59 protein-coding genes (2 of these 59 only partly in view) are annotated in these 57,671 nt (G+C 35.0%); 11 read left to right on the forward strand and 48 right to left on the reverse strand.

Annotated elements, in window-relative coordinates; all coding sequences use genetic code 11:
* The 4 genes from rplD to CIB29_RS18535 form a co-directional block, all read right to left on the reverse strand.
* Positions 1-542 carry the 5' portion of a 50S ribosomal protein L4 gene (gene rplD / locus CIB29_RS08850; RefSeq protein WP_094548837.1) on the reverse strand. It extends 82 nt beyond the left edge of the window, so only the first 542 of its 624 coding nucleotides appear in the window; it begins with the start codon at positions 540-542; the stop codon falls past the left edge of the window.
* A gap of 26 nt (positions 543-568) precedes the next feature.
* On the reverse strand, positions 569-1,204 hold the full coding sequence (rplC, locus tag CIB29_RS08855) for a 50S ribosomal protein L3 (RefSeq protein ID WP_094548839.1): 636 nt from the start codon (positions 1,202-1,204) through the stop codon (positions 569-571).
* Positions 1,205-1,415: 211 nt separating this feature from the next.
* Positions 1,416-1,727, reverse strand: a complete 312-nt coding sequence (rpsJ, locus tag CIB29_RS08860) for a 30S ribosomal protein S10 (RefSeq protein ID WP_094548841.1) — start codon at positions 1,725-1,727, stop codon at positions 1,416-1,418.
* A gap of 141 nt (positions 1,728-1,868) precedes the next feature.
* Positions 1,869-2,012 (reverse strand): hypothetical protein, encoded by a 144-nt coding sequence (locus CIB29_RS18535; protein WP_157910254.1) that lies wholly within the window; start codon positions 2,010-2,012, stop codon positions 1,869-1,871.
* Positions 2,013-2,451: 439 nt separating this feature from the next.
* Between CIB29_RS18535 and CIB29_RS08865 the strand changes: the two genes are divergently transcribed.
* From CIB29_RS08865 to CIB29_RS08885, 5 genes are all read left to right on the forward strand, one after another.
* Complete coding sequence (locus CIB29_RS08865; RefSeq protein ID WP_094548843.1) at positions 2,452-3,405, forward strand: RluA family pseudouridine synthase; 954 nt, start codon at positions 2,452-2,454, stop codon at positions 3,403-3,405.
* Between the two features lie 623 nt (positions 3,406-4,028).
* Positions 4,029-5,276: a glucose-1-phosphate adenylyltransferase gene (locus tag CIB29_RS08870; protein WP_094548845.1), complete on the forward strand. Its 1,248-nt coding sequence runs from the start codon at positions 4,029-4,031 to the stop codon at positions 5,274-5,276.
* Between the two features lie 124 nt (positions 5,277-5,400).
* Complete coding sequence (glgD, locus tag CIB29_RS08875) at positions 5,401-6,519, forward strand: glucose-1-phosphate adenylyltransferase subunit GlgD (protein ID WP_242965125.1); 1,119 nt, start codon at positions 5,401-5,403, stop codon at positions 6,517-6,519.
* A gap of 27 nt (positions 6,520-6,546) precedes the next feature.
* Complete coding sequence (glgA, locus tag CIB29_RS08880) at positions 6,547-7,977, forward strand: glycogen synthase GlgA (RefSeq protein ID WP_094548847.1); 1,431 nt, start codon at positions 6,547-6,549, stop codon at positions 7,975-7,977.
* Positions 7,978-7,992: 15 nt separating this feature from the next.
* A complete protein-coding gene (locus CIB29_RS08885) occupies positions 7,993-10,428 on the forward strand; it encodes a glycogen/starch/alpha-glucan phosphorylase (protein WP_094548849.1) in 2,436 nt (811 codons plus the stop codon).
* 47 nt (positions 10,429-10,475) lie between these two features.
* Here the strand turns inward: CIB29_RS08885 and glpX are convergent, their stop codons facing one another.
* Positions 10,476-11,465, reverse strand: a complete 990-nt coding sequence (gene glpX, locus CIB29_RS08890) for a class II fructose-bisphosphatase (protein WP_094549189.1) — start codon at positions 11,463-11,465, stop codon at positions 10,476-10,478.
* Positions 11,466-12,045: 580 nt separating this feature from the next.
* On the opposite strand from glpX, the gene CIB29_RS08895 reads away from it, so the two are divergent.
* The 4 genes from CIB29_RS08895 to CIB29_RS08910 all read left to right on the forward strand — a co-directional run bounded on the left by CIB29_RS08895 (position 12,046) and on the right by CIB29_RS08910 (position 14,965).
* Positions 12,046-12,573, forward strand: coding sequence for a tryptophan transporter (locus tag CIB29_RS08895; RefSeq protein ID WP_094548851.1), 528 nt, complete (start codon positions 12,046-12,048; stop codon positions 12,571-12,573).
* 320 nt (positions 12,574-12,893) lie between these two features.
* Positions 12,894-13,472 (forward strand): LOG family protein, encoded by a 579-nt coding sequence (locus CIB29_RS08900; RefSeq protein WP_094548853.1) that lies wholly within the window; start codon positions 12,894-12,896, stop codon positions 13,470-13,472.
* Between the two features lie 501 nt (positions 13,473-13,973).
* The gene (locus tag CIB29_RS08905; protein ID WP_094548855.1) at positions 13,974-14,687 is read left to right on the forward strand and encodes a L,D-transpeptidase family protein; all 714 of its coding nucleotides are present in this window, start codon (positions 13,974-13,976) and stop codon (positions 14,685-14,687) included.
* An 86-nt stretch (positions 14,688-14,773) separates the two neighbouring features.
* Positions 14,774-14,965 carry an H-type small acid-soluble spore protein gene (locus tag CIB29_RS08910; protein WP_094548857.1) on the forward strand — a complete coding sequence of 64 codons (192 nt, stop codon included), beginning with the start codon at positions 14,774-14,776 and terminating at the stop codon, positions 14,963-14,965.
* An 87-nt stretch (positions 14,966-15,052) separates the two neighbouring features.
* On the opposite strand, the gene mutY is transcribed toward CIB29_RS08910, so the two are convergent.
* Positions 15,053-16,087, reverse strand: a complete 1,035-nt coding sequence (gene mutY / locus CIB29_RS08915; protein WP_198543811.1) for an A/G-specific adenine glycosylase — start codon at positions 16,085-16,087, stop codon at positions 15,053-15,055.
* A gap of 250 nt (positions 16,088-16,337) precedes the next feature.
* On the opposite strand from mutY, the gene CIB29_RS08920 reads away from it, so the two are divergent.
* Positions 16,338-16,781 carry a cell wall hydrolase gene (locus CIB29_RS08920; RefSeq protein WP_094548861.1) on the forward strand — a complete coding sequence of 148 codons (444 nt, stop codon included), beginning with the start codon at positions 16,338-16,340 and terminating at the stop codon, positions 16,779-16,781.
* Positions 16,782-16,879: 98 nt separating this feature from the next.
* The gene (locus CIB29_RS19195) at positions 16,880-17,395 is read left to right on the forward strand and encodes a hypothetical protein (protein ID WP_242965127.1); all 516 of its coding nucleotides are present in this window, start codon (positions 16,880-16,882) and stop codon (positions 17,393-17,395) included.
* A gap of 41 nt (positions 17,396-17,436) precedes the next feature.
* Here CIB29_RS19195 and CIB29_RS08930 read toward each other — a convergent pair whose 3' ends face one another.
* The 42 genes from CIB29_RS08930 to flgK (CIB29_RS09135) form a co-directional block, all read right to left on the reverse strand.
* Positions 17,437-17,664 carry an alpha/beta-type small acid-soluble spore protein gene (locus tag CIB29_RS08930; RefSeq protein WP_094548863.1) on the reverse strand — a complete coding sequence of 76 codons (228 nt, stop codon included), beginning with the start codon at positions 17,662-17,664 and terminating at the stop codon, positions 17,437-17,439.
* A 159-nt stretch (positions 17,665-17,823) separates the two neighbouring features.
* Complete coding sequence (gene galT, locus CIB29_RS08935; RefSeq protein ID WP_094548865.1) at positions 17,824-18,786, reverse strand: galactose-1-phosphate uridylyltransferase; 963 nt, start codon at positions 18,784-18,786, stop codon at positions 17,824-17,826.
* 360 nt (positions 18,787-19,146) lie between these two features.
* A complete protein-coding gene (gene flgN / locus CIB29_RS08940) occupies positions 19,147-19,611 on the reverse strand; it encodes a flagellar export chaperone FlgN (protein WP_094548867.1) in 465 nt (154 codons plus the stop codon).
* A gap of 10 nt (positions 19,612-19,621) precedes the next feature.
* Positions 19,622-20,149 (reverse strand): flagellar export chaperone FliS, encoded by a 528-nt coding sequence (gene fliS / locus CIB29_RS19450; protein WP_278335837.1) that lies wholly within the window; start codon positions 20,147-20,149, stop codon positions 19,622-19,624.
* A 10-nt stretch (positions 20,150-20,159) separates the two neighbouring features.
* Positions 20,160-20,603: a hypothetical protein gene (locus CIB29_RS08950; RefSeq protein ID WP_094548869.1), complete on the reverse strand. Its 444-nt coding sequence runs from the start codon at positions 20,601-20,603 to the stop codon at positions 20,160-20,162.
* 43 nt (positions 20,604-20,646) lie between these two features.
* Positions 20,647-22,287: a flagellar filament capping protein FliD gene (gene fliD, locus CIB29_RS08955; protein WP_094548871.1), complete on the reverse strand. Its 1,641-nt coding sequence runs from the start codon at positions 22,285-22,287 to the stop codon at positions 20,647-20,649.
* A 194-nt stretch (positions 22,288-22,481) separates the two neighbouring features.
* Positions 22,482-22,670 carry a hypothetical protein gene (locus CIB29_RS08960; protein ID WP_094548873.1) on the reverse strand — a complete coding sequence of 63 codons (189 nt, stop codon included), beginning with the start codon at positions 22,668-22,670 and terminating at the stop codon, positions 22,482-22,484.
* Between the two features lie 81 nt (positions 22,671-22,751).
* Positions 22,752-23,075: a nucleotidyltransferase domain-containing protein gene (locus CIB29_RS08965; protein WP_094548875.1), complete on the reverse strand. Its 324-nt coding sequence runs from the start codon at positions 23,073-23,075 to the stop codon at positions 22,752-22,754.
* On the reverse strand, positions 23,072-23,473 hold the full coding sequence (locus tag CIB29_RS08970; RefSeq protein WP_094549193.1) for a nucleotidyltransferase substrate binding protein: 402 nt from the start codon (positions 23,471-23,473) through the stop codon (positions 23,072-23,074). Before CIB29_RS08970 ends, CIB29_RS08965 begins: the two co-directional genes overlap by 4 nt.
* Positions 23,474-23,931: 458 nt before the next feature.
* A complete protein-coding gene (locus CIB29_RS08975; protein WP_094548877.1) occupies positions 23,932-24,879 on the reverse strand; it encodes a dTDP-glucose 4,6-dehydratase in 948 nt (315 codons plus the stop codon).
* 91 nt (positions 24,880-24,970) lie between these two features.
* Positions 24,971-26,128 carry a UDP-4-amino-4,6-dideoxy-N-acetyl-beta-L-altrosamine transaminase gene (gene pseC / locus CIB29_RS08980; RefSeq protein ID WP_198543812.1) on the reverse strand — a complete coding sequence of 386 codons (1,158 nt, stop codon included), beginning with the start codon at positions 26,126-26,128 and terminating at the stop codon, positions 24,971-24,973.
* 35 nt (positions 26,129-26,163) lie between these two features.
* On the reverse strand, positions 26,164-27,216 hold the full coding sequence (pseG, locus tag CIB29_RS08985; protein ID WP_094549195.1) for a UDP-2,4-diacetamido-2,4,6-trideoxy-beta-L-altropyranose hydrolase: 1,053 nt from the start codon (positions 27,214-27,216) through the stop codon (positions 26,164-26,166).
* Between the two features lie 19 nt (positions 27,217-27,235).
* Positions 27,236-27,973 carry a cytidylyltransferase domain-containing protein gene (locus tag CIB29_RS08990; protein ID WP_094548881.1) on the reverse strand — a complete coding sequence of 246 codons (738 nt, stop codon included), beginning with the start codon at positions 27,971-27,973 and terminating at the stop codon, positions 27,236-27,238.
* A gap of 108 nt (positions 27,974-28,081) precedes the next feature.
* Positions 28,082-29,128, reverse strand: coding sequence for an N-acetylneuraminate synthase (gene neuB, locus CIB29_RS08995; protein ID WP_094548883.1), 1,047 nt, complete (start codon positions 29,126-29,128; stop codon positions 28,082-28,084).
* 188 nt (positions 29,129-29,316) lie between these two features.
* On the reverse strand, positions 29,317-30,234 hold the full coding sequence (locus CIB29_RS09000) for an ATP-grasp domain-containing protein (protein WP_094548885.1): 918 nt from the start codon (positions 30,232-30,234) through the stop codon (positions 29,317-29,319).
* Positions 30,235-30,265: 31 nt separating this feature from the next.
* On the reverse strand, positions 30,266-31,402 hold the full coding sequence (locus tag CIB29_RS09005) for a glycosyltransferase family 4 protein (protein WP_094548887.1): 1,137 nt from the start codon (positions 31,400-31,402) through the stop codon (positions 30,266-30,268).
* Positions 31,403-31,478: 76 nt separating this feature from the next.
* Positions 31,479-32,492: a glycosyltransferase gene (locus tag CIB29_RS09010; RefSeq protein WP_198543813.1), complete on the reverse strand. Its 1,014-nt coding sequence runs from the start codon at positions 32,490-32,492 to the stop codon at positions 31,479-31,481.
* A 51-nt stretch (positions 32,493-32,543) separates the two neighbouring features.
* Entirely contained in the window at positions 32,544-34,094 is a 1,551-nt protein-coding gene (locus tag CIB29_RS09015) for a glycosyltransferase (RefSeq protein WP_157910255.1), read from the reverse strand.
* 112 nt (positions 34,095-34,206) lie between these two features.
* On the reverse strand, positions 34,207-35,217 hold the full coding sequence (locus CIB29_RS09020; protein WP_094548893.1) for a glycosyltransferase: 1,011 nt from the start codon (positions 35,215-35,217) through the stop codon (positions 34,207-34,209).
* A gap of 72 nt (positions 35,218-35,289) precedes the next feature.
* A complete protein-coding gene (locus CIB29_RS09025; RefSeq protein ID WP_094548895.1) occupies positions 35,290-36,405 on the reverse strand; it encodes a glycosyltransferase in 1,116 nt (371 codons plus the stop codon).
* A 33-nt stretch (positions 36,406-36,438) separates the two neighbouring features.
* The gene (locus tag CIB29_RS09030) at positions 36,439-36,942 is read right to left on the reverse strand and encodes a Rossmann-fold NAD(P)-binding domain-containing protein (RefSeq protein ID WP_094548897.1); all 504 of its coding nucleotides are present in this window, start codon (positions 36,940-36,942) and stop codon (positions 36,439-36,441) included.
* A 156-nt stretch (positions 36,943-37,098) separates the two neighbouring features.
* Positions 37,099-38,172 (reverse strand): non-hydrolyzing UDP-N-acetylglucosamine 2-epimerase, encoded by a 1,074-nt coding sequence (gene wecB, locus CIB29_RS09035; RefSeq protein ID WP_094548899.1) that lies wholly within the window; start codon positions 38,170-38,172, stop codon positions 37,099-37,101.
* A gap of 41 nt (positions 38,173-38,213) precedes the next feature.
* Positions 38,214-38,711, reverse strand: coding sequence for a hypothetical protein (locus CIB29_RS09040; RefSeq protein ID WP_198543814.1), 498 nt, complete (start codon positions 38,709-38,711; stop codon positions 38,214-38,216).
* A 5-nt stretch (positions 38,712-38,716) separates the two neighbouring features.
* On the reverse strand, positions 38,717-39,973 hold the full coding sequence (locus CIB29_RS09045; protein ID WP_157910256.1) for a glycosyltransferase: 1,257 nt from the start codon (positions 39,971-39,973) through the stop codon (positions 38,717-38,719).
* A gap of 14 nt (positions 39,974-39,987) precedes the next feature.
* Positions 39,988-40,743 (reverse strand): hypothetical protein, encoded by a 756-nt coding sequence (locus CIB29_RS09050; protein ID WP_094548905.1) that lies wholly within the window; start codon positions 40,741-40,743, stop codon positions 39,988-39,990.
* Positions 40,744-40,749: 6 nt separating this feature from the next.
* Positions 40,750-41,712: a hypothetical protein gene (locus CIB29_RS09055; RefSeq protein ID WP_094548907.1), complete on the reverse strand. Its 963-nt coding sequence runs from the start codon at positions 41,710-41,712 to the stop codon at positions 40,750-40,752.
* 96 nt (positions 41,713-41,808) lie between these two features.
* Positions 41,809-42,822: a Gfo/Idh/MocA family protein gene (locus CIB29_RS09060; protein ID WP_094548909.1), complete on the reverse strand. Its 1,014-nt coding sequence runs from the start codon at positions 42,820-42,822 to the stop codon at positions 41,809-41,811.
* Positions 42,823-42,871: 49 nt separating this feature from the next.
* Complete coding sequence (locus CIB29_RS09065; RefSeq protein ID WP_094548911.1) at positions 42,872-44,182, reverse strand: nucleotide sugar dehydrogenase; 1,311 nt, start codon at positions 44,180-44,182, stop codon at positions 42,872-42,874.
* Between the two features lie 2 nt (positions 44,183-44,184).
* Entirely contained in the window at positions 44,185-44,757 is a 573-nt protein-coding gene (locus CIB29_RS09070; protein WP_094548913.1) for an acyltransferase, read from the reverse strand.
* 32 nt (positions 44,758-44,789) lie between these two features.
* A complete protein-coding gene (locus CIB29_RS09075; RefSeq protein WP_094548915.1) occupies positions 44,790-46,010 on the reverse strand; it encodes a DegT/DnrJ/EryC1/StrS family aminotransferase in 1,221 nt (406 codons plus the stop codon).
* 83 nt (positions 46,011-46,093) lie between these two features.
* Positions 46,094-47,104, reverse strand: a complete 1,011-nt coding sequence (locus CIB29_RS09080; protein ID WP_242965129.1) for a UDP-N-acetylglucosamine 4,6-dehydratase family protein — start codon at positions 47,102-47,104, stop codon at positions 46,094-46,096.
* A 77-nt stretch (positions 47,105-47,181) separates the two neighbouring features.
* Positions 47,182-49,113 (reverse strand): motility associated factor glycosyltransferase family protein, encoded by a 1,932-nt coding sequence (locus CIB29_RS09085; RefSeq protein ID WP_157910257.1) that lies wholly within the window; start codon positions 49,111-49,113, stop codon positions 47,182-47,184.
* Between the two features lie 98 nt (positions 49,114-49,211).
* A complete protein-coding gene (locus tag CIB29_RS09090) occupies positions 49,212-50,609 on the reverse strand; it encodes a motility associated factor glycosyltransferase family protein (protein WP_094548921.1) in 1,398 nt (465 codons plus the stop codon).
* Complete coding sequence (locus CIB29_RS09095; RefSeq protein ID WP_157910259.1) at positions 50,596-50,982, reverse strand: DUF8042 domain-containing protein; 387 nt, start codon at positions 50,980-50,982, stop codon at positions 50,596-50,598. Before CIB29_RS09095 ends, CIB29_RS09090 begins: the two co-directional genes overlap by 14 nt.
* Positions 50,983-50,995: 13 nt before the next feature.
* Positions 50,996-51,400: a flagellar protein FlaG gene (locus CIB29_RS09100; RefSeq protein WP_094548925.1), complete on the reverse strand. Its 405-nt coding sequence runs from the start codon at positions 51,398-51,400 to the stop codon at positions 50,996-50,998.
* A gap of 100 nt (positions 51,401-51,500) precedes the next feature.
* Positions 51,501-52,373: a flagellin Hag gene (hag, locus tag CIB29_RS09105; protein WP_094548927.1), complete on the reverse strand. Its 873-nt coding sequence runs from the start codon at positions 52,371-52,373 to the stop codon at positions 51,501-51,503.
* A gap of 179 nt (positions 52,374-52,552) precedes the next feature.
* Entirely contained in the window at positions 52,553-52,771 is a 219-nt protein-coding gene (csrA, locus tag CIB29_RS09110) for a carbon storage regulator CsrA (protein ID WP_094548929.1), read from the reverse strand.
* Between the two features lie 4 nt (positions 52,772-52,775).
* Positions 52,776-53,222, reverse strand: coding sequence for a flagellar assembly protein FliW (fliW, locus tag CIB29_RS09115; RefSeq protein ID WP_094548931.1), 447 nt, complete (start codon positions 53,220-53,222; stop codon positions 52,776-52,778).
* Between the two features lie 78 nt (positions 53,223-53,300).
* Positions 53,301-53,855 carry a DUF6470 family protein gene (locus tag CIB29_RS09120; protein ID WP_094548933.1) on the reverse strand — a complete coding sequence of 185 codons (555 nt, stop codon included), beginning with the start codon at positions 53,853-53,855 and terminating at the stop codon, positions 53,301-53,303.
* A gap of 156 nt (positions 53,856-54,011) precedes the next feature.
* Complete coding sequence (gene flgL, locus CIB29_RS09125; RefSeq protein ID WP_094548935.1) at positions 54,012-54,926, reverse strand: flagellar hook-associated protein FlgL; 915 nt, start codon at positions 54,924-54,926, stop codon at positions 54,012-54,014.
* 10 nt (positions 54,927-54,936) lie between these two features.
* Positions 54,937-56,499, reverse strand: a complete 1,563-nt coding sequence (gene flgK, locus CIB29_RS09130; protein WP_094548937.1) for a flagellar hook-associated protein FlgK — start codon at positions 56,497-56,499, stop codon at positions 54,937-54,939.
* A gap of 293 nt (positions 56,500-56,792) precedes the next feature.
* Positions 56,793-57,671 carry the 3' portion of a flagellar hook-associated protein FlgK gene (gene flgK / locus CIB29_RS09135; protein ID WP_157910260.1) on the reverse strand. It continues 648 nt past the right edge of the window, so only the last 879 of its 1,527 coding nucleotides appear in the window; its start codon lies beyond the right edge, outside the window; it ends in the stop codon at positions 56,793-56,795.

Below are 57,671 nucleotides of genomic sequence, written 5' to 3' on the forward strand. Positions count from 1 at the left end.
AATGTACTTACCAATGTAGTGGTGACTCCAGGAATATTTCTTGCAGATTTTATTATAACCTCATTCTTTTCAGGAAGTACAATCAATGCTTTAGAATCCACTTTCAGGTTATCCAGCACCTTTACCATTTCTTTTGTTTTAATGCTGTCGAGACTTAAATTATCCAATACCAAAATATCATTTTCCAGCACTTTTGAGCTAAGAGCAGATTTGAGAGCTAATCTTTTCACTTTCTTGTTTAAAGAGTATCTGTAGCTTCTTGGCTTTGGTCCTAAAGCTATACCACCCTTTACCCATTGAGGAGCTCTAATGCTACCCTGTCTCGCTCTACCTGTGCCCTTTTGTCTCCAGGGTTTTATACCGCCACCGCGTACTTCCGCTCTTGTCTTGGTGTTTTGCGTTCCCTGCCTTTGATTTGCCAAGTAATTTACTACTACCTGGTGGAGAACAGTTTTATTAACTTCTACTCCAAAAATGCTATCATTTAACTCTATATCTCCAACCTGTTTACCGCTCATATCGTATAAAGCCACTTTAGGCATCATACATCCTCCTTTCCTGCAAATTCTTATTTTTCTGCCTTAACAGTATTTTTAATAACAAGCAATCCACCTTTAGGTCCAGGTACAGCACCTTTCACCAAAAGAAGATTCCTTTCAGCATCGACCTTTACAATATCAAGGTTCTGAATAGTAACTCTCTCAACCCCCATGTGTCCAGGCAATTTTTTACCTTTAAACACTCTACCCGGGTCAGTGTGAGCACCCATGGAACCAGCACCTCTATGATATCCGGAACCGTGCGCCATAGGACCTCTGTGTGCTCCCCATCTCTTAATAGCTCCGGCAAATCCTTTACCTTTGCTGGTGCCGGTTACATCCACCCTGTCACCAGGGGCAAAAACATCTACCTTGATTTCATCGCCAACATTAAGAGTATCAGCATTGTCCAGCTTTAATTCTCTTAAATATCTCTTATAACTAACTTTTGCCTTATCAAAATGTCCTTTTATAGGTTTGTTAACTCTTTTCTCATTCTTATCAACAAATCCAACCTGCACAGCATTATAACCATCATTTTCAACAGTTTTCTTTTGAACTACAGTGCAAGGTCCTGCTTCTATAACAGTTACCGGAATTAATCGGCCTTCTTCATCAAAAAGCTGCGTCATTCCAATCTTCTTTCCTAAAATCGCTTTCTTCATCAATGGCACCTCCTAAATGGTTATTGGTTCGTTTCCACGAACATGACCAGTTTTTAATTAATAATTAATAGTTGATAATTAATAATGATAGTGTTGTAATACCAACTAACATTCCTACTTTTAAAATATACTTCATTTTAGTGCTTAAACTTAATTTTTAAAAATTGTTCATGTTAATTGTTCATTATTCATTATTGGTTATCCACTGTCATTACAACTTAATCTCAATGTCTACGCCTGCCGGCAAATCGAGTCTCATCAAGGCGTCAACAGTTTTTGGCGTTGGAACCAAAATGTCTATCAGCCTTTTATGAGTCCTCATTTCAAATTGTTCACGAGAATCTTTGTACTTGTGAACTGCTCTTAGAATAGTAATAACTTCTTTTTGTGTTGGTAGCGGAATAGGCCCCGACACTTTTGCTCCTGTTCTTTTAGCAGTTTCCACAATCTTTTCGGCTGATTGATCCAACAACATGTGGTCATAAGCCTTTAATCTGATTCTGATTTTTTGATTTGCTGCCATACATTCCCCTCCTTCAATCGTACGGTTAGTTTGTGATACGCACGACAGCAGTAAAAAACTGTACACTGTGCCGGGTGTTTCATTCTGCCCTATAAATAAACCCAGATTAACGTCAAAAGACATAACCTGGGCATAGAAACGCTAGCTTAATAGCATAATAAATTCACCATTAACAACTTTACCAAACCATCTTTCAAAGCGGTTCAGTACCACAAGCAAGACTGGCATTAGACCTTTCCCGCTTGACGTATTAAAGTGTACAGTGACTGTGTCGCCCGGTTTCATGAATCGGACATTCTCCGCAGAAATTCCCCAACTCCAGGTTGGCAACCTTCTACATCATCGTATGTCATGTCACAACTATTATATAGTACACGATTAGCGCAAATTTTGCAAGGGTTTTTTGAAATTTTTTTAAATATTAGCTCGGAGTTCTGGGTTTGGAGCTCGGAGAAGTCTCTTTAAATCTTAAAGTCTAAAAAATTTGTTAATTAATTAAGTTAATCTTTCACTTATTTTGTAACCTTGATTAAATTATTGGTTTGATTTGTGGATAACACTATATATAGAATAGATACAGTAGACAGTACAAAATATATAATGTATAGTATAAATAATCAGGAATCGGAAGTTTTGAGACTTATTAAAGTATTCATAAAAATTGAATTATTTTCTCCGAGCTCCGATCTCCTAACCCCAAACTAAAATAAGGAGCTATATTTGTATGAGAAGCATAACAGTAAAGCCAAACGACGCTAACCAGCGTATCGACAAATTCCTTCAAAAATATTTTAAAACTATGCCATTAGGAATGATTTATAAATGCATTAGAAAGAAGAGAGTTAAGGTTAACGGCAAAAAAGTTGAGATTAATTATAAATTGGTTGAAAATGATATTATTGACTTGTATATTAATGATGAATTTTTCAAAGAAACAGCCCAACAAGATATATTTAAAATTGTCAAACCAAATATCGATATTATTTATGAGGATGAAAACATTATACTTATAGACAAAAAACCCGGCATGGTAGTGCACCCTGATGAAAAGGAACAGGTAGATACTTTAATTAACCATATTAAAAGCTATTTATATAACAAGAAGGAATATCTGCCTGAACATGAAAACACATTTGCTCCTTCCCTCTGCAACAGAATTGACCGGAATACAGGGGGGATTGTAATAGCAGCAAAGAATGCTGAAGCTTTAAGAATTGTTAATGAAAAAATAAAAAGCAAAGAGATAAGAAAATTCTATCTTTGTATTGTTCGGGGGATTCTCCAAAAAAAGACAGGCAGCCAGACTGACTACCTGATAAAAGACCATTCTTTAAATAAGGTATTTATTTCAAATAAACCTGAGACAGGCGGAAAAGAAATTATAACGAAATATAAAGTATTAAAAGAAAAAAACAATATGAGTTTATTGGAGGTCGAGTTGATTACCGGAAGAACTCACCAAATCCGTGCACATCTTGCATCCATCGGGCATCCGCTTATAGGGGATGACAAGTATGGAGATAAAAACTTTAATCGGTCAATGGGCTTTAAGTATCAGGCTTTGTATTCCTATAAATTGTATTTTGATTTCACAAGTGATGCAGGAATTTTGAACTATTTAAAAGGAAAGGTTTTTGAATTAAAAGAAGTAGGATTTGCAAAGAAGTTTTTATCTTAATGGCAAGGATTTAAAAGCTGGCTTTCAACTTTGGAACTGCCTAATGCTTCTAAGGGTTATACCTGCGAATTTATTGAACTTTGTTGTAGCCTTGCTTGCGCTATATTATGTGAAAGCTTTTAGTAATCTTTTGTGAAAAATTTATAAAGGTACTCTTGATTTTTTGTACGATTTTCTGGTAAAATTATCATGTAGTAACGTTCCATATTTTATATCTTTTCCCATACGTTTGTTTTTATCTTTTAGATTTTTTTGCTTAATCCTACTTTAGAAAAGTCTAAAAGCATGCTAATGTAAATTTTTTACAAATTTTTAAATTATAATAAATTATTTTTTTAACGAATTTTTAACTTACATTTAATAATATTTTTATTTTAAATGTATATTATTTCAATATATTGGTTTATTTTACTGAAAAAATTATATATTTTATATTTATATGATTATAAAAGAAACTGGTAGGGGAGGTACAGTAATAATAAAATCTTTTTATTGAAAATTAATATGGTAGGCTTTGTTGATAAATAGGAAATTAGTCTTTTCACAAAAAACATGATTTCCTTTATATTAAAAATAACTGGGAAAAATAGCATAAAATTTATATAAATTAAGGAGGACATATAATGCGAAATAAAGAATGTATTGCTATGATTTTAGCCGGAGGCCAGGGCAGCAGGCTAGGAGTTCTTACCAAAAAGCTAGCTAAACCGGCCGTTCCATTTGGGGGTAAATATCGTATTATTGATTTTACGCTTAGTAACTGTACCAATTCTAACATTGATACCGTAGGAGTGCTTACTCAGTACCAGCCTTTGGTCTTAAATTCATATATAGGAATTGGAAGCCCTTGGGATCTGGATAGAAGGGATGGCGGTGTGTCTGTGCTTCCTCCTTATGTAAGACAAAAAGGTGGCGAATGGTATAAAGGAACTGCCAATGCTATTTATCAAAATATAGATTTTATCGATCGCTATAGCCCTCAATATGTCCTTATTTTATCCGGAGACCACATCTATAAAATGGATTATTCTCTAATGCTGGATTATCATAAAGAAAAAGGTGCAGATGCTACTATCTCAGTTATAGAAGTGCCTTGGGAAGAAGCAAGTCGTTTTGGAATCATGAATACCGATGAAAATAAAAGAATAAAAAGTTTTGAAGAAAAACCCAAAATTCCTAAAAGTAATTTAGCGTCCATGGGCGTTTACATATTCACCTGGGAAGTACTTAGAAAATACCTCATTGAAGATGAACAAGACCCTGCATCAAGTAATGATTTTGGAAAAAATATAATTCCTAAAATGCTAAATGATAAACAGAAGATGTATGCCTATCCTTTTAACGGCTACTGGAAGGATGTTGGGACTATCGAAAGTTTATGGGAAGCTAATATGGACCTGCTGTCCGACCATCCAAAACTAGACCTTTATGATCCTGAATGGAGAATCTATTCTGTCAATCCAACCCAACCACCAAATTACATCGGGCCTACAGCAAAAGTACGTCGTTCTTTGATTAATGAAGGCTGTATGGTGTTTGGTGAAGTAGAAAATTCTGTGTTGTTTCCCGGAGTTTATGTTGGAACAGGCACAAAAATCATAAACTCGGTTATTATGCCCAATGTAAAAATTGGATGCAACGTTAAAATCGAAAATACAATTATCGGGGAGGAAACCATTATATCCGACGGCTGCCAGATTGGGTGTGCAGAAGGTAATGACATCCGGTATAGTACCAGGACCGGATACCCCCAAATTACAGTAATAGGAGAACACCTCATTATTCCAAAAAATTCAAGAATTGAAAAAAACTCTATGGTAAGTATAGAAAATGATGAGATATATCAGATAAGATCATCTAATGTGTCGTAAAAAGCTCGGAGTTGGGAGTTTAGAGTTCGGAGTTTGCAAGTTATGAGTTCACGTTAGAAACTCGGCACAATTCTCCGTGCTCTTGATTCCAAACTCCAAGCTATATTTAAGGAGTGATATAAGTATGATGAGAAACGTTTTGGGAATTATTAACAATACAAAAAATGATGAATTTTTAAAGGAAATTACATATAACCGTTCTATTGCTTCTGTCCCCATTGGCGGCAGATATCGTTTGATTGATTTTGTACTTTCAAATATGGTGAATTCGGGAATACAAAATATCGGAATTCTTGTACAAAACAAGTATCGTTCTTTGCTCGACCATTTGCGTTCCGGTAAGGAATGGGATTTAGACAGAAAAAGAGATGGATTATTTATACTCCCCCCCTCCCCCAGTTATCCTGTACCAATTCGCAAAGGTGATTTAGAAAACTTCTATAATAATTTAAGCCATTTTTCCAGAAGCAGGCAGAAATATGTAATAATCTCCGGAACAGATGTGGTTTGCAACATTGATTATACGAATGCTTTTAACTTTCACCAGGAAATGGATGCTGATATTACAATCATCTATAATGAAGTAGACAAAGATGGCGAAGACTTGACTCAATGTATCGTGCTTGATATAGCAAAGAATAACCGCATCATTGGTATGGAGGTCAATCCTGTTAATATAAAAAATAATAAAATTTCAATGGAAATGTATATAATGAAAAAGAATTTATTAATAGACCTGATAGATGAATGCGTTTCCAGGGGTAATTATGATTTTGTAAAGGATGCCATTATCAAAAACATTGACCAGTTAAAAATGTACGGATATCCTCATCAAGGGTATGTCGCCAGAATCAACTCCATCCAAAGTTATTACAAGCATAATATGGATTTGCTTAGTCCTGCAGTCTGGAAAGATTTATTCTTTAATTCAGGCTTAATTTATACAAAAGTAAAAGACCAGGCACCGGCAAAATATATGGACAATGCAGAAGTTAAAAATGCTTTGGTAGCTAACGAATGTATCATAGAAGGAAAAGTTGAAAACAGCGTACTATTTAGGGGGGTGCGCATCCACAAAGGGGTTCATATCAAAAATAGCATTATTATGGAAAAGTGTAATATTGAAGAAAATTCAGTACTTGAAAATGTAATCCTGGATAAGGAAGTTCATATTAGCAAAGGGAAAAAAATAATCGGTGTACCGGGCTATCCTGTAGTAATCGAAAAGAAAACAGCAATATAAAGCTACAATAAAAGAGGAGGTAAACAAATGAGAATACTCTTTGCGGCATCAGAAGGAATTCCTTTTGTAAAAGGAGGAATACAATCTGATATGATTGGTTACTTACCCAAGGAATTAAAAAAACAAAAGATTGATGTGCGGGTAATATTACCAAATTACGGAGATATTCCACTACAACTAAGAGAGAGAATGGCTTGGAAAAAGAACTTCACCGTTCCTCTTGCCTGGAGAAATCAATTTTGTGACCTTCAGGAATTGATATACGATGAGATTCCATATTATTTTATCGATAGTAAGTATTACTTTAATAGAGAAGGTTTATACGGCTTCGATGACGATGCCGAACGTTATGCATTCTTTTGCCGTGCAGTACTCGAAGCACTTCCCCATCTTGACTTTCAGCCTCAAATCATTCACTGTCACGATTGGCAGACAGGAATGATTAGTGTGTTTTTAAAAACTCATTATAATGAAAATCCGTTTTATAAAAACATTCGGACAGTTTTTACCATCCACAACTTAAATAATCAAGGAATATTCTCTAAAGAAATATTAGGTGACCTGTTAAGTTTAGGAGAAGAATATTTTACAATGGAAACGCTTGAATTCTATGGTCAGTTAAGTTATATGAAGGGCGGCCTATCGTTTTCGGATGTCCTTACTACAGTTAGTAAAACTTATGCAGAAGAAATTCAAAGTTCATATTTTGGTAAAAATTTAGATGGCTTTTTAAGAAAAAGACAGAAAGATTTATACGGAATATCTAATGGCATCGATTATAATGTTTATAATCCTGCTACTGATCCTTATATTTTCACTACTTATCAGAGATCTTTGAAGAAAAAAATGGAAAATAAAACAAAGTTACAAAAACTTCTGAATTTACCTGTAAAAAAAGATATTCCCTTAATTGCTGTCATTTCTCCTTTCAACATATCAAGAGGCATAGATATGATAATATCCGGAATAGAAGAACTTCTTACAATGGATATACAAATGGTCATAATGGGAAAAGGAGACGGCAAGTATGAAATGCAATTAATGCATGCTGCTAAACAATATCCTGATAAAGTATCTGTTAATATTTCTCTAGACGAGTCCCTCGCACGTAAAATTTATGCGGCATCAGATATGTTTCTTATTCCATCTCTTATTGAACCGTGTTGTATTAAACAACTTATTGCTTTACGTTACGGAAGTATTCCTATTGTTAGCGAAACCGGTAGTTTGAAAGATACTATACAACCTTTTGATGTAAATACCGGCGAAGGTAATGGGTTTAAATTTACAGGTTATAAACTGCGAGATATGATAGAGGTTACCAAAAAAGCGATTAATATGTTTTATAACAAAGAATTGTGGTATAAAATTATTAAAAATGCTATGAAGACCAACTATGGCTGGGATAAAACAGCAAAGCAATATTATAATCTGTATGAGTTTTTATTAGATAAATAATCTTCGGAGGATTTTATGACTATTAGCAAAGAAAACTTTAAAAAGACTTTTTTAGAAAAATTAGCGACAATGTATGGAAAAAGTATTGAAGAAGCATCTGATATAGATAAATACATGGCATTAGCAAGCTTAGTCCGCGATTACATCAATAAAAAATGGGTACAAACAAATAAACAGTATATGGAAAGTGGTGAAAAAGAGGTATACTATTTTTCACTGGAATTCTTACTGGGCAAACTGCTGGGCTCTAACCTTCTCAATATGCAGCTTACAGAATTATGCAAAGAAGTATTGGCAGAATTAAATATTGATATTAATGAGATTGAGAATTTAGAATCGGATGCGGGGCTGGGTAATGGCGGACTTGGCAGATTGGCAGCTTGTTTTCTTGATTCCCTCGCCTCCCTCCATTTACCTGGCCACGGCTGTGGCATAAGATACAAATACGGCCTTTTTGAGCAAAAGATTGTAGACGGCTACCAGGTTGAACTGCCTGATAATTGGCTGAGGGACGGAAATGTCTGGGAGATCCGTAAGCCTGATAAAGCGGTTGAAGTAAAATTCGGAGGCAATGTAAAAGTTGATAATGTGGATGGAAGACTGACATTTACCCATGAAAATTATGAAAGTGTCCTGGCCGTCCCCTATGATATTCCTATTGCCGGGTACAACAACAATACCGTCAATACTCTTAGGCTCTGGAGCGCCGAAGCGGCCAAAAAAGACTTTGATTTTTCATCTTTCAGCCGCGGCGATTACATGAAAGCTGTTGAATATAAATACTCTGTTGAGGCAATCTCCCAGGTCCTCTACCCTGACGATAGTTACTATGAAAATAGAGTATTGAGGCTTAAACAGCAATATTTCTTTGTTTCTGCAGGCTTACAAAGCATTGTACGCAGGTATAAGAAAAAATATAAATCCTTTTCCCATTTTTCTGATAAAATTGCAATCCACATTAACGATACTCATCCTACTCTGGCAATACCCGAACTAATGCGCATTCTAATGGATGAAGAAGGTATGGGATGGGATGATGCATGGAAGATTACTACCAATGCCATATCCTATACTAACCACACCATTATGTCTGAAGCCTTAGAAAAATGGCCTATAGAGACATTGAGGTCTTTATTGCCCAGGATTTATATGATTATCCATGAAATTAATGAAAGATTCTGCAGGGAACTGTGGAACAAATATCCGGGAGATTGGGACAGAATAAGCAGAATGGCAGTTATAGCCGATGGATATGTAAAAATGGCTCATCTGGCCGTCGTAGGAAGCTATAGCGTAAATGGCGTGGCTAAAATTCATACCAGAATTCTGAAACAGGAAGTTATGAAAGATTTCCATGACTTTTACCCCTATAAGTTCAATAATAAGACAAATGGGATCACCCATAGAAGGTGGCTCTTGAAAGCCAACCCTCTTCTATCCAGCCTTATAACCGATACAATTGGTCCAAGCTGGATTAACCATCCATGGGACCTTATCAATTTAATTAAGTATGCAGATAATTCTTCATTCCAGGATGAACTCGCAAAAGTCAAGTTACAGAACAAAAGCAGCCTCGCAAAACTAATCAAGGATAAGTATAACCTGGATATAGACATCCATTCCATCTTTGACGTACAGGTAAAACGAATACATGCCTATAAGAGACAGCTGCTGAATGTGTTTCATATTATGGATTTATATAACCGGGTGCGTGAAAATCCTTACCTGGATATAACGCCACGTACCTTTATCTTTGGAGGCAAAGCTGCTCCTGGTTATTATTTGGCTAAACTAACCATCAAACTTATAAATACATTAGCTAGTGTAATTAATAACGACAAAACCATTCAAGATAAAATTAAAGTAGTATTTTTAGAAAACTATTCTGTATCTCTTGCCGAAATGGTTTTTCCTGCATCCGATGTCAGTGAGCAGATTTCAACGGCAAGTAAAGAAGCATCCGGAACGGGGAATATGAAGTTTATGATGAACGGTGCTGTAACCATTGGTACTCTGGACGGTGCGAACATTGAAATTAAAGATGAAGTAGGAAATGATAATATCTTTATCTTTGGTCTTACTGCAGATGAGGTACTTAATTTCTATCATTATGGCGGATATAATGCATGGGACATATACAACAGCGATTCAAGAGTAAAAACAATCCTCAACCAGTTAATCAATGGGTTCCTCCCCAATGCCAACGATGAATTTAAAAATATATTTAACTACCTACTCTATAACAATGATGAATTTTTCGTACTAAAGGATTTTTCAGCCTATGTCGATACCCAAAACAGGCTGGATCATAGGTTTAGAAATAAAAGCAAATGGCTGACAATGGGTGTACACAACATCGCCCATTCAGGTAAATTCTCCAGCGATGGAACCATTAATGAGTATGCAGTGGGGATATGGAAGATTAAGCCGGTTTTTATTAGTGAGGAGTAAGGAGTGGAGAGGGGGAAACAAAAATTTCCTGCCCCACTCTCCACTATTCAAATGTTCGTTTCTAATTTTAATTCTTTTGAAGGGATAGTCTTATACTTCAGGTTATGGTCCGCTTGTATGTACCGTATCGTTTTTGTCTTGTTCCTCATAACAAGAGAATGGGAAATTGCTTTGGAGCCGGTGAATTTTATTCCGGGCAGTAAGTCACCGTCGGTAATTCCCGTACAGGCAAAAATGATATTTTGTCCTCTGGCCAGATCTTTTGCAAAATATACTTTATTTACATCATACCCGCTTACAAATACTTTTTCCATCTCCTTTTCATCTCTAGGCGCAAGTTTTACCTGCAAATCTCCATCCATACACCTGATCGCTGCCGCAGCAAGTACAGCCTCCGGTGACCCACCTATCCCCAGATATAAATCAATTCTCCCATCTTCTATGCAGGTGGCTATGGCTGCTGCCACATCTCCATCGGTAATGAGCTTTATCCTTGCACCACATTCCCTGACTTCCTTTATATACTCTGCATGTCTTTCCCGGTCTAGAATTGCAACAGTCAATTCATGCACCGTTTTGTTCAATCTTGCAGCTGCAACCTTGAGGTTTTCCCTAATGCTGCAATCTATGTCAATAAATCCTTTTAGCTTTGGACCATAAGCAAGTTTTTTTACATAGAAACACGGCAAGTAAGCAATTGAATCCTTCTCACCTACTGCAATAACCGCCAGCGCGTTAGGGAGACCATTTGCTACAAGCCGGGTACCGTCTATCGGGTCAACAGCAATATCCACTTCTGGGGCATTATCAGCCCAACTTCCAACTTGTTCACCAATATACAGCATTGGTGCCTCATCCTTTTCCCCTTCACCTATCACTATGCGTCCTTTTATGTCCAACAAATCCAGCATACCTCTCATACCATCTACGGCAGCTTTGTCAGCGTTATTTTTATCTCCGTTTCCCATCCAGCGGCTTGCCTTTAGTGCAGCAACCTCGGTTACCCTAACCATATTTAGAGAAATATCCCTCTGCAAATCCAAATGAAACCCTCCAATTAGTTATTTTTTTCCATATATTAACTTTAGCTACTTTTATTATATTCTTCTTGATGATTATTAGTCAAGAAAACTACATTATTTTAAATATTAAAATAACTTTATTGAGTAATGAAACAAGTATAAAGACTAATATAATTTTCTATAGGAGGGATGTGAATGAGTAAAGAGAATGAAAAAGTGTATATTGCTACAAGAATTTTTGATAAGGAGGGAGAGAAAATAGAAGAAACTATTTATGAAACGATTATAAGGGAGCGGTGAAGATAAATAAAGAATTAAAAACTAATAAATAGAATTGAGCCATCACGTAAATGTGGGGCTCTTTTTATTTTAATATGATTTGTTAATATGGGAAAAATATATGTACAGTATAACACTGCTGGTAAAAGGTATTTCTGACTTTTTTATTGAAATATTGCTTTTTTGAAAATAGTATGTTAAAATTTATAGTAATTAAACCTACAAATCTTAAATGAAAGGAGCAGAGATGAGAAGAGTTGAGTTTATTGTAGGATTAATATCATACAAAATTAGTTGAGATGAGGAGAGACGAGTTATGAAAAATTTAAGAGATATTATTTTAGCTGGTTTATTGTTAGCTATCGGTTTAGTACTGCATTATATTACACCTGCCACTGGCACTCCTGTAAAACCCGACTTTCTTTTGGCAATGTTATTCTTGTGTTTACTGATTTTTGAAGATGTATCAGTAGGTTTTGTTGCCGGGATTGCTGCAGGAATTCTATCCGGGATTACAACCAGTGTACCTGGCGGACTCATTCCCAACATAGTAGATAAAATCCTAACTACTGCACTGTGCCTGGGCATTATCCGTGTATCAAGAAAATACATCAGTTCCTATATTCTTTCGGTAATTATTCCAATATTAGGAACTTTATTTAGCGGTTTTGTTTTCCTGGCTACTGCAATTTTGATAAAGGTACTTCCTTCCCAGGTTTTTGTTCCAGCGTTTTTAACCGCTGTAATTCCTGCAACTGTAGGAAATGTAATTCTTATATCAATTTTATTCGGAGCACTAAAACAAACTACTAAGTTATATAATAAGTCCAAAAAAGCTGCATAAAAATTTGTATACGTTTTAAAGGCCTTTTTGGTTATTACCAAAGAGGCTTTTATTGTTGCATAAATTCGCCGTAATAAAATGTGTCCTAAATGCCTCGGTAAATAATAAATGTTCTTTCCCAAAATTCTATTACTTTTCGTATTAACCTATATTTTCTTTTATGTTATACTTGTTTAAAAAAGAAAAAACATTTGCAGTAAATGCTGCCACTACAATGATATGTGTAACGAGGATAACTGCAGAAAAAACCGTACAGTTATTGTAAAAAAAGAAATACACAGCAGAATTAAATGGTTATCTTAAGGAGGGTAATAAGAATAATGTCCAATTCATTAAAAAGAATATGCGTTTTTTGTGGTTCTAGTTTGGGAAAAAATATTGAATACAGAAATGAGGCAAAAAATCTAGGCAAGGTTATGGCTTTAAAGAAGATTGATCTTGTCTACGGCGGCGGTAATGTAGGGTTAATGGGAGAGCTTGCCCGTTCAGTACTACATAACAACGGTAAAGTAACTGGAGTGATTCCAAAAAAACTCTATGATATGGTGGACCACATCGAACTATCCGATCTACATATAGTTAACGATATGCATGAAAGAAAAGCAAAAATGTATGAGCTTGCCGACGGTTTTATTGCCTTACCCGGCGGTATTGGAACTCTTGAAGAATTAGCCGAAGTTTTTACATGGTACCAACTGGGTTATCATTTAAAACCGATTGGTATATTAAATGTGAATAACTTTTTTGAAGGCCTTGTCCGATTCTTGGAACATATGGTCGCTGAAGGTTTTCTTAAAGAAGAACACCGTGATATTTTAATTGTTGACAAAAATCCCGAAGCATTGATTGGTAAAATGTTTGACCATAACGCAATCAATATTGACAAGTGGGTTAAATGAACCATGATAAAATAGGAACAGTAATTATATTGTTTTAATTTTTAAATAAGCTTTCAAAGATACTCCTGTATAACAAATATTCTATTTTTTCCAAATATATCTAAATAAAATTATACCCCAAAAATTAAAATATTCAACAATAAAGATATACAGAATAATTTCAACTGGAGGGAATTATTGTACTTGTGTTGTAATTAATCCGGCCTGCAAAACCTATATAGTTCACAGTTCACGGTTCACAGTAGTAAACGATTTAATAGCTTTTACTGTGAACCGTGAACTGTGAACTTATTGACTTTTTATCTGTCATGTAAAATCATTAGCAGTAAATATATACCAATATATTTATATAAAAAAAGAGCCCATGATGATTTACGCTATAAAATATAAAAACGGTTTCAGCATCATATGATCTCCAATTTTTTATTGCATCTTATTATTCTAAATTTAAAATCTCAAAATAAAATATATAAGGTATATTTTATTTTGGGGTGATGTGTATTGAAAAAAGTACGCTTTTTTTTGTTTGCTTTTATTGTTTTAACCGTTTTTATGTATATTATGACTAGTGAAAGTAATAAAAAAGAAGAATACATATCCTGGGAAGAAAAAATGCAATCAACCTTTTCACAAAAAAATCCTTATGAAATATATATAGATTTATCTGAGTACCGGTTATATCTGTTTAAAGATGGCGAAATTATAAAGAAATATCCTGTTGCGGGCGGAAAGGAAGATACACCCTCACCTTTCGGCGTATGGAAAATTGTTAACAAAGGAGACTGGGGCGAAGGTTTTGGCGGTTACTGGATGGGGTTAAACGTCCCCTGGGGGAAGTATGGCATACATGGCACCACCCGTCCCGGTTCTATCGGCCATAGTGCATCCCACGGATGTATAAGAATGTTTAACCAAAATGCTGAAGAACTGTGGAAAATAGTGCCTCATGGAACACCAGTCATTATTACTAAAGGTCCTTATAGCCCTTTTGGTGCAACCCCCCGCACCATCATCCCCGGCGACAGGGGTGCCGATGTAATGCATGTACAACTGATACTAAAGAAAAAAGGACTATATAAAGGTGCAATAGACGGAATTTATGGTGACGGTATGAAAGCCGCCGTATTTGCTGCACAAAAGCAATGCGGCATTGAACCGCATAACGAGATTGACAGGCAAACCCTTGAAGGCTTGGGTGTTTTTAAATTTGAATAAAAAAACAGTCCTAAATTTAGATTAATAAATAAATAAATAAAATCATACATATAATATTGTTGATTATAGCTTTAGGAGGCGAAAATATGCAGTTCGAGAGAGCAAGGGAAATCTTTTTCTCACCAAATACGATAGAAGTCCTACATCATGGCAAACCGGTTTGGATAACACATTTACACGCTAATAGAAACAGTGCAGAAGTGAAAAATATTGCTTCTAATGACACTACTATAGAAGTTCCGGTATCTGAATTGTCAGAAGGCCGGGTGCTGGGATAAAAATAAAGGTGGACACTGAGTGAAAAATAATGCTGCTTAAATAGCAGCATTATTTTTCAGCTTATCTTATTATAAAAAATAGTAAATTTACCATTCTATTTTCTCCCAAACTTTCTGATAAACCTTAGGAAGTGGATAATCATCGATATTCTCTCTCCCTACCCACCGATGCTCTTGATTAATCTGACCTTTATTTGCAGCCTTACACATATAAATATCCATATCCCAGTCCATATGGGTGAAGACATGCCGTGCCTTTCCCAGTTTCTTAATATGTTCAGGTTGTATATGCAATTCACTTAAAATCGATTCTACAGTGTGCTCATAGCCACCGGCATTTACTTCCTTACCGGGAACCCCCCACATTCCACCCAATAATCCATTTGAGGGATTTTTTGTAATTAAAATCTTATCGTCATATCGAATTACACAAAAGATCATATGCACTTGTTTAGATTTAACCTTTTTTGTTTTTATAGGCAGTTCATCCTGTATGCCTGTTTGCCGGGCTTCACAGTGGTGATACAGAGGACAGGCCAAGCACATGGGGGATACCGGAACACATATAAGCGCCCCCAGTTCCATCAGGCTTTCTGTAAAATCCGAAGCTCTTCCTTCAGGAATATATTCCTTCACCATTTTCTCTATCAGCTTCACTGTCTGAGGCTGTGCAATATCCTCTTTTATACTAAATACCCGGGAAAATACACGAAGTACATTGCCATCGACTGCAGGGTAGGGTAAATTATAAGCAATGCTCAAAATTGCTCCGGCAGTATAGGCTCCTATCCCTGGAATTTTTCTAACTTGCTCTATGTGGTCAGGAAAAACTCCTGTATATTGTTCCCAAATTATTTTTGCGCCTTTATGCAGGTTCCGGACACGAGAATAGTATCCCAGTCCCTGCCAGTATTTTAGCACTTCTTGTTCTTCCGCTGCAGCCAAATCTTCTACTGTCGGAAATCTTTCTATAAACCGGTTGTAGTATTCTATTACTGTATCTACACGGGTTTGCTGCAGCATAATTTCTGAAACCCATATTTTATAAGCATCCTTTGTCTTTCGCCACGGCAGGTCCCTTTTATTCTTTTCAAACCAATTTAATAGATTATCTTGAATCAATTTTTTGCTGTTAATGTTCTTTTCCCCCTTAGTGCAAAAATAGTTCATGGTTCATGGTTCATAGTTCTTAGTTCTCCGCTTCTATTTTAATCTCAATTTCAATCTTAATCTTAACCTCAAAAAATGTAAAGTGAAATATTTTACATAAATTATCTACATATAGTGTCAATTCCGTTACCATAAGAATATATTATTAATACAAGAAAATGAATATAGTATCCCGGCATTTAAACATAGGAGGTGAAAATACATGCCAATGTCTACAAGGGAGCTTTTTGCACGGATGATACGATGTGAAGCCGAAGGTGAAGGTATTGAAGGAATGAAAGCTGTTGCAACTGTAACCATGAACAGGGTACACATAGCCTATGGTGAATATCAAAGAATCTGTCAGGGCGATCTAAGAAAAGTACTAACGCAAATGTGTCAATATTCCTGTCATAAGACGATTATTGGTGGTCAACCTAATCCTCAAAACGTATGGAGTCTTCCACCGGAAGAAATTCACTATGAAATTGCCGATTGGGCTTTAGCAGGAAATAAAGTCTCTGTGGTAGGGGAATGCCTGTGGTACATGAACCCATTCAGACCGGAATGCCCGAGGTATTTCCCATATAACGGAACAGGTTACTGGCAAACAAGAATTAATGACCACTGCTTCTACAATCCCACATCGCTCTATGCACAAACATAAGATTTAGTCCAGGATTGAAACTTAGGCTTAATTAAAGATTATATATATGTTGCAAAAAAGGTTTTTTACAGATTAATTTAGTTTAGGAGGAGATTTTAATGTTTAATTATGCGCAACAACCGCCCAGACAATACTACCAAGTACCTGAAAGACAAGATATGATGTATCCCGAAATTCCTGAAACTTATAGACCAGTGGTACCGGGTTATCCTTCTGAGGGTATGCCTCCTACTGGCATGCAACCTGCTCCAATGTATCCGACTACCCCAATGTATCCAACCACGCCCACCTATCCTGGCTATCCTCAGGCTCCGGCATATGGTCCATACGGTCCTTATGGTCCAATAGGAATGCAGCCAATCATTCCTCCAAGTGTTGGTTTTGAAGAAGGCCCCCCTACTATAACTGATATAGGTTATATTCCAGCTTACCTTAAGACACAAATCGGCAGAAGGGTAAAAATAGATTTTTTAATTGGAACAAATACATTTATTGATAGAGAAGGTACTCTAGTAGATGTCGGTATCAATTATGTTATTATTAGAGAAGCAGAGAGCGATGATCTATTACTATGCGATTTGTACTCCATTAAATTCGTAAGGTTCTATTATTGATGAAAAAATCGGCTTGGCAAGCCGATTTTTTTATTATTATCTTACTTCATCTGCTGTTCATACATTTGGACCATTCTTTTTACCATTTCTCCACCAATAGGTCCACCCTGTTGTCCATTAATTTTTGCCGGAACGTCTCCCTTATAGTGGTCATTATTTTCCTTTACAAATTGTAAATGTCCTATCTCCTGAGCTACTTCCATCTTAAATCTTGTCATGGCATCATAGCTCTCTGGGACTAACAATCTTGATTTTCTTGATCCAGGCATGATTTATCACCTCAATTGTATATCTTTTCACTAGTTAAAATTCATTTTTCTAATGTTATTTTTTTATCGCTGCGATTATAGTATTTGCGAATTTTGGACTTTTTTACATAGTAAATACTGTCGTATTTCCCGGGAAATTCACACATAACGTTTTTCTGCCTATTTTTTTGTCAACAATTGAGTGACCTCTTCCGGCGAAATAGTAGTGATGCAGGTTCCGGTAGCTATCTCAAATCCTGCATGGTGAGACACTCGAGGAACCAATTCTATATGCCAGTGGTAATGCTTGCCTGTAAATTTGTATGGGGCAGTATGTAGAACAAGGTTATAGGGAAATTCTCCCAATGTCTTTATCATCATTTGCATTGTATTTTTAAAAATATCCGCGAGCGACATTAATACTTGATCACTTGCAAAACAAAACATTTCCTGGTGCTCTAAAGGAATCATCCACATTTCATAAGAAAACCGGGGTGCAAAAGAAGCTACGGCAACAAAATGATCATTTCTACAAATCATTCTTTCCCGGCAGTCCAATTCTTTTTTTATAACATCGCAAAATATGCACCTGCCTTCATTTTGATAATATTTTAGAGCTCCCTCCATTTCCTGCTCTATCCTTTGAGGTACAAAGGGAAGTGCTACAATCTGGGAGTGAGAATGCCGGAGGGAAGCGCCGCCGTTTTTGCCATGATTTTTAAAAATCTGGACATACTTTATGTCATTTAGCTGCGAAAGTTCAATAAATCTTTTTTTGTATACAGACAGTACATCAAATATTTTGTCGGTATTTAGATGATGTAGTGCTTCGCTGTGGAAACGTGTTTCTATCACAACCTCGTGTATACCCGTCGCTTCGCATGTCGAATAAAATAATGTATTCTCATCCATTAAACCATCCTGCGCACATACCGCAGGATATTTGTTGGGAACCACCCGCAATTCCCATTCACCGTCATTTTCTATCCTCATGATTTCATTGGGCGTCATATGTTCATTTCCGGGACAAAAGGGACAAAGGCTCTTATCATCCTGTTCACCAAATTGATAAGGCCGTCCGACCCTCTCCTGTGCAATAATCATCCATTCCCCGGTCACTACATCTCGTCGGAATTGTGACACAGCAAAACCTCCAGTTTAGATCAATTAATAATTGTTCACAGTTCACGGTTCACAGTAAAAGCTATTAAATCGTTTACTACTGTGAACTGAGAACTGTTAACTGTGAACTATAGAATGTGACTTGGGGACGGGTATCACGCACATTTGATTTTTAATGTGACATGAGAACCGTCCGAAACCACTGAAAAAGTCCGATTTAACAGGATTCTGTAAAATCTTTTTTGCAACATATATATTTATTAGTATAGCATTTGGTAAAGGGAAATAAAACTATAAAGTTTGATTATTATATCCGTAATAAGGCGAGAATATTTATTTAACTAAAAGCAACAAGTAAAAAACCCCGATGTAAATAACATCTCAGGGTTTGTTCTTTTTATAATCATTCATTCTCTTGTACCGGGTAATTTGATCCTGCTTGCTAGCCATAGACTGATTTAATGAAACCATCATGTCAAGGAGCATCTTTTTATATGCATCTTTATTTTGCAGTTCCATAAGCTTTATTTTTTCTGCTATTTCCTGTATCGCTTTTATTGTTTCCTGCATTATCTTTAAATCCATATGTTTAGAAAGAATTTGTGGAAAACTGCTCCCTATAGGAGACTTTTTAGCTAACTCGTAATGCTTATTAAACAATTCATCCAGTTGGTTGGTTTTTTCAATAAGTGCCTGTTTATCCTGGCTTAAGGATAAAAAATCATTCAGCTGTTTTTTAGCGATAGCCTCTGACTGTTGGTAGGTCAATTGATATATCTTCTGTAAAGCCACATGCTTTTCTTTTATAATATCTAATAGTTGATGTGAAAGGGATTGAATATCCATGGCCTATCTTTTAACCTTTTTTGGCTGATTTCATTGCTTTTGCCCATGTGTCACGAAGTTCACGGGCCAATGAGATCATTTCCCTTATAATATTGGGATCTTTCTTAGTATTTGCCTGCAATAAGGAATTAAATATAAAATCATAGATACTGTATAAATTTTGGGCTATAGGGTACTCCATATTCAACGTGCTCATTAGCTCAGTAAAAATGTCTTGTGCTCTTACAACAGCATTATGGGCTTTTTCAACCTGTTTCATTTGTATAAAAATAATTGCCTGATTCATAAATTTAATAGCACCATCATAAAGCATTAATGTGAGCTCCTCAGGAGTTGCTGTCATCACGGCAGACTCGAGATATTGGTTAGGCTTGACAACATTCGTGCTGGATGGCCTGCTTTGTACACCATTTGGCAATACAGTATTTATGATAGGCGCAGCCTGATTTTCACTCTTGTCATTTCCCTTTATTTCCTTTTTGATCTGTGAATTTTTAGCAAACTTTTGGTAAGCAGCATAAGGGTTGTTCATTGCCATTCATTACACCTCATTTTCCAATTTTCTTATCAAAAAAATACCCATAAGCTTGTATACCAGATTTGAAATAACCTTCTGTCAGTGCTTTTTTCCCGATATTCATTTGATGAATAGATTGCTCGGCTTCCCTTTTCTGTTTCTTTAACTTATCAATATTTTCCTGATCTATTACATATATTTCTTTTAATTTTGATTGAATTCTTTCTTTTATCCCGCATATTTCCATGTATTCTTCAGTATCATGCCTGATGCCGGACTGGTATTCGGTCATGACATTATCAATCACGTCAATTTGATCCATCAGGATTTGTCTGCCTTCCAGCAGGGAAGCCAAAAGAGATTGATCGCTGTTGGCAATTGCAGCAGCCTGATCGTTTGTATTGTCAGCCATTTGTTCTAATAGGTTCATTTTTTGTATTAACAAATTAAGATATTGGTTATTTTTTGATTCCAAGATACACAACCACCCATGCCATCATTTATTGTTATATTAGTCATCAGCCCATCTGCTGGCTAATCCATGCCGATTGGCTGTTCATCCTGCTTAACGCTTCTTCCATTGCCGCAAATTTTTGATAGTACCTCTCTTCTTTTTCCTGCAATTTCACAAGCAATGTGTCTATTAATGAATCTTTTTCTGCAATAGCGGTGTTCATAAGATTGTTTGTATCTGTCAAATCACCGGCAATTCCGGCTTTTTCAAGCAGTATCCCTTTTTTGCCACTGCTGTCCCTTGTTGTTCTTATATTATTTTCAATGATATCATACAATCTGTATATAATCCCGTTTTCCTCATACCTCTCTTTTCTTTGTACAGCTGTCAAATCCGGAGAATAAGCAACATCCGACTCTTGTGTAAAAAGTTGGATCACCTGTTCCGGCGAATTTTTAATAGCCTCTTTCAATTTATTTTCATCAATGATAAGTTTGCCCATATCCTGGTATGACCCAGTGGTAATACCAATCGAGGCCAAATTATAGGACAGTTTTGTGTTTGAATCGCCGGAAGTGGTATATATGCTATCATACATGGCTCTTCGCATGTCATTTGTGATATTCCCCAATATGCTGTCACGATAAAGCATCCCGGCTTTTGCTTTTTCTTCCCACAGTTTTATGTCATTTTCAGTCATTTCTTCTTTTTGCGCATCGGTAAGCGGCGGATAATCCCTGTTTCTTTTCTCGTTATACTCATTGTTAATGGTACTTATAATTTCATTATATTTATCCACAAAGCCCTTGATAAGATTATAGATTCCATCGGTATCCTGTTCCAATGTAATGGTAGTACTTGCCCCGGTTTTACCTTTTAACGTATAAGTAACGCCGTCGATTGTAAAAGTATTGCTCTTGCTGGTGGACGTTTTGCCGTCCAGAGTAAAACTGGCATCCTTTCCTCCGGTAAGCTTATTATCTACGAGGTTAAGCCGGGTCGCCGAAACAAATCCGCTCCCGTTATCTGTGACAGTGATGTTATTCCCTGAAAGCCCCGTTTCCTTTGCATTAATGGTAAATTTATCCAAAAATGGGCTATAACTCATTTTAACGCCTGCATTGCTGGAATTGACCCGGTTAATGAGTGTATTCAGCGTCTCATTTTTTTTGGCGGTAATGGTTACTCCATTAATGGTAAGTGTCAGTTCATCATTATTAGCACCGCCAAAAGTAATCGAACCGGCAGTCAATTTTGCACTTACCGTTTCCAATGTGTCATTCAGGCTGATTGTACCGTTGGCCCCTCCACTGACCGCCGCACTGCTCTCAGCTTTTGCCGCCTCTGCAATTTCACTAACGGTAAGCGTGTGACTTGTACTGATAACTCCGGCGCCTCCTATGGCTGTAGCCACATCAGGATCTGAAGAAGTCTCATCATATTTTGCATAAGCAGACTGGGATCTCATATTCGTCTCAGGCTTTAATATGTCAAAGTATTCATCTTTAAAACTTCTTAAAAGATTTGTAATAGACCGGTAATCCTCTTTTTTCCATTCAAGAAGCTGCTTCTCCTGCTTAACCTTGTCCACCTTCATCTGTTCAATCTGCATTAGTTGTTTAATGATGCTTTCAGTATCTATTCCTGATGAAAGTCCCGTAAGCCTGAGCGTTGTATTATACACACTGGATATGCTGCTTGCCATTTGATACCCCTCCTTGCGGTCGTATTTTTCCATTGATTGTCTGGAAATTTTAAAATTTTTCCTCTTGATTTATTTATCGGAAATTGTCATAAAAAGTTTAGTACATATTAACCCCTATGTTCCCATGAGTTCTGCCCGTGACTTCTAGTCTTTACAGGATTTTTTCACTGGAGTGATGTTTGAATATGGAGTACTCATAATTCCTGTTCGTCCTTATCGTCAACATCTCTACCGTTAGAAATGTTACTTGCGTTCTTGCTAATCTCAACATATCTTGAAAGCTCCTCCTCAAGATACTGCAAAATCAAAAAAATCATCTCAGACGGGTTCTTGCCGTTGGTGTGATAGCTTGTAAAGCAATCATAATAAAGCTCATATTTCATTAGTACTGCATAAATATATGCAGTTACTCCAGAGGCTTACCCGGAATCATTAATACTATCAACAATTCCGTTTTTATCCCGTCATTTTAAGTCGGTGTGAATATTTTCGTAAAATGTTCTACCATAAGTGTCGATGTGAGCCTTTAATGAATCATGTTTTAAAGATTCATAATGGACTACGTCAAAATAATAAGGCAAGGGCAATTCTTCATTAAGCATAATACTTAAAGCATTTACTGTATCTATTGTTATGTTTGTACCATATATAACCAAGTCTATATCTGAACCCCTTTTATAATTTCCCATAGCTCGACTCCCAAAAATCGCAGCCTTTTCAATCTCTGGCCATCTAGACAAGGCATGAATGATTAATTCAAAACTCTTTTGTGATATACCAAATCTCATATTTTCTCTCCCAAATCCTTGTATACCTGAGTTATAGCTTTGTAATAACTATTTTTAATTTTTGTAACTGCTAATTTAAAACGCTCTTCATCATATGTATGAGCCATGAGATTTCGTTTTTCTAACATATCCATCCAAACATCTCCATCTTCAATTAATCCATAGTGAAAAGCTGCTTTGATAACTTCTCTAGGGAAGTTTGCTGAAACCTCTTGGGATTCCAGATAATCCTTTAATGTTTTCCATGCTAATTCAAAGGTATACTCAAATCTCTGGATAAGTCCTTCCTTTTCAAGAACACTTAAGTTTTCAAAATCCAAAATTGCTGAATGGAACTGACTATATGCCTTTTTAAAATTTTCAAATCTCTGTCTCCATCGGATATCTTTTTGGTTCATTCTTTTTTCTGCTCCTTTACCAATATTAACGACCCATTGCGTTTTACTAGATGGGTGTTTAGCCATCAGCCCCCTATTCTACTCGGTTTTCAGAAAGAGTTTTTACAACTTATTCTTGTCATCATCAAGAATTATATAAATTTTACATAAAAGCCCTGACAAGTCATGTGAAATATCTAGTGCGTTCCATATAGATTTGTATTTATTATATACAAAATTGGCTTGCTAACGCAAGCCTACCATTATTACTCTTGGATTAGAATATTACCTTTGTGGTATTCTGTCTTTTTATCCCTTAAAAAAATCCTTTATTGCATTACAAGCATCTTTTAATGCTTTCTTAGGTATTTGTGCTAAAACTTCATTTAGCCATTGATATTTTTTATTACATTCCTTACTTCAAGAATTTTGCCGGATTTTTAGCAAAATTCAAGAACTGTCCCCGGTTTAATACATATCTAAATAAGCTTATAATTTTCTTTTATCCATCGTTCTGTCTTATAAATCCCTTCTTCCAAACTTACCTGCGGTTCCCAGTTCAAAAGTTTTTTAGCCTTCTCATAGTTACAAAGAAGTTTCATAATCTCACTTTGAGGATGTATATGAGGAACATGTGTTATTTTCTCTCTATCCTTTGCAATAAGCATTGCAAGCTCATTGATAGATATGTCTCTTCCCAAACCTGCATTGAGAATTTCTCCATTTGCTTTATCCGAGTAACCTGCTTCCACTACAAACCGTGCACAGTCTTCTACATATAAGAGATCTCTTGTCTGGGTCCCGTCACCATAAATATTTAATACTTCTCCCGATAAATATCTTTTGATAAAGATAGCCACCACACCACCTTCACCACCTGTTTTCTGGAATGGTCCATATGTATTAAAGGGTCTTACAACTACTGCAGGTAATTTGTATGCATACCAGTAAGAAAGCACCATATTTTCTCCTGCAATCTTGCTTCCGGCATAAGGAGAAACCGGCTTTATGGGATGTCTTTCTGTAATCCCATTTTCGTCGGTGGCCCTGTCATATACCATACATGTACTCATAAACACTATCTTTGCATCATATTTTCTGCACTGTTCCAGTACGTTAAATGTCCCTACCGCATCGTTTTCAAATGTAGTCCTGGGGTCATCAATACTATCCTGTACATTAATACTGGCTCCCAGGTGGTAACAAATATCAAACCGGTTTGTAAATAACTTGTCCAGTACATTGATATCTTTAATATCACCTTTTACAAACTCCATAAAATTTTTATGATTCATGAATTCCGAAATATTTTCAATCCTGCCGTTGGATAGGTCATCTAATATCCAGACCTTATGTCCATCATCTAAAAGTTTTTTAACAACCCATCGTCCGATAAATCCTGCACCACCGGTTACTAATATATTCAAGCTTATCTTCCTTTCTATCACTAAATTTCTTAAATTCACAGGCGACCTGCAATTGCGAATTACAAACTATTTTATTCTAAAAAAACAGGTATTACCCTATTCTATATTTACCGACGATTTCTTTTACACTCTGTATAACATATTCTACATCTTCGCTTTGCATCTTAGGAAACAAAGGAAGGGTTATCATCCTATCGTAAAGCTTTTCGGCATGAGGACATAGACCCTTTTGATAGCCGAGTTTTTGGTAATAGGGATGGTAATATACTGGAATGTAATGCACATTTACCCCTATATTTCTACTCCGTAACTCTTGAAAAATCTCTTTTCTTCCTACTGCTAACTTTTGTAATTCCAGCTGTATAATATATAAATGCCAGGCAGAAATAGTCTGTGGAAGTTGATAAGGGATAACGATTCCTTCTATATCTTTAAAAGCATCGTTATATTGTTTTACATACTTCCTTCTCTTTTCCAAAAATAATTCCAGCTTTTTCAACTGACTTATACCTAAAGCAGCCTGGAAATCTGTAATCCTGTAATTATATCCTAAAAAATGCTGTTCATAATACCATGGCCCTTCATCCTTCGTCATTTTTTCAACATCTCGCGTAATTCCATGGGTTCTAAATATTAGTAATTTCTCATATAATTCTTTACTATTTGTTGTAATAGCTCCACCTTCACCCGTCGTGATGTGCTTAACAGGGTGGAAGCTAAAAGTAGTCATATCTCCGATGCTGCCGATTTTTTTTCCTTTATATTCGGCACCTAGTGCATGGGCGCCATCTTCAATTACCATTAAATCATATTCTTTTGCAATCTTTATAATCTCGTCCATGTCACAGGGTTGCCCGGTAAAATGCACTGGAATAATTGCCTTTGTCTTCTTGGTAATCTTTTTTCTAATTTCATCAGGATGAATATTATATGTAGCGGGATCAATATCTGCAAAAACAGGTTTTGCTCCCATATATAGGACACAATTGGCTGAAGCTGCAAATGTTATAGGTGAAGTAATTACCTCATCCCCTTCTTGAATGCCCGCTGCAAAACAAGCCGCATGAAGTGCTGCAGTACCATTGGCTATGGCTACTGCATACTCAGCTCCTGCCACCTCTTTAAGCTTTTCTTCAAATTGCTTTATCTTAGGGCCAGTAGTGAGATAATCACTCTTTAATGTTTTAATCACCGCCTGAACATCATCCTCATCAATCCACTGTTGTCCATAAGGAATAAAACTTCTCATACTTTTTCTCCTTACCAAATTAAACTTAAGATGCATCAATCTACTATAGCTCGTGCCAGAATTTCTCTTGCAACCCGCTGCGTGCCGTAGCCGTCTACCACCTTTTGATTTTGATTGGCTAAATAACATCTTCTATTATAATCATTGCATAAGGACTTTAATTGATTTATAAAAGGTTTCTCTTTCAGTTGATGATACCAGCCTAAAGATTGCATATAACCGAGTTCATCAAATTTTTGGACTAACTGCTCCTGGTTGTCTGCCATGATCAATGCAAGAGCAGGTGTACCGCAGGCACATAGCTCATAAAGTGTACTTCCTCCTGCGGATATGGCTATATCAGAACAGAGCATAATCTCTGACATGTATTTTACATTCTGATATAAAACTAAATTGGAATAATGCTTACTCAATTCTTCCAATTGCTCAATATTTTTAAATCCTCCGCCAATGACCACATTTAATTTAATATTTTTAAAATATTCATCCCTTAGAATCCACTGTGCTATTTTGAGACTCAGATGATATGGATCTGTTCCACCCGTGGTAATCATAATTTCTTTTACTTCATGATTTATAATTCTTTTAGGAAGATTCCTGAATTCATCCCGTATAAGGTTATATTTCAGTCCTAAAAGCATTAATTCATTGTCGGAATATTTTATATATTTTTCATATTCCCCGGTAAGATTTCCATTGATAAGAATATCCACAGGATATACAAATCTGTTTAAATCATCGATGTATGCTATTCTCTTAAGATGAGGCCTTAAAGCTTGAAAATACATCTCGTCTACCAAATAAGTATCGACAATTAATAACTCTATATCATACTTGGCGATAAGACAGATTAGTGCGGATGTTTCCCAATAAAAGTCCGATATTCCTATGTCATTTGAAGACGTTTCATGAGCTAACCGAATAACGTTAAAGCTCTCATCCGATATCTTGTTAATACCTTCCTGTATCCTGCTAAAAAAATATATTGCACATCCTGCATTTCTAAACTCTTTCGCCAGGGATATACAACGCATGACATGCCCCATCCCGATTTCAATGCCGCCATCTACTCTAAAAGCGATATTCATAGGCTTCACCCGCTGACTGCTATACATGCTTTTGTACAATATCCTGATTAATAGACGCTACCTCCGGATGGGCATCAAGATATCGAATAATTTCATCAACGGTAAAGTAGCTTCCTTCTTCATAAAGACCATTATAAATATTAGAAACTACCTCAAAATCTTCAGGAGTATCTACACATAAGCGATAATGTGGTCTTCTCCATTCTTCCTTGGCCACCAACTTTGAAACTGAAAATATCTCAGGATGTCTATACATATACAAAGTCACATGCTCCCTATACATCTCTTTATGAGCAAGTTGGTTAGCTTTCATTAAAGCTTCTTTAGTGAAAATCTCTGCATCAAACCCCCTTGCAAAAGTGTCAGGAACATCTACTCTCATGTAATCTACGTTACTACTTACAAATTTTTCTGCCAGTTCATCAATTACTTCCGCTGAAACCAACGGACAATCACCTGTTACACGAATGATGTAATCTCCTCCAATAGCTTTTACTGCGTCTACATATCTTCTTAGGACATCTTCCTCATTTCCGCGGAACAAAACAGCATCTGTATTTTGAATTTTTTGAGCTAAAATATCATTTTCAGTATTTGCAGATGTTGCGACTATAATTTTATCAATGGTTCTAGCCTTTTTTAACCTTTTAACAATGTGTTCAATCATCGGGATTCCGCAAAGTTCCTTAATAACCTTTCCTGGTAAACGCTCTGATCCTATTCTAGCCTGTATAATACATACTACCTCTTTTTTCATGCTAGCAGCCCCCTTACGCTTATGTATTGAACTACTTCCCAATCGTTTTTAGTAACTCTTCAAATCTATGTTCATATTCCACTTGCTATCCATTTATATAAAAATCATTCATATCTTATCCCATGTAATTGGCTCATTTTTTTTAATATCATTTTGTGCTACTCTTCCTACCACGATATCAAAATATTTGGGCATAAGCCCTATTCCTGGCCGTAAAACAGCAAGCATATCTTCTGTAATGATAGTACCTTTTGGAATGTCTGTCTTTGCAAAGATGCTTCTTCTTCCTCGTCGATGATGTATTTCTTCTACTTGTGCTAATGCTTTGACAGGGGAACCGATAGCTTTTTCCGTATCCCTGATGGCTTTTACCATAGCCTTTAACTCATGCGGTTCTATGGCAAATTTATGGTCCGGTCCTTTCAGTTTGCGGTCCAGTGTAAAATGTTTTTCAATCACTTTAGCCCCCCTGGCAACTGCAGCAATGGGAACGGTCATGCCTAAAGTATGATCTGAATACCCTATAGGGACCTGAAATGCTTGTTTCATAGTATCCATCGCTGCAAGATTGACTTCTTCCACAGGCATAGGATAGCTGATACCGCAATGAAGCAATACGACTTGTTCATTCCCCTGTCCATAAATAGCCTGTAATGCCTCTTCAATTTCCCCCATTGCAGCCATTCCTGTTGATAAGATAATTGGCTTTTGTTTTTTGGCAATATATTTTAAAAAAGGAATATCCACCATCTCAAAAGAAGCAATTTTGTAACATTCCATACCTAATGCGTCCAATTCTTCTACTGCATCATAATCAAAAGGTGTGGATAAAAACATGATTCCTTTTTCATCTGCATACCTTTTCAGTTCGGTCTGCCATTCTCTCGGAAGTTCCAACCCTTTATACAACTCAAAAAGGGTAGGTACTCCTTCATATTCCTGTCCCAATTGCATAATAGGATGAGAAATATTCGCCGCTATCTTGTCTGCCGTAAAGGTCTGAAACTTCACAGCATCCGCCCCCGCTTCTACAGCCACATCGATGAGCTTCTTAGCCTGTCCCAGATCCCGGTCATGATTGCTGCCTGCTTCGGCAATGATAAAACAGGGATAAGTGTCTCCTATGAATCTATTACCAACTTTTATCTTTCTCATATATTCTCTCTCCTATCATAAGTTCCTTTAAAATATATCTCGTACTACAAAATTACTTTAGCTTATTTTAAAAATTTTTCTACCTCATACAGGTTTCGAACTATAAAATCAGCCTCATAATCTTCATTTAAAAAAATATTTACAAAATTCATTATATAAAGTATCATCCAGGTCAAATACAATTCCTTTCATATAAATACCGCCTCATCATATCTGAGCATGGTAATTTCTTTGAACTGACCAATCAAAGGTTCTACCTTTTCCCCCATTGCCATCTTCTTTAAAATCGTTCCATAATCCACTCCTGCCTCAAAGGTTAAAGGAACCCCTCCACCTACTCTGGGATTAATCTCTATAAACTTAATATCTCCCTGTGCTGTCTTGATACACTGTATTGTAATAGGGCCTATCGCCCCCAGTTTCTCACATACATCTACTGCTGCATCAATGATTGCAGCATCCTTGCATGTCCTGGATTTTGATACTTCTCCAGCCCTGACTTCCAACCGTTCTCTTGGAACAACTGAAACCGGCCTGCCGTCCATGCCGCAAATGCAGTCTATTGTGTACTCTTTCCCTTCTACAAATTCCTGAACAATAGGGTTTTTTATCCTGTTAAAATAAAAATACAATTCCTCCGTATTGTTTGCCTTAAAAGCTTGCTGGCTTCCCATTCCTGTTCTGGGCTTTATAAACAGGGGAAAATTATATCCTTCTTCCAAGGATATATAACTTTTGGGAGTGTTGATATCATTATCTAAAAAGAATTTATATGTTGCCCATTTGTCGTTGCATGTAGCCAATACGGTTTTATTAGATAACATTAAAAAAGTTCCTATAGCTTTTAACTGCTTGCGATAAGCATCTAATAAAATAAATTCTTGCTCATATAATGGAAGTATAATATTAACTTTTTCTTTTTGACAAATGTCAAGTAATTTATCAATGTATGAGTCCTCACTAAATCTTACAGTCTGATAAAAACTACTTACAAAAAATCTTGCAGGTACAAGTTCAGAACAATCTATTCCAATCACTTCAAAGTGCTTTCTTAAATGTTTTATAAGCTGAACCCTTTTCCCTATAGCAGTAACCAATAATCGCATATAAAATCCTCTATTCTTAACGAAAGGTTATTTATCTGGAAACTAAATCCAAATACAAATTATTATAATTTTCTATCATTGCTTTTGTCGAAAAACATTTTTCATAAAACCCATAGGCAACCTCTACTAAAAAGTTAGTATCTTTTTTTAAAGTAGATAGAACTTGTCCTAAAATTGACATTAGCGAAGTAGCATCATTAGCTTTAAACAAATATCCAGTATGTCTATCATCAATAATCTCTTTAAATATAGGAATATTACTTGCAATAACAGGCACTTTTTCTCTAAAAGCTTCTAATACGGTAAGTGGTAACCCTTCACTATTGGAAGGCAAGACAAGGCAATCAAATTCTCTTAAATATTTGCTTGCATTTTGTTTATAACCATAGAACTTTACAAATTGTTCTACTCCATATTGTGCTGCACGTTCTTCTAAAACAGGAATTAAATCGCCTTCACCAATAAAAACACACACTGCCTTATGCGTCTTAACAATTTGATTAAACACATCTAATAAAAGAGATTGGTTTTTTCGTTCACAAACCGTACCGATACATCCAATAACCTTAAACCCTTTTTCTTTAAAACTTTTTATCTCTAATAATGTTTCATCACTGCCGCCAACATCTACATTACTTTCAGTTACACCATTATAAATAACTTTAATTTTTTCCCTATCTACTCCTTTTTCTTCTAAAAGATTTTTATCACTTTTGGAGACAGCCACAATCTGATCCAATCCGTTCATAATGATTATATCCATTTTTTCATGTAAAAGAGATTTATTAGTTCCCCAACCGTGCATTGTCTGGAGTACAGGAATATATTTCCTTTTGCCGGACCTTGCAATTACCCCGACAAACCCAGGAATTGCTGCATGAGCATGAATTATATCAATATTATTTTTATAAATTATATCTCTTGCTGCTCCGGCGACTTCAAGATTAAGATGAAGTTCCCGTTTGAACATAGAATCTATTTGATATATGCATACACCATTATCTTTTAGACCTTCTATGTATTCATCGTAATTACAATATCCGGGCTCTGAAGTTTTGCCTGTAATGACCGTTACATGATACCCCATATTATGTTGGGCAAGTGCCAGTTCATAGATAATCCTGCCGGCCCCCCCCTGTAAAAAGGTTGTTAAATGTAATATATTCAATGGTAGACCTCCAAATACATAAATATAATTAACCCATAGTTCCTAACTGCAGTTTACCAACTCTATAATAAATTCGTTATGAAAAAACGAAATAGTTTTTGTTTCTTTTTAGTCCATTCTCATTTAAAAAGCTTATTATCCGTTCTCTCTCTATATTCCACATAGTAATAATTATATCATCACTTGTTATATTTCTCATAACTTCCTCAGGAGAAATAATAGGCAATCCATTCTTATTTTTCCCCCATGAGGTTTCATCAAAGTCAGTGAAGCATTTTACTATAGCTTGGTATTTTGGATCCCTCAATTCTTCTTCTAAATATCCTGCAAATTCTTTTATCCCCCAAATAATAACATTCTTTCTATTTTGAACATTTAAAAAGTTATTTTTTATAAATTCTAATTTGATTCTTAAAGAGACTTTGACTTGTTCTGTTCTTTTGACTTGACTTATTCCTTCATTTGGCGTAAATCTACATTTTACTAATATTTCCGGTATTTTATGCACTTTAAAGTTTCGAGTTAGCAGCCTACTAACAATCTCATAATCTTCTGCAGGGTAATACTTTTCATCATAGACTCCAATGATGTTAAAAATAGCTTTCCTAAACATTAATGTAGGATGGGCAAACATTGCCATAACGGTATAATTCTCTTTAATATCTTCATAGTTGCAAATACAATTGGAATAGTCCTGAAATCTTAATATCCCTTCGCCAAGGTTACCTTCTTCACAAAACATTTCAAACTGTGAACCCACAGCAACATAATTCATATTTGAATCCAGAAATTTTACCTGTTTCTCGATTCTATTTAATGTACATATATCACCACAGTCCATTCGTGCCACATATTCACAATCATTATCCAAATGATTAATTCCTTCATTTAGTGCAGCAACAATTCCTTTTTTGTTAGTGGAATTAACAATTTTTATCTTTTCAGTTCTGTCCCTGTGACTGTTCAATATATTTAAAGTATTGTCATCAGAATGGTCATTTACAATAATAAACGTGAAATCTTTATAAGTTTGATTTAAGATATTATTTATAGTGCAATTCAATAGATTTTCACCATTATATACCGGCATAAGTATATTAACCTTCAAAAATATCACCTTACTTTTTAGTTGTTTATAAAGCTAATGTATTAAATTATTTATATCTTTAATGATTACATTTATGTCAAATTTATTTTTAATAGTATCATACGCAGTTTCCTGCATCTTTTGAAGCATATTTTCGTTATTGACACATATAGTTATGTAATGGGCTAGTTCTTTGTAATTACCATCTTCAAATAAGAAACCATTTTTATCATGCTCAATTATCTCAGGAATCCCACCTACATTTGAACATATGCATACTTTTGACATTGCCATCGATTCAAGTATACACAGCGGCAAACCTTCTGTATGTGAAGATAACACAGTAATATAACTGCTATTTAATATATTATCTATATCGTTCCTAAATCCCATAAAACTTACATACTTGCCCACACTAAGCTTTTGACTTAATTCTATCAATGTATTTTTTTCAGGGCCATCTCCTATTATAAAAAATCTTAATTGGTCTAAAGTATCTTTATCTATACAGCTGATTGCTTTTATAAAAACATCCACACCTTTTTCAGCAGATAATCTGCTTATACACACTACGTTCTTTTTATCTGTATTCATTTCATCTATTACCTCATAATTTTTTCTTTTTATATTGTTGACATCTATAGAGGATCCATAGATTACTCTTATTAAATGTTCTTTTATTCCTAATTCATGTATATTATTCCTGACCGAATTACTTACCGCAATAATGGAATGGTAAAAATCTGAGAATAATCTCAACTGCATGCCTACAGGCTTATTATTCATCACTTCGTAAAACACACCATTATTTATTTTTATGATTTTCGGCACTTTAGCGAAGATTGAAGCTAAGGTAGCAGGCAAAATTGTATCTGCACCTGCTATTATAACAGCATCTGGCTTTTCTTTCTTCATTACTTTTTTGATATAATAATAAAAATTAAAGCTGCAAGCTTCATTATAAACTTTTTCCCTATGCAAATATGTTACTATATTACTCTCTCTGTACATATTATATATTTCACCATTAGTATCACATACACAAATAACTGTATAGGCTTTGGATAAACAATTTCCCCATTCATACAATAAAGTCTCTACTCCACCCATCCCATAGGTGTTATTGATAAACATAATCTTCTTAATTTGTTCAGGTTGAGTTTTAGTACACTTTCGATATAATTTAAGAAAAGCATTCAATACTGGTAAGATTTTTATTTCATAAGTATAATAAAATTCTATAAGCTTTTCTTTAAAGGTACACTTATAAGTTACTTTTTCAAGCCGCCGATTATATATCTCTTTTTGGTAAACTTTTATCTTTGAAAATAATACCCTTAAATTTTCATAATTGGTTCCGTAATTATTACTGTATGCACCTATTAAATAATCTATTTTTTTCTCCTTTATTATTTTTCGAACCTGCCCAACTACTTTATAAGCACTAATTCTTATATCGTCTTTTTCAAAATAAAGTTCTTTGGCAATACTAGAAAATGTACCTCTATTTTTGGGAAAGGTCAATACATATACATTATCTTTATTTGCAATTTGTGATACTACCTTCTTAATCACTTGACTTGAAGCTGAATGAATAACCAACACATTCAAAGATAGCTACATCCTTTCAACTTAATTCATAAGAAAGTCATTTTTCTTTAATTCGATTAAGAAATTATCCGATAAATAACAATTTTATGCTATTATATTTCTAAAACTATATAAGATGAATATAATTTTTAATACTAATTAACCCTAATTTGTTTAGATATTCTTCTGCCTCTTCCCTTCCTGGTACAGTCGCTATAAACACATAATCGAAATTTATTTTTTTGATTTCATCGGGCTTGTAAATACTTATATTATTTAAAATACCTTTTTTGTATTTATCTATATAGCCAACAAGTTTAGAGTTAGGGATCCTGTATTTTAAAATATTTTCAGCAATCGCTCCTCCGTTACCTGCTCCCCATATTATGTAATTCATATTTTTATTTCCTATCATATTTTGTACATAATCTAATTTTATATTTATGACGTCTTTAATAGCACTATAATCTTGATTATCTTTGTATGATTTCGATTCAGTGTGTACCCTATATTTAATAAGCTTTTCTTCTAACTGTGCTAATTTATAGCCTTTTTTAATAGCCCTTAACCAAAGATCATAATCTTCAGCACATTTATACTTATAACTATATCCATTCAAATCCTGTAAAACTTTCTTCCTCATCATAACTGACGGATGGCATATAACACATCTCTTTAAAAAAATTTCTTCAATATTTTTAGTGTCGAATTTAAAATTAAACCATCTCTCATATTTTGTCTTTATTTGCTCATCTAGAATACCAAATGTTTGTATAAATGTTCCTATTATAGATACTTCTCTGTTTTGTTCCATATATTGAACTTGTTTTCCAAATCTTTCAGGCATAGAAACATCGTCACAATCCATTCTTGCAACATATTCCCCTTTAGCAATTGCTAAGCCCTCATTTAATGAATATACTAGTCCTTTGTTTTTTCTAGAAATTACTACTATTCTATTATCTTTTTTAGCATATTCATTTATTATGTGTAGAGAATTATCTGTTGAACCATCGTTGATTATTATAAATTCAAAATTATTATAAGTTTGATTTAAAATGCTTTCTATTGATTCTTTTAAATATTTTTCACCATTAAATACAGGCATAAGAACAGAGACTTCAGTTAAATAGTTCATATGAGGATTTCCTCTCTATATACTGAAATGGACAGTACAAAAATTTAATTTTATATTACAATATATAAGTATTTATACTTTATTACATATCTGATCGATAATAGGCTTCATCTTAATTTCCCAAGTGAGGTTCTTTACCGCATAATCCCGCATTTTTTGCTTATAATCAGGATTTTGATATACTTTTTTGTAAAATGTTATTATTTCCTCAACACTAATAGGATCTTCATTATTTTCTATGTTTAATACATATTCAAATTTATCTGAAAAATCACGGTCTTTATATCCTATAACAAAAGGAATGCCCCTAGCACAATATTCTCTTACTTTCAAGGGTGCACCATATTTTAATCCTATCCTGTGCATGCCAAGACTACCTATTCCAATATGGCATTTTTCATAAATATCATCTAATTCTCTTTTTTCCTTTGACCCCCAGAAAATAACATACTCATCTAAACCATACTGTTTGACTATTTGCTGAAGTTTACTTAACTCACTACCCGAGCCAACAATATGAAAATAAACTTTAAATTTATCATTACTTTTCTTGTAATACCTATTTAATCCTTCTAATAATCTATCATATCCATGCCATTTGGATATGCTTCCCACTGCTATTAAATGTAAACTATTTTCATCATATTTTTTATATTCTGCAATCCTGACTTTTTCTACTTCAATTCCATTAGTTATGCTAATAGCTGGTATTCCCAAAATAGATTTATATTCATCGTAACAAACACAAACATCAACATATAGGAATAACAATCTCCTATAAATTCTATCTATATACAACCCTAGTTCATCATTTTTTAATTCTGCATCATAAGGAAATGTAGGAAACTCAACAACTACCTTGATTTTTTTAGATTTCTTCTTAATATTTCTTAAAAAATCTATGAATCTGTAGTTGGATAAAGGATATCTTATATATAATGCTTCAACTTCTTTAATATCCACATTTTCAATAATTTTAGTATATATATCTTTTCTACTTCTTGGTTTAATAATACTTTCATTTTTGTAGTTTATATTATGTATAACTATAGAATGATCTTTCATGTAAACAAAATTTACTATACTATTATGTTGTATAAGTGCTCGAGCCTGGGCAAACATCTTTTTAAAGATACCTAAACACGATTTATCTAAAATATTTGCATTAGTTATCATCATTATATTCATGCTACCTGTCTCCTATATTTTATTTATGCGTTTCTATAGACCTGCAATATCATAGATAATATCATCTATACATAGTACAATTTTAATACCTTTATCTATTAAAAAATTTTTTATATCTTCATAAACATAAATAGGTGTAACAACTATAGCGTCAATTTTATCCATTAAATCAATTTGATCAATATTGATTACAGGTAGATTACCAAACTTATCGTTAACAGTATTCCTGTCTATGATATACTTGATTTTTACTAAACTAGCATTTTTAAGTTCTTCATATAATAACTCTCCCAACTTTCCAGCTCCATAAACAGCAATGTATTTAATCCCTTTATTTGCAAGATATGCTTCAATATTTTTATTTTTATTCTTATTTCTAATCCATAAACTTGTAACATTATAATAAGCTTCATATATGAAGCTCAGAGACTCATATTTGTCTGCAGTTTTTTTATAAAGTTTTAGCAAAATATTTATAAAATAAATATATACTATTAGTACACTAATAACAAAAAGTATTATTATAAAATATACCATTCTTATCACCTTGATACACAAACAGCCTTTTATAAATCTTTCTTAAACATACATTTCTTCTTAAATGATTCAAGCATTTTCCTATACTAAACAATTTATTTTGACATAAAAATACCAAGTAAAATTGGATTTTTCAATTCACTTTCCTTAGCAAACCTACAGCATTTTAGTCATCTTTTCTACAATTTTATTAGCAGCTGAACCATCGCCAAAAAGATTCTCTTTATAATCTTTTACTTCGAAAGATTCAATTGCACTTTTTATAGCCTCTTTATTCTTACCAACAACAATTGCATTTCTCGTATTCACAAGGACAGGCCAAGGACTTAATTCTAGTAATGTAATACATGGTTTTTTTAGAAAATATGCTTCCCTTTGAACTCCTCCTGAATCTGTAATAATTTTATTACTATATAATTGTAGGTGTAATGTTTCTATATAACCTAAAGGAGGTAAAAGCTTAATATATTGAGATTTTTCTAAAATTTCCATTAAACCAAATTCTTGAAGTCTACTTTTTGTCCTAGGATGAATAGGGAATACCGTATTTATCTTGCTTTCTAATATTGCGTTTATAATGTCAGAAAGTGCTTGCCGAGAATCTACATTTTCCTGGCGATGTACTGTAAAAAAATTATAATCTCCTTTTTTAAAAGGAAAATATAACTCTTCACCCTTAAATCCTTTAACAGCTATAAACATTTTTTGAAAAATATCATACATAACATCGCCTGTAAAAAATACATTGCTGGCTATTCCCTCATTTTTCAAATTTTGAATACAATACTCCGTGCATCCAAACAATAAACTCGCAACATGATCTGTTATCTTTCTGTTGACTTCCTCAGGCGAATGACTATCACCGCTTCTCGCTCCGGCTTCCACATGTATTACTGGTATTCCAAGCTTTACAGCTGTCAATGCACCTGCTAATGTGGAATTGGTATCTCCATATACTAAGACATAATTGGGCTTTTCTTTTAAAAGAATTTCTTCTACCTTTATCATCATAAGACCTGTAAGTTTTCCATGACTAAATGAATGTAAATTTAAATTATAATCAGGCGCAGGAATATTTAGCTGCTGAAAAAATACATCTGACATATTTGGGTCAAAGTGTTGACCCGTATGAATGATAATCTCATTAAAATGTTGCCTTAATTTTTCTGAAATAGCTGCAGCTTTTATAAATTGCGGTCTTGCACCAATTACTGTAACAATTTTTTTCATTAACCTATCTTCTCCTATATTATTAATATCCACACTGTTAATTATAAGTCATAAATAATATTTTCTAGAGATATAATATTAGTTTTTACACCACCATTAACAAGAGTTTCCTTAATCTTATCATAATCATAAATAGGTGTTACTATAATTGCATCTACTTCCTCCTGTGCAGAAACTTCATCAACATTTATGAGATGACTTTCGTTAACACCATAATAAATATGATTTGCATTTTTATCTACTAAATAAATAATCCTTATGTCTGTATCTTTCAATTCTTCATATAGGGCTATACCAAGTTCCCCCATACCATAAATTGCAATAGAATTTATATTCTTATTCTTTAAATAAGAACTTATATTCCTATTTCTATTCTTATTTTTTATCCATTGAGTAAGTATATTGTAATATTGTTTATACCTACTTCCCATATAATGTTTTTTTATTATATTCTTATTTAGAATATAAATAACTATTGCCATAACAAAAATAACTATAATTAGAAAAGTTATTAATATAATCATCAGTTCTACCTCCATTTAGATTATTTTAATTTAAAGATGCTATTTATAAACTTGTTATAATTAACATCTGCGTTATACCATTTACTCCATGTTTGATAAGCATTTTCTCTGTATCTTTGTATATCAGATTGAGAGGAGAATTTTATTTTATTAATAGCTTCTGTAATTTCATTAATAGAAGGATTCGGTGAAAGCAAAACTCCATTATTATCATTTACTATTTCAGAAACTCCTCCAACCGAAGTAGCAATAATAGGTATACTAAAAGAACATGCTTCCATAATAGACACGGGTATGCCTTCTGACGCACTAACATTTATAAAAACATCAATCATCCTATTTGTGTAGTAGTTATATATTTCTTTATTCTCCAAATACCCTAAAAACTCATAAGAGATGTTAGATTTATTACTGAGCAATGCATTTGCTAATTCTTTCAACTCCTTTAATTTTGGTCCATCTCCTATATGAGTCCAATATACATCATAATTCTTTATTTGAGCAATAGCTTTAATAATTAAATCAATCCTCTTAACATCTACAGCAAATGAACAACTAATAATTCTTAAAATATTATCATTAGAAGGTTTTGATACTTTTAAATCGTTTCTTATACCAAGCTTCGACACTTTTAATTTATTTTCGGTATTTAACAATAGCTTTTTCTTAAAATATTCTTTGCCATGGTCTGAAATAAAAAATAATACATCTAATTTTTTTATAATTTGTTTACGTAAAGGTAAATAGTGCAAACAGTTTCTTTCAAAATATAAATCATAACCATGAGTTCTTGAAAAAACCTTAACTGATTCATTTTGCCTTTTATACTGAATAATAGCATATGTAGCAGCATTAAACCAGTATGTATATAAGAACAATTCATCATTATTATTTAGAATCTTATTTTCTTGAATTATATCATCTATATAACGCTTAATACTTAAACCCTTTACCATCATACTTAATAATTCTCTTAAAATTTCTATATTTAATTTTAAATGATAAGTAAATAGTATATCCTTTATTTCCATCAAAAAATCTTTAATAAAAGTTAAAGAAATACATTTAAAAATCTCCAGTTGAATCATATTTTCACTAAACCTATAAACTTTTATACCAGACGGAATTTTTCTTGTTCTCAAATGCCTATCATTTTCAGATATTATTATGATATTTTTAAAATTAGCTTTTAAGTAATTAATTTCTGTCTCTAGAAATTCCTCACCTTTCCCAAAAGGATAATTTGCTGTTATAAGAATTAAATTTTTTTTAGTCATACTTCGACTCCACCTTACCTGCATGTCTTACACACTGCAACAATGGTATCTCTAAAAGCAGGGTATTTTTTCAGCTTCTGGACTAAGATAAAATTTTGAAATCTATTTTTAGAGACAGGTTTATATGATTGACATAACTCAAGACTTTCAAGCTCACCACCAGCAGAATGAATTACTTTCCATAAAGTATATGGTGTAAACCAATACCTATGATCAGTATTAATTAATTCAATATTTCGATAAGCATTTTTAAAATTTTCTATTCTGAATGCATTAGGAACAGAAATTATAACTTTATTAATGTTATTTTTATAGTTATTAATGTTATTTTTATAGTTAGTTAAAATCTTTCCTAGAAATAATGCAGGATTATCTACATGTTCTAAAATTTCTCCGATTATCATGTAGTCCCATGTTTTTTGTTTTATTTCCGCAATATCTGTCCCAAGAATATCGCCATAAATAACATTATGAAACCTTAATTCATTGATTACATAATCTACGCCTTTTTCATTAATATCAATACCCAGACATTCACTACTCACATTAGTCAGTCTTTTGTGAAACCACAAATTTAATTTTATTTTATCTTTTATCAAAGGAACATGGTCAACACATCCAAGATGAATTACTTTTTTATCTCTAATAATATCTTCTATGTATTCCATTCGGTATTTAATACTAGATTCTTTATGTGCAATATCAACATTTAATCCACTTGAAAATTTACAACCCTTTATATACTGATATGTATTCATATCAATTTTCATTTAAAATTAACTCCTATCCTTTAAAATAAACATCTTATAAATTTTATCTCCATTATGCATGCTAATTCTTAATTGAACTTGATGATTAAGTTTTAATAATCGATTATCCTCTATAATTTTCCATTGACGACTGACTTCACAAAAAAATTCTAAAGTTGGTCTTCCAGAGCACTCCATTAATATGTGAATTTTTTCATTATCGTAATTCAAAGGTTTTAAATAGATGTATCCATTTTCATTACCATAAATTAATTTATTTATAGTCATTTTAGCATTTCTATTACATGAAAAATACAAATATTGATCTTCTTTTTGAATTAATTCATTATAATATACATACGAAGATTGTAAATTTGCTTTAAAAAATCCTTTCTTCAGATTTAAAATTTGGTATATGTTTTTGTCATTAATAGGAAGTAAAATATAATTATTCCTACTAATTTGTGAACCTGCTAGTGATTTTACAGATAAAACTTTATTATTAAAGCAATAAGCTATACACCTACTACTTATATCTGGATTATATAACATTGTTTTTTCTTTTAACTTACACATCCAATTATAATAATCTTGATTACAAAGTCTAATGTGAAAATCATGTTGAAAATCACTAACCATAAAACTGATTAAGACAATATCAACTTCATTCAATTTAATAGGCTTTCGAATTAAAGTAATCGCTCTTTTAATAGAATCTTCAAATATTTGTAAATTACTATTTGAAGGTATAATAACCACATCTTTTTCTTGTTCGTGAGTTCGTCCAATTATAGAAATATAATCATTAAAAAGTATTTGCTCTTTAACCTTACATACAAATTCTAAATATTTTTTTTCTGAATGCACAAAGTATATTCCGGAACGTTCCATATCTATATCTTTTGTAAAATCTAGTTCTCTTAAAAGATGATATTTATTTAACATATTTTTTCCCCATGCTTCTATATCAAAAACACTAAATTTTTGCACCAATTACACCAAACTTCCGTTCATAGATTTTAAAGTTTAATTGTACCATAAATAATCAACTTATGACACTTTCGTTCAACAAACATAATTACTTGCTTAACACAGGGACGATTGCTTATATATGTCTAAAATCAATTTCAGCGATCGTCTGCCTTCTCTTCCATCAGTTCCTGCATTTAAACCGTTTTTTAGCACGTCAATAATATTGTGATAATAACCTGAATGTCCAAACCCATAAACGTTGGGAGGAGTATAGTTTACCTGTTCTACATATTGGTCATCATTATCATACTCAGTAAATTCCCACTTTTCAATCTTGTTAACTGCAGTTCCTCCCACTTTAACAGTTCCCTTTTCTCCAATGATAGTAAGACTACCTTCAAGATTCTTAGGATAGGTTAGCATCGTAACATTTATACTACCAATTGCTCCATTTTTAAACTGAATAATCGCACTTCCTGTATCTTCTGTCTCAATGTTACGTGCCAATGTTCCGGTAATCGCCTTAACCTTTTCAACATCACCAAAAAGCCAGAGAAGCATATCCACATAATGACTTGCTTGATTCATAAAAGCTCCACCGTCAAGCGCCCACGTTCCTCGCCATTTAGCCATATCATAATACTCTTGCGGTCTTGTCCAGAAAACATTGACGACAACCATATATATTTTCCCAAAACGACCTTTATCAATAGCTTTTTTGACAAGCTGCAAAGTACTATTGAGACGATTCTGTTTAACCACAAAGAGTTTAACACCCTTTTGCTCACAAGTCTTAATTAGTTCATCTGCTGCTTCAAGGGTTGTCGCCATTGGTTTTTCACAAACTACATGGTAACCTTTTTGTGCTGCCATAATACCATGTATCGGATGCAATCCACTAGGCGTACAAACTGAAACAACATCAATATCTTTCCGTTCAAGCATTTTTTCATAAGAAGTGTAAAAATCTACCCGATTTTCTATTCCAGCCTTTTGAGCCCTTTCCTCTATCTCATCACAAACTGCTACAAGTTGTGCCTCAGGGTTATTTCTAATTGCTTCAAAGTGATTTCTTGAAATTCGTCCACAACCAATAAGAGCAAAACGGATAGAGTTTAAATTATTCATTATCACACCATCCCTTTGTTGTTGAATCTAAATTCAATCTTAAGTATAATTATAGTTTTATAATCTTATCTCTGTTTTGTTTTACGTTTCTGGTAGCGTTTTTAGTATCAAATAATACTTTAGAATGCTCAACAATAAATTCATAATCATAGCTGGTGTGCTGTGTAGTGATAATAACAAGGTCAGCATCTTGTAGATTTTGTTGAGTAATTGGTGAAGAAGTATACTTTTTATTACTATGCTCAAATCTCGGAACATAGGGATCATTGTAAATCACTTGTGCACCCTGTTTTTCAAGATGTTCAATAACTTTTAAAGCAGGAGACTGCCTAATATCGTCGATGTCCTGTTTATAAGCAACACCCAAAACAAACACTTTAGCGCCGTTTAATGCCTTTCTATATTGATTAAGAATTTTCATAGACCTCTCCACTACATATTCCGGCATATAGTTATTAATCTCACCTGCAATTTCTATGAGCCTGGTGTGATAATCATATTCTCTTACTTTCCATGTAAGATAGTATGGATCAATTGGAATACAATGTCCTCCAACACCTGGTCCCGGATAAAATGCCATAAAACCGTAAGGTTTGGTCTTAGCAGCCTCAATGACTTCCCATACATCAATACCCATTTTGTTGCATATGATAGCCATCTCATTCGCCAAAGCAATATTAATATTTCGAAATGTATTTTCTAAAATTTTTTCCATCTCAGCCACAGCAGGACTTGAAACTTCAAAGACTTCCCCCTCAAGTACACTGCGATAAAGTTCTGCAGCTACTTGTGTACTATCTGGTGTAGTTCCCCCCACAACCTTTGGTGTGTTCTTAGTATTATAGAGCTTATTACCAGGATCTACCCGTTCCGGAGAAAACGCAAGGTAAAAATCACGTCCATCCTTAAGTCCTGTTTCCTCCAATATTGGTTTGATTACTTTTTCCGTAGTACCCGGATATGTTGTACTCTCCAGTACAATTAACATTCCTTTATGAAGATACTTTGCAATATCCTTCGTAGAATTCTCAACATAGCTAATGTCTGGCTGATAATATCGATCCAGAGGTGTCGGTACACAAATTGCCACACAGTCAACCTTACTGATAAAACTAAAATCTTTTGTAGCTGATAATTTACCTGATGCTACTACCTGCTGAAGTTCTCCGTCAATAATATCTCCAATATAATTTTGTCCTCTGTTTACCATATCTACTTTTTGGTCCTGTATATCAAATCCAATTGTTTTATACCCCGCTTTTGCTTTTTCTACGGCTAGTGGAAGCCCTACATATCCAAGCCCTACAACTCCTACAATAGCAGTTCTGTCTTTTATTTTTTGTAGTAATTGCTCTTTCATTTCTATCGCTCCATCACCGATTCTTCTTGCTTAACATATTCTTTTTTGCATACTTTACACTGTCCAACTTTATCATTAAAAATAATCCTATTTCCACAACTGCATATCCATCCTGCAATCCTGGCAGGATTTCCTACAACTAATGCATAATCAGGTACATCTTTTGTCACTACCGCACCAGCTCCTATGAACGCATATTTCCCAATAACATGTCCACAAATGATGGTAGCATTAGCACCAATAGATGCCCCTTTTTTCACCAGCGTTTTTTTATATTCATTACGACGACTAATATGACTTCTAGGATTAATTACATTTGTAAAAACACAGGATGGTCCTAAAAATACATCATCTTCACAAACAACTCCCGTGTAAAGTGATACATTATTTTGAATCTTCACGTTATTTCCAATGATAACATGAGGTGAGATAACGACATTTTGACCAATATTACAGTTCTGTCCAATTTTACATTTCTGCATAATATGACAAAAATGCCATATTTTTGTTCCGTTACCAATCTCACAGGGTTCATCTATATAACTGGATTCATGAACATAATATTGTGTATCCAATAATCAGTTCCTCCTTAAGTATATAGGTTAAGTTACAAGGTACATTGGCTATTATGCTTAGTATTTAATTTTTCAAATTCATATATTACACCAACAATGTAATCCTGTTCTTCCTTTGTTAGTTCAGGATATAAAGGTAGTGCAAAAGTCCTCTTGGACAAATATTCCGCTACCAGTAAATCACCTTTGCTATAGCCTAGATGTTCATATGCCTTTTGTAGGTGCAAAGGAACTGGATAATAAATCCCTGCTGAGATACCTTTTTGTTTTAAGTAACTAACTATTTCATCTCTGCGGTCAGTTTGGAGGATGTATAAATGATATACACTATCTGCATCAGTTAAAACTTCCGGTAATATGAGAGAAGTATTCTTTAATTTCTCATTATAATAAATCGCATGTTGTCTTCGCATTGCATTCCACTGCTCTAAATATTTAAGTTTTACTCTTAATATGGCTGCCTGTATTTCATCAAGCCTTGAGTTATAACCAATAAGATAGTTATAATATTTTGTAGGATTATAGATTGTTTCTCTAGTCTCTATTTCTTGAGACTCTTCCTGTATACCATTCATTATATCAAAAGCATTTTTACCTGCATTACCGCTGCCGTGCATCCGAAGAGCTCTCACTATCTTATTTAATCTTTCATTATTTGTGGTAATAATTCCTCCATCACCAAATGCACCTAGATTTTTAGTTGGAAAGAATGAAAAACAGGCAATATCTCCTATACTGCCTACTCTTTGACCTTTATATCTTGCACCAATTGCCTGACAGGCGTCTTCAACAATATATAAATCATATTTTTCTGCTATGGCCACAATGCTATCCATTTCCGCAGGCTGTCCAAATATATGAACCGGTATTATAGCCTTGGTTTTTGATGTGATCTTATTTTCTATTTTTGATGAGTCAATATTATATGTATCTTTTCTTACATCAACAAATACCGGAATTGCCCCTACTCGTGAAATAGCTTCAGCTGTGGCAAAAAAAGTAAAGGGTGTTGTAATTACCTCATCATCTTTCCCTATCCCAAGCGCGTGAAGTGCAAGTACCAATGCATCGGTACCATTGGCACAGGAAATTGCATATTTACAACCGACAAACTGCGCTACTTCCTGTTCAAAATATTTTACTTCAGGACCCATAATATATTGTCCAGAAGAAAGAACATTTTTAATTGCTGCATCTATCTCCTTTTTTATACTATTGTACTGTTTTTGCAAATCCAGTAAAGGAATTGTCATATATCAAAACTCCTTATTCCGTGTTCCAATAAAGCCATCAAAATATAAATTTTAAGAATTGAACTTTTTATAAAAATTTAATACTATAATAGATTCTCATTCCTGATTATTTTTTTAATTTTTTCTTTCATTAAAAATTCTTGCGCTTTTGAAGAGTCAGTAATATATGCCTGGAGAGAATCATTAGTATTATAAGATATTACTTGCCTAATAGGACTAATTCGAAACATCTCATCTAACTCTTCTGCCCTCGAATATTCATCATCTGTCATCAACTCTTCATACATTTTCTCACCAGGACGTAACCCCATTTGTTTGATTTGTACATTACTTTTTGGTATATGATACTTTTCACAAACTTCTTCTATCACTGCTTCCGCCAGTTCCCCCAACCGAACTACAGGCATTTTGAGTACAAATACTTCTCCTCCGGTAGCATATAAAGAAGCTTTTAATACAAGATTCACCGCTTCAGTAATACTCATCATAAACCTTGTCATTTCTGGATCAGTGACTGTTATATATCTATACTTAAGAATTTGTTCTTTAAATAGAGGTACAACCGACCCGCGTGACCCCATTACATTTCCAAACCGGACAGCAGCAAAAATCGGCCTCTTTCCGCCTTTTGAATAATCTGCAGCGGCAATCAACCGTTCTGCCAGCAATTTCGTAGCTCCCATTGTATTTGTAGGGTTGATAGCTTTATCGGTGCTGGTATAAATAACTCTTTCCACCTGTTCATTAATTGCACAATCTATGACATTTTGTGTACCCATTACATTTGTTTTAACAGCCTCAAAGGGGTTGTATTCACAGGCCGGAACATGCTTAAGGGCGGCCAAATGGAAAACTATGTCTATTCCGTGCATGGCACGTCCCAGCCTTTCCTTGTCCCGGATATCTCCCAATAAAAATCTGATATTACTATGTTGTCCCAGCTTTTGCTGCATGATAAACTGTTTATATTCATCCCTGCTGTAAATACGGACCACTTTAGGGTTATATTTCAGGATTTCCAAGGTTAACGCCTGTCCTATCGTACCTGTCCCGCCAATAACAAGTATATTTTTATCCTGGAGTAATTGTTTCACGCACATCTTCCTTTAATCGTAAATTGACTATCCATAATATATTTCGACATAATTCTATAAAATATTAATAGTATTTTCTAGGAAAAAATCTTAAAGGTACATTCAAAGACTTTAATATAGAATTCCTGTTCTACTTCTTTTATATTATGTTCTACCTGTTCCCTCAGTTCTTTTGCCGCTTCTCCCAGGCCTCCGTATATCAGCGCAGATTTTTCGGCATTTTTCCGTCCCTTCGCCTTTTCATCATCCTCTGCCCGGATTTGAAACTCCGGCATATTTTCCGTCCTTAACAGCACGGGCTGGGCAAGTATGTTTAGAAGAGACAGGGCCGGCTCCTTGCCAATCTGTTCATCAATCCTTCCGCTTTTTTCAACCAGACTCTTAAGATTGTAATGGGCTTTTCCCGTATAATAATTGAATAGCCGTTCAGCATTTTGCAAGCCTTTTTCACAAAGTATTTCAATATTGTGCAGGGAATTTTTTATCTTTGACAACTCGTTTAACAGGTTTCCATAATCGTGTTTTTCCATGGTAGCCCGGGCTAAAACTTCTTTGACCCTTTCTCCCGGATTAAAAGTTTCGATACAGTACTCCTCAATTGCCTGCCGGAAAGTGATGTGCGTTGCACCATCAATATAGGCCCCGCCTTCGGTGGCATTGATATATTCGACCGGTGCAGCAGCAATGATCTGCTTAAACCACGCCAGATAAGTGTACAATTGGTGCGTGGTAGGCACAATATCTCCATCATATCCTCTCACCAGTTCGTAATATTCTATTTCTTCGTCAGGAATTTTCCTGCTGTTTTCTGAAAATTCATAGGTGTATACAATTTTCTTTTGGGTTTGAAAAATATTTGCTTTCACCCTGCATATTTCCTTGGTATCGGTATGGCAGTATATGGTCTCATTCTCCCGTTCATCAACAAGTTTCCACTGTTCTCCCAACCGGTGTGCCGCATCGCTGCAATGGCTTTTTAAGCCGGTATAGGCCAGATCCTGCCCGATTAGGATAATGGGGCTGCAGCCCATAAATTCCGCCAATACAGCGGAACAACACGCCACTGATGGAGTATCGGGCAATTCCATCAGCGGCTGGCCGATGGCCGTCCTGAATATGTGCGTTACCTTATTTTGAAAAGAACCGACAATTTTGGGCCCCTCATAATATTGGAGAATCATGGGATGGACTTGTCCATTAAAAACCAGGGGAATATCTTCCTGCAGATACCTGTGGAATAATTGAAAATTTGCTATCCCCGGGTCTATACTTACTAACAAATCAGGTTTTACACCCTGCTTTAGCAATGGTGGCAGTGTCCTCGCACCGGCAATAATGACCGCTTTCCCTTTCGCCCTTTTGATCAAATGTATATTTTTATCCAAAGATGGTCCGCCTGAAACAATAATTGCAGGTTTTCCTGCGAAGAGCTGATACAGACAGTTTACACCGGGATTGCTGACAATGGGTACAATGTTCTTAAATGGATTATAAATCCATTCTTTATTGAAGCCGAGAACCGTGCAGATTTGCACCGTCTGTCTATGCAGCAGGTCTTTAAGTTGCTTATAAACATCAACAACTTCATTTTGAAAAAGGGTACTGTATGTTTTGAATTCTAAAATCTCAGCATCTTTTATCTCTTTATAATTTTGTAGGTATTTCATAAGTTTATCAAACAATGCTTGTCCCTGGCAGCCTACAATAAAAATGATGTTCTTTTTGTTTTGCCATTCACTAATATCAACTACTCTAAGAGCAGCTTCAAAAATCTTTATATTCGGCTCAACTACAATCAATTTTGAAATACAAGAGATTTGTTCTACTAACACGGCAGTGTGATATCCCAATCCGAAACCTACCTGTATGCAAATCTTCTCATCCTGTAATTGAAGCTGCTCTGCCCAATTGATAGCTTCCTGTATGGGATTATATTTGCTGTGCAAATACATATTTTTACCATTGGCGTGAATTCTTACCGTGTAATTGCCATCTTTTGCTGGCTCCAAGATTAAAGTCTCCTTTAAGCTTAGTATCTGCTGGTAAATTTCGGGATAATTTTTTTCAAGGAAGCACATATTCTTTTCATATACTAGCATTGGACCACCTAATTTCTATCTATAAATTGAATGGTACAAGTAAAAATACTCACTTCTTCTATTAGCCTGTTTTTAGCTACAATTTCTTTTAATTTCTCATTATATTTTTGTGACCAATTAGGCAAGTCGGATAATACCTTATCCACCGGTATAGTCCTGGTACCTGCAATGGCTGCCCCGCGCGCAGTGCTGTTAATAAATTGTACCTCAGGGTGTTTTGCTATCTTTCGCTCAAACCATCTTAAAAAACTATATAAACTGGGTGTAGTATAATACTGTCTGCCATCTATACCTTCTATCCACTTGCCTTCTCCCGTTTGCAACACATTGGCTGCCGTATCATAATGGGTCTGTGTATCAGTATAACAAAGGTCCTGACCTATCAATATGATAGGATTGCATCCCATCTCAACTGCAAGGCTCAATGCGGCCGTTGCTACCGAACCGCCGCTCTCTATCGCAAAATCCTTTTCTTTTTCAGGGCAAAAGGAACTGTCGTACAACAAAAGCTTGTCTCCTTCATATCCATAATTCAGGGTATACGCTGCTGTTGCCATCATGGCTAATGGTACAGATTGATTTTTTAATCCAATTAGATGATTTACTACAAACGATTGACAGTCTGTTTCTATGAGGAGATCCGACATGATATTACAATCTTCCAGCAGCTTGGCTGCTCTGCCAATGACAATAATTAGCGCCTTGTCTTTCGCCAGTTTTAATTCTTTTACATTGTCATTGAGTGAAGGTCCTGCTGATACAATAATGCATGGTACATTCTTAAATTGGTTATTAAAGATTCTTGCAGCATTTGGATAATTCTGGTCAATATTCATATTATAATTAGTACGCATGATGTCCTTAAATTTGTTATAACTCTTAGTGTCTACCAGCCAGCTTTCCAATACATCCTTCAATTTTAGCAGCTTTTGAGGGACAGCCTTTAGACATGGTTCATAGATAATAAATTCCATGTCTTCCAATTTAGAGATATAATTAATAATTTCAGAAATTTCATTTATATCTTCAGAAGCGTAAAGAACCACATTTCGTTTTTTGAATAATGACAAAATATCCGTGTTTTCAAAGGCTATTTTTATAAGTTCCATGTTACATTCCATTACATGCAATATCTGTCCTTCTTGTAACATCTCTGCCATGGCATGTACATGGTATCCCAGTCCCAACCCATAAAGCACCAGATTTTTGCACATAACAAATTTCTCCATAGCAAACCGCCTCCCCTGCACCCAGGGAGCCATCTTACTATGGAGATAATATGTATTTCCCAATGTAGTTATCTTTACCGTTGGTTCATTTTTACCATTCCATTGAATTTCACATTGAGCATTTGAAATTTTTTTATTTTGCAGCTGCTCTAATAATGTACATTCATTCCAAATCATCGGTATATACGCCCTTTATCTTGCCAATTTCACCCTGCCACTGCTCTAATATCGGTAAAATCTCATATTCTAAAATATCACTGATTAAAATATAGTCACTATTTTCCCAACCCTCTAACAGCTGAGGCAACACATCTTCTAATTCCTGTGTAGAAACATGAATGTCATATTCCTCCTGCATGGATTTAGTAAGTGTAATAGCATCCAGCAGCCATTGCATCGCCTCTGTAAAAGGCCCAAATACCTCTATCGCCTGCTGTTCATTTCCCCCTTGAAAATACGATACCATACTTTGAACAGCATGCATCACTTTTGGAAGATAGTTATCTATTTCTTGCAATGTTTCAATCATTAGCTTTTTATTATTATTCATCGGCCTGTCTCCATTATACTTTTTCATCAATTAGCATACCCACATATTCCCGTATTCTCGAACGCATTTCAAGAACTTCCCTAGGTGGTATTTCTTTTATAACTTTTTGCGTCTCTTTATCAATGAGTACTACATATAATTCTCTATTAGATATTGCATTCTCGCTTTTATTTTCAAAAACCTTAAAAGTAATTTTGCGGTCCAAAACATCAAAGATCTCATTTAACTCATCTACTGCCGTATTAATCTTAGCGCGATCTATATCGTTATTATTCTTTTCTTTATTTTTTTCCAGATCTTCAGATTTTTTTAAGTCTTCAATTCCTTTAACAATATTTTTGGATTCCTGCATCGATGCCTGTCTAAGCTCCATTTTTGAATAAACTCTGTTACCTGTTTGTGCATCTTTTACCTGCATTAAAACCACACCCACCCTTCATTATATGGATAACACCAATATTAAAGAAGGCCTGCCGGACAGTGGCCGGCCGGCCTTCTTTTTGTAGATATACTAATTATTATCCTAATAACTGTAACACGGATTGTGGTTTTTGGTTTGCCTGGGCAAGCATTGCTGTACCAGCCTGGGTCAGAATGTTCAGCTTGGTAAATTCCATCATCTCTTTTGCCATATCTACATCTCGGATACGAGATTCGGATGCCTGCAGATTTTCTGCTGAAGTATCAAGGTTTGCAATAGTATGCTCCAATCTATTTTGAACAGCACCCAGTTTTGCTCTTTCCTCAGATACTTTCTTAATCGCATCGTCTATTGTTGTAATTGCACTGTTAGCCGCTGTAGCACTTGAAATTGAAATGGCTTTAACACTTGCGCCATTCAATGCAGTACCGGTATCAGTTACACTTAAACCGGTAGCAGTCATTGTACCGATATTCAATGAAATACTCTGTCCTGCATTTGCACCTACATGGAATGTAAGAGCATTAGAAGAACTACTTAATGTGCCGTCTAATAACTTACGTGTGTTAAACTCCGTAGTGTTAGCAATTCTTGTTAATTCACTTGCTAATTGATCCATTTCAGCTTGGAGCTTATCTCTATCACTTGCGCCGGAAGTAGATACCAATGTGGAGTTTGCAGATTGAACCGCTAATTCTCTCATTCTTTGAAGAATTGAATGAGATTCAGCAAGAGCACCTTCAGCAGTTTGTACTAAGGAGATAGCATCCTGCGCATTTCTGGAAGCCATTTGAAGACCTCTGATCTGTCCTCTCATTTTTTCAGAAATTGCAAGACCTGCAGCATCATCGCCGGCTCTGTTGATTCTGTAGCCGGATGATAATTTTTCCAAAGACTTAGAAGCACCAAACTGAGTTATACCTAATTGCCTATGGGCATTCATAGCCATTAAGTTGTTGTTAATTCTCATAAGTTCATCCTCCTTGAATTTTATTTCAAAATCATCCATGATTTTGAATTTTTATGGTTTGTAATCATTACCATGTAAAGGCATTTCCTGTCCGGCCGGTCCGAAAAATGTCTTTACTGTTTTCTATTATATGTATCGGAAATATCTTCCCTATACTTTAGCATAAAAATAAAATTTTTTTATTTTTTCAGCAAATTTTTTAGTGAGATGTTGTTTACTTGGGCCGCTTTTTGGTTTTCGTGCTGTATTTCTACAAATACTTCCTTGCGGTGAATGGGCAGATTTTTTGGGGCGTCAATACCGATCCGGACCTGGTCTCCCTGAATATCCACCACCGTAATTTCTATATTGTCTCCAATCATGATGGTTTGGTCTTTTTTTCGTGTCAGCACCAGCATTTTGTCAGCCTCCTGTCTTTTGGAGTTGTTGCAGGATATAGTATTTGATGGGATAATCTTCATTATTTAGTATGACCTGTTTTCCCTTATTATTTTCAGTGTTGATTAAGACAGGGGCTTTAAGGTTGGCCGTCATTTTTGAGAGATCCTCAGGTACTACTACAATTGAGTAAATAAGCACCTTGCCGGTATCCCGGATGTCCAATATTGCTACTTCTGCATCTTCTACATCTACCACATAATCTTCTTTGCACAGTCTTGGGTCAATAACTACAAAAGCAAGGTGTGGGTTGTCCACTCCCTGGAGCCATTGAAAGGGTGAGTCTTGGTCTTCATGATGTAACAGTACAAATTTTTTTACATTTTCAAAACCCGGTATTCCTTCGGGAAAATCAATGATGTTTTTGGGATCTATTTCAATTTGTCCAAAATATCTTGTGTTCAGCAGCATATTTCAATCCTCCTTCTACATTCCATTGTGCAGATTTTAACTCATATACCGATTGTTCCAACCATCTATAATATCACGCTAAATATGTATATCTATATTCTCTCCTACATACTGGATTTGAACAGACGGTACTTGCCTCAAATATATTTTTATTTCGGGACGAGTCGCGTGAATATCCAACTGTCCTGATTCATAATCGGTTTGCACACTGCCAGAATGTGCATTTATCCACAGACTGCCCGTTACCTCGATCTTAGGTCTGCTTTTTGGAATCACACCGATGTTAAACTCTTTTTCAGAATAAGCATCCCGTTCCACAATGTCAACAATAGGATTCCCGCCATTTTCTATAGCAGCTAATCTGTCTCCATCGGCTGCTGTTTTTGCAATGTACTGCATTGCCTGCTGCTTTCCTATCTGTGCCGCTTCTCTCAATAAATCCATATTATTTTTCAATCCTGCTTCTGCAAAACACTGGTATTGGTCGATATGTACGCGGGGCAGTTCAGATTGTATCCTCAGTTCCGTATGCTTCTGTTGTATGCTAAGCGTGGGTCGTGCTGATTGTAATATTAATTGTGCATTTTGCGTCTGTATGCCTATTTGTGCAAATATTTGGGATATGCGAAGCATTTTTAATCACCACCGATGTTAATTGTTAATTGACAATTTAACTGTCATGAAGATGTACAGAACAAAAATGATAAAAAAGTGCATGCGACAGACGAGCCGTCCCAAATATTTCTCCCTGAAAATTCCCATTATTCATTGTTAATTATTCATTATTCATTAACGTAAAAAGTCTACCAGCGTTGGCTGAATAATTCTTGCCCCGGCAGATAATGAAGCCCGGTATACATTTTCTTCACTCTTAAGTCTCATAATCACTTCTGCCATGTCAACGTCTTCATTCTTGCTCATTAGTGAAGTAAAATTAACATAGTCATCCTGGAGGCGGTTTTCGGTCAATTCTATATAGTTCATTCTCCCTCCTACATCGGCCCTTATTGTAAGCAGTTGGTTCATATCCCTGTCAAACTTTTCTATGCAGCTGTTTATTTGTGCCTGGTCACCACTGTCTATGGCTGCTTCCAGGTCGGTGAAGGTTTTGAATATCCTTTCATCCGTCCCATCCCAAAAAAGTTTATAGCCTTCCACATTGACTTGCATACGATTGCCTACACTAATCTCATAAAAAATTTCCTGCCCTGTAGGTGCACTATTGACAGCACTTCCCTGATAGGTAAGGTTTCCAGCCCCGTCAACAGCAAAAGGGGCAGTATCGGTCTTAAAACCGGCAAAAATATATCTTCCTGCGTAAGTAGTATTACCGATTTCTACGATACTCTGTTTGAGCTGGCCGAGCTCTGCCTTAATTTTCTGCCTGTCTTCATCGGTCAAAGTGCCGTTGGAAGCCTGTACCGTCAATTCCCTTGCCCGCTGAAGAACATCACCCATATTAGCTAATGCTGTTTCGGTAACTTCCAGCCATGACATGGCATCGCTGGTATTCTTTTGGAACTGCTCTATCTCGGCTACATCGGTCCTGAACTTTAATGCCCTGGCTGCAATAATAGGGTCATCGGAAGGCACGCGTATTTTTTTCCCTGTTGCCATCTGCTGCTGCACCTTATCCATTCTTGCCAGGTTACTGTTCAGATTAAGCATCATTGTTCTGATTAACATAGTATTGGTTACACGCATTCTAAAAACCTCACGCTCCCATTCTATTAATAGTTACATCATAAATCTGGTCTATTACACTAATCATCTTTGCCGCCGCATTATAGGCATGCTGGTATTTTACCATATTGGCCATTTCTTCATCTATAGATACCCCGGATACTGATAGCCGGCGGTTTTCAATTTGCTGCACAATACTGTCCTGGTTTTCAGAGATTCGAACAGCCTGCTGGGCATCTATACCGAGGTTGGATACAAGAGATTTCATGAAATCTTCGGGTGCACCCTCATCGAACATTCTGGTATCATGCCGCAAACGCAGCAATTGATTGATGTTTTCATTATTTTCGCTTTCTCCCCCGGAAGAAGCCGCCGCAATCTTGTAGATTCCATTATTTGCGTCCAGGATATCCGAAGAAAGCGTGATATTGAAAGCAGTAATATTTTTGTACACAGAATCCATATCTGCACCGCTTGCCATCAACTCTGCAGAAGATTTGGCAGTTCCATTTTCTTCATAAGAGAAAAATCTTATCCCTGTAGAACCATCCAGCCCTACCCCGCCGGCGTGTCCGGCATAATATTGATTACCATCCTTGAATATACCTTCATTAAAGGCTTTTGCAAAATTACGTGCAAATTCGTTCAATCTATCAATATAGTAAGGCACACCCTTATATTCTCCATTAATCCCGCGCCCATCTCTAACATCCATATAGCCTTTTAGTTCTCCACCTTTAGGCTCTACAGGATTTTTACTGTCTTTCCATCTTACATCATACATGCCGTCTTTAGGTGAAGTCGCATCATTTACTTCGAAATACTCTAATTCATAAGCTCTAAAATGATTAACCAGATAAGAGCCATTTAGCGTCACCTGAAAACGCCGGTCCTCTTTGCCATTTGGAAGCTTCCCAACTACCACTTCACTCGCTTGAATGTTAATCAACTTTGAAAGCTTGTCTAATAACACTGTCCTTTCATCACGCAAATCATTTGCAGTATTTCCATCCAGTTCCGATTTGTAAATTTGTTCATTAAGATTGCTGATTTGTTTGGCATAGGAATTTATTTCATCCACCTTTATTTTAAATGCATAATTATTGTCGCTTCTAATTTTTTGGAGTTGGGCAGCAGTCGAATTAAAATACTTAGATACCGTTATCCCTTTTGATTTAACTAATTCACGTGTCTGCAGGCTTCCCGGATTTTTAGAAAGCTCTTGAAGAGCAGAAAAAAATTCATCCAATACTTTATTGAATCCACTGTCTGAGGGTTCATTGAAAATAGCCTCCATATCTTCCATAATTATTTTTTTTGTTTCCCACTCTCCAAAAGATACATTTTCACTCCAGTATTTATAATCCAAAAAGTCATCCCTGATTCTTTTTACAGCAGTAATTTCCGAACCAGTACCAATCATTCCGGTTCCGTCAAACAATCCAATTGGCCGGGATGCCTTCTGAATACCTACTTGCCGGGAGTATCCCGGGGTGTTTACATTATTTATGTTATGATTCGTTATATCCAATGCTCTCTGGCTTGTAAACAACCCCCTGGCAGCAATCTCCAATCCAAAAAACGACGAACGCATATCCAAACCTCCAGTTTTTTTATACTTCATAATGAATTATTGAATTTAATATATTTGCTGATAATGATTTTACATGGCAGGACAAGCAAATAAGTTCACGGTTCACAGTTCACGGTTCACAGCAAAAGCTGTTAAATCGTTTACTGCTGTGAACTGAGAACTGTTAACTGTGAACTATATAGCTGTTAATAATCTTATAATTTCTACCAAAGCATTTATCTGTCCAGCTCATAAGCTGCTTCCCTTAAATAATGATGTAATTATTAATTGTTAATTATTCATTATTAATTAGTTTATCGTCCTACAATTCCCATCCTATTTACTATCTGATCTATCATCTGGTCAATAACATTAATAACCCTTGCACTGGCATTGTAAGCGTGCTGGTATTTCATCATATTGGTCATTTCTTCATCCATTGAAACACCGGATAAGGCTTCTTTTCTGTTTTGGATTTCATTCACAAGCTTGTTCTGGTTTTCGACAGCACGTGCCGTCTCCTGTCCGGTTGTGCCTATCCATGTGATAATGGAATTATAAAAGTCATCGATATTCACCGTAAGATTTCCGGTTCTCAAAAATTCTTTCCTGCGTAAATCCACAACCTGCTGTGCAACCGTATTATCACCCGGCAGGCCTGCCGTAGCTGCCGCTGCAATTTTGTTAAGGCCGTCATCGCCGTCAAGGACGGGATTGACTTGTATATTTCCAATTTCAAAAGGCAGCGTATCATCTATTTTGCTAAAAAAATCAATTCCTGTGCTGCCGTCAATTCCCACGCCGTTTTTATGTATTTCATTTATTTTTCTTACCATTAGATTGACTAAAATATTCAGTCCTTTTCGGATTTCGGGAATTAAATTTTTAGTAGCGGGATCAAATTTATAACTGTCTAATGCCGCATCGCTGTCTGCATCCATTCCTTCTGCTACAGAACCGTTTTCCACACTTCCTTTAAACCCTGCAACATCCCCCCGTACTTCTATTAATCCTTTTAATGTACCACTTGCAACGTCAACTATTTTATCAGTTTTTTCCCATTTTGCAGTAAGAAAATAACTGTTAGGGCTGTTAAAATCAGCTTTTATTTTTTCGGTTTTTTCTCCATGAACAAGATAAGTCCCACCTATGGCTATATATACCATCCCGTTAGGTCTTTCAGTAATATCTGT

It is taken from the genome of Petroclostridium xylanilyticum, from assembly GCF_002252565.1.
In the GTDB taxonomy this organism is placed as follows: domain Bacteria; phylum Bacillota; class Clostridia; order SK-Y3; family SK-Y3; genus Petroclostridium; species Petroclostridium xylanilyticum.

What these genes read in the sequence shown, in the direction of transcription:
- glgD (WP_242965125.1), top strand. Translation starts at nt 5,401, where the DNA reads ATGATGAGAAACGTTTTGGGAATTATTAACAATACAAAAAATGATGAA.
- hag (WP_094548927.1), bottom strand. Translation starts at nt 52,373, where the DNA reads ATGAGAATTAACAACAACTTAATGGCTATGAATGCCCATAGGCAATTA.
- CIB29_RS08885 (WP_094548849.1), top strand. Translation starts at nt 7,993, where the DNA reads ATGACTATTAGCAAAGAAAACTTTAAAAAGACTTTTTTAGAAAAATTA.
- rpsJ (WP_094548841.1), bottom strand. Translation starts at nt 1,727, where the DNA reads ATGGCAGCAAATCAAAAAATCAGAATCAGATTAAAGGCTTATGACCAC.
- CIB29_RS08990 (WP_094548881.1), bottom strand. Translation starts at nt 27,973, where the DNA reads ATGAAAAAAGAGGTAGTATGTATTATACAGGCTAGAATAGGATCAGAG.
- CIB29_RS08895 (WP_094548851.1), top strand. Translation starts at nt 12,046, where the DNA reads ATGAAAAATTTAAGAGATATTATTTTAGCTGGTTTATTGTTAGCTATC.
- CIB29_RS09030 (WP_094548897.1), bottom strand. Translation starts at nt 36,942, where the DNA reads ATGGTATATTTTATAATAATACTTTTTGTTATTAGTGTACTAATAGTA.
- CIB29_RS09120 (WP_094548933.1), bottom strand. Translation starts at nt 53,855, where the DNA reads ATGCTTCGCATATCCCAAATATTTGCACAAATAGGCATACAGACGCAA.
- CIB29_RS09075 (WP_094548915.1), bottom strand. Translation starts at nt 46,010, where the DNA reads ATGACAATTCCTTTACTGGATTTGCAAAAACAGTACAATAGTATAAAA.
- CIB29_RS09065 (WP_094548911.1), bottom strand. Translation starts at nt 44,182, where the DNA reads ATGAAAGAGCAATTACTACAAAAAATAAAAGACAGAACTGCTATTGTA.
- CIB29_RS08970 (WP_094549193.1), bottom strand. Translation starts at nt 23,473, where the DNA reads ATGAACCAAAAAGATATCCGATGGAGACAGAGATTTGAAAATTTTAAA.
- pseC (WP_198543812.1), bottom strand. Translation starts at nt 26,128, where the DNA reads ATGAGAAGTTTTATTCCTTATGGACAACAGTGGATTGATGAGGATGAT.
- fliS (WP_278335837.1), bottom strand. Translation starts at nt 20,149, where the DNA reads ATGGCAATGAACAACCCTTATGCTGCTTACCAAAAGTTTGCTAAAAAT.
- CIB29_RS08920 (WP_094548861.1), top strand. Translation starts at nt 16,338, where the DNA reads ATGCCAATGTCTACAAGGGAGCTTTTTGCACGGATGATACGATGTGAA.
- CIB29_RS09040 (WP_198543814.1), bottom strand. Translation starts at nt 38,711, where the DNA reads ATGGAGGTAGAACTGATGATTATATTAATAACTTTTCTAATTATAGTT.
- wecB (WP_094548899.1), bottom strand. Translation starts at nt 38,172, where the DNA reads ATGAAAAAAATTGTTACAGTAATTGGTGCAAGACCGCAATTTATAAAA.
- CIB29_RS09000 (WP_094548885.1), bottom strand. Translation starts at nt 30,234, where the DNA reads ATGCGATTATTGGTTACTGCTATAGGGAAAAGGGTTCAGCTTATAAAA.
- CIB29_RS08910 (WP_094548857.1), top strand. Translation starts at nt 14,774, where the DNA reads ATGCAGTTCGAGAGAGCAAGGGAAATCTTTTTCTCACCAAATACGATA.
- CIB29_RS08930 (WP_094548863.1), bottom strand. Translation starts at nt 17,664, where the DNA reads ATGCCTGGATCAAGAAAATCAAGATTGTTAGTCCCAGAGAGCTATGAT.
- fliD (WP_094548871.1), bottom strand. Translation starts at nt 22,287, where the DNA reads ATGGCAAGCAGCATATCCAGTGTGTATAATACAACGCTCAGGCTTACG.
- flgL (WP_094548935.1), bottom strand. Translation starts at nt 54,926, where the DNA reads ATGCGTGTAACCAATACTATGTTAATCAGAACAATGATGCTTAATCTG.
- CIB29_RS09025 (WP_094548895.1), bottom strand. Translation starts at nt 36,405, where the DNA reads ATGAATATAATGATGATAACTAATGCAAATATTTTAGATAAATCGTGT.
- csrA (WP_094548929.1), bottom strand. Translation starts at nt 52,771, where the DNA reads ATGCTGGTGCTGACACGAAAAAAAGACCAAACCATCATGATTGGAGAC.
- CIB29_RS09060 (WP_094548909.1), bottom strand. Translation starts at nt 42,822, where the DNA reads ATGAATAATTTAAACTCTATCCGTTTTGCTCTTATTGGTTGTGGACGA.
- CIB29_RS08960 (WP_094548873.1), bottom strand. Translation starts at nt 22,670, where the DNA reads ATGAAATATGAGCTTTATTATGATTGCTTTACAAGCTATCACACCAAC.
- CIB29_RS08900 (WP_094548853.1), top strand. Translation starts at nt 12,894, where the DNA reads ATGTCCAATTCATTAAAAAGAATATGCGTTTTTTGTGGTTCTAGTTTG.
- flgK (WP_094548937.1), bottom strand. Translation starts at nt 56,499, where the DNA reads ATGCGTTCGTCGTTTTTTGGATTGGAGATTGCTGCCAGGGGGTTGTTT.
- flgN (WP_094548867.1), bottom strand. Translation starts at nt 19,611, where the DNA reads ATGGATATTCAATCCCTTTCACATCAACTATTAGATATTATAAAAGAA.
- CIB29_RS09090 (WP_094548921.1), bottom strand. Translation starts at nt 50,609, where the DNA reads ATGATTTGGAATGAATGTACATTATTAGAGCAGCTGCAAAATAAAAAA.
- CIB29_RS09095 (WP_157910259.1), bottom strand. Translation starts at nt 50,982, where the DNA reads ATGAATAATAATAAAAAGCTAATGATTGAAACATTGCAAGAAATAGAT.
- CIB29_RS09020 (WP_094548893.1), bottom strand. Translation starts at nt 35,217, where the DNA reads ATGAACTATTTAACTGAAGTCTCTGTTCTTATGCCTGTATTTAATGGT.
- CIB29_RS09045 (WP_157910256.1), bottom strand. Translation starts at nt 39,973, where the DNA reads ATGACTAAAAAAAATTTAATTCTTATAACAGCAAATTATCCTTTTGGG.
- CIB29_RS09010 (WP_198543813.1), bottom strand. Translation starts at nt 32,492, where the DNA reads ATGCCGGTATATAATGGTGAAAATCTATTGAATTGCACTATAAATAAT.
- neuB (WP_094548883.1), bottom strand. Translation starts at nt 29,128, where the DNA reads ATGAGAAAGATAAAAGTTGGTAATAGATTCATAGGAGACACTTATCCC.
- CIB29_RS09050 (WP_094548905.1), bottom strand. Translation starts at nt 40,743, where the DNA reads ATGAAAATTGATATGAATACATATCAGTATATAAAGGGTTGTAAATTT.
- CIB29_RS09100 (WP_094548925.1), bottom strand. Translation starts at nt 51,400, where the DNA reads ATGCAGGTAAAAGATGCACAAACAGGTAACAGAGTTTATTCAAAAATG.
- pseG (WP_094549195.1), bottom strand. Translation starts at nt 27,216, where the DNA reads ATGAATATCGCTTTTAGAGTAGATGGCGGCATTGAAATCGGGATGGGG.
- rplC (WP_094548839.1), bottom strand. Translation starts at nt 1,204, where the DNA reads ATGAAGAAAGCGATTTTAGGAAAGAAGATTGGAATGACGCAGCTTTTT.
- CIB29_RS18535 (WP_157910254.1), bottom strand. Translation starts at nt 2,012, where the DNA reads ATGAAACCGGGCGACACAGTCACTGTACACTTTAATACGTCAAGCGGG.
- fliW (WP_094548931.1), bottom strand. Translation starts at nt 53,222, where the DNA reads ATGCTGCTGAACACAAGATATTTTGGACAAATTGAAATAGATCCCAAA.
- CIB29_RS19195 (WP_242965127.1), top strand. Translation starts at nt 16,880, where the DNA reads ATGTTTAATTATGCGCAACAACCGCCCAGACAATACTACCAAGTACCT.
- CIB29_RS08865 (WP_094548843.1), top strand. Translation starts at nt 2,452, where the DNA reads ATGAGAAGCATAACAGTAAAGCCAAACGACGCTAACCAGCGTATCGAC.
- CIB29_RS08870 (WP_094548845.1), top strand. Translation starts at nt 4,029, where the DNA reads ATGCGAAATAAAGAATGTATTGCTATGATTTTAGCCGGAGGCCAGGGC.
- glgA (WP_094548847.1), top strand. Translation starts at nt 6,547, where the DNA reads ATGAGAATACTCTTTGCGGCATCAGAAGGAATTCCTTTTGTAAAAGGA.
- CIB29_RS08965 (WP_094548875.1), bottom strand. Translation starts at nt 23,075, where the DNA reads ATGAGATTTGGTATATCACAAAAGAGTTTTGAATTAATCATTCATGCC.